The 43,549-nt window shown below is 72.8% G+C and carries 34 protein-coding genes and 2 rRNA genes (1 of these 36 cut by a window edge); 15 read left to right on the forward strand and 21 right to left on the reverse strand.

What is annotated here, in order from left to right:
- The 6 genes from A6A06_RS37915 to A6A06_RS37940 form a co-directional block, all read right to left on the reverse strand.
- Positions 1-371: the 5' portion of a hypothetical protein gene (locus tag A6A06_RS37915; protein WP_242441142.1), read on the reverse strand. It extends 214 nt beyond the left edge of the window; only the first 371 of its 585 coding nucleotides appear in the window; it begins with the start codon at positions 369-371; the stop codon falls past the left edge of the window.
- Complete coding sequence (locus A6A06_RS37920) at positions 356-1,372, reverse strand: ParA family protein (protein WP_030019435.1); 1,017 nt, start codon at positions 1,370-1,372, stop codon at positions 356-358. Before A6A06_RS37920 ends, A6A06_RS37915 begins: the two co-directional genes overlap by 16 nt.
- 489 nt (positions 1,373-1,861) lie before the next feature.
- Positions 1,862-2,977 (reverse strand): alanine dehydrogenase, encoded by a 1,116-nt coding sequence (gene ald / locus A6A06_RS37925; RefSeq protein ID WP_073768424.1) that lies wholly within the window; start codon positions 2,975-2,977, stop codon positions 1,862-1,864.
- A 166-nt stretch (positions 2,978-3,143) separates the two neighbouring features.
- Entirely contained in the window at positions 3,144-5,372 is a 2,229-nt protein-coding gene (locus tag A6A06_RS37930) for a tetratricopeptide repeat protein (RefSeq protein ID WP_073768220.1), read from the reverse strand.
- Between the two features lie 185 nt (positions 5,373-5,557).
- On the reverse strand, positions 5,558-6,184 hold the full coding sequence (locus A6A06_RS37935; RefSeq protein WP_073768222.1) for an NUDIX domain-containing protein: 627 nt from the start codon (positions 6,182-6,184) through the stop codon (positions 5,558-5,560).
- A gap of 126 nt (positions 6,185-6,310) precedes the next feature.
- Entirely contained in the window at positions 6,311-7,990 is a 1,680-nt protein-coding gene (locus tag A6A06_RS37940; protein WP_073768224.1) for a CTP synthase, read from the reverse strand.
- Between the two features lie 434 nt (positions 7,991-8,424).
- Here A6A06_RS37940 and A6A06_RS37945 point away from each other — a divergent pair, with 434 nt between their 5' ends.
- Positions 8,425-10,236, forward strand: a complete 1,812-nt coding sequence (locus tag A6A06_RS37945) for a glycoside hydrolase family 15 protein (RefSeq protein ID WP_073768226.1) — start codon at positions 8,425-8,427, stop codon at positions 10,234-10,236.
- Positions 10,237-10,362: 126 nt separating this feature from the next.
- Here A6A06_RS37945 and A6A06_RS37950 read toward each other — a convergent pair whose 3' ends face one another.
- Positions 10,363-11,544, reverse strand: a complete 1,182-nt coding sequence (locus A6A06_RS37950) for a beta-1,3-glucanase family protein (protein ID WP_073768228.1) — start codon at positions 11,542-11,544, stop codon at positions 10,363-10,365.
- Positions 11,541-12,506 carry a glycoside hydrolase family 16 protein gene (locus A6A06_RS37955; protein WP_073768230.1) on the reverse strand — a complete coding sequence of 322 codons (966 nt, stop codon included), beginning with the start codon at positions 12,504-12,506 and terminating at the stop codon, positions 11,541-11,543. The genes A6A06_RS37950 and A6A06_RS37955 overlap by 4 nt, the downstream gene beginning before the upstream one ends.
- 173 nt (positions 12,507-12,679) lie before the next feature.
- On the opposite strand from A6A06_RS37955, the gene A6A06_RS37960 reads away from it, so the two are divergent.
- Together A6A06_RS37960 and A6A06_RS37965 are read left to right on the forward strand one after the other, a co-directional pair.
- Positions 12,680-13,735, forward strand: a complete 1,056-nt coding sequence (locus A6A06_RS37960) for a LacI family DNA-binding transcriptional regulator (RefSeq protein WP_073768232.1) — start codon at positions 12,680-12,682, stop codon at positions 13,733-13,735.
- 133 nt (positions 13,736-13,868) lie between these two features.
- Positions 13,869-15,494 (forward strand): PucR family transcriptional regulator, encoded by a 1,626-nt coding sequence (locus tag A6A06_RS37965; RefSeq protein WP_073768233.1) that lies wholly within the window; start codon positions 13,869-13,871, stop codon positions 15,492-15,494.
- Between the two features lie 76 nt (positions 15,495-15,570).
- Here the strand turns inward: A6A06_RS37965 and A6A06_RS37970 are convergent, their stop codons facing one another.
- The 3 genes from A6A06_RS37970 to recN form a co-directional block, all read right to left on the reverse strand.
- Positions 15,571-16,221 carry a LysE family translocator gene (locus tag A6A06_RS37970; RefSeq protein ID WP_079194621.1) on the reverse strand — a complete coding sequence of 217 codons (651 nt, stop codon included), beginning with the start codon at positions 16,219-16,221 and terminating at the stop codon, positions 15,571-15,573.
- A 240-nt stretch (positions 16,222-16,461) separates the two neighbouring features.
- A complete protein-coding gene (locus A6A06_RS37975) occupies positions 16,462-17,604 on the reverse strand; it encodes a glycosyltransferase family 4 protein (RefSeq protein ID WP_073768235.1) in 1,143 nt (380 codons plus the stop codon).
- A 411-nt stretch (positions 17,605-18,015) separates the two neighbouring features.
- The gene (gene recN, locus A6A06_RS37980; protein ID WP_073768236.1) at positions 18,016-19,743 is read right to left on the reverse strand and encodes a DNA repair protein RecN; all 1,728 of its coding nucleotides are present in this window, start codon (positions 19,741-19,743) and stop codon (positions 18,016-18,018) included.
- A 431-nt stretch (positions 19,744-20,174) separates the two neighbouring features.
- Between recN and A6A06_RS37985 the strand changes: the two genes are divergently transcribed.
- The 3 genes from A6A06_RS37985 to A6A06_RS37995 all read left to right on the forward strand — a co-directional run bounded on the left by A6A06_RS37985 (position 20,175) and on the right by A6A06_RS37995 (position 24,231).
- Positions 20,175-21,593, forward strand: coding sequence for an ABC transporter permease (locus tag A6A06_RS37985; RefSeq protein WP_242441143.1), 1,419 nt, complete (start codon positions 20,175-20,177; stop codon positions 21,591-21,593).
- A 218-nt stretch (positions 21,594-21,811) separates the two neighbouring features.
- A complete protein-coding gene (locus A6A06_RS37990; RefSeq protein ID WP_242441144.1) occupies positions 21,812-23,404 on the forward strand; it encodes a S41 family peptidase in 1,593 nt (530 codons plus the stop codon).
- Entirely contained in the window at positions 23,401-24,231 is an 831-nt protein-coding gene (locus tag A6A06_RS37995; protein ID WP_073768238.1) for a CPBP family intramembrane glutamic endopeptidase, read from the forward strand. Before A6A06_RS37990 ends, A6A06_RS37995 begins: the two co-directional genes overlap by 4 nt.
- Before the next feature lie 137 nt (positions 24,232-24,368).
- Here the strand turns inward: A6A06_RS37995 and A6A06_RS38000 are convergent, their stop codons facing one another.
- The 3 genes from A6A06_RS38000 to A6A06_RS38010 are packed head-to-tail and all read right to left on the reverse strand — an operon-like array spanning position 24,369 to position 26,528.
- On the reverse strand, positions 24,369-25,358 hold the full coding sequence (locus A6A06_RS38000; protein ID WP_073768239.1) for an NAD kinase: 990 nt from the start codon (positions 25,356-25,358) through the stop codon (positions 24,369-24,371).
- Positions 25,355-26,170: a TlyA family RNA methyltransferase gene (locus A6A06_RS38005; protein WP_073768241.1), complete on the reverse strand. Its 816-nt coding sequence runs from the start codon at positions 26,168-26,170 to the stop codon at positions 25,355-25,357. The genes A6A06_RS38000 and A6A06_RS38005 overlap by 4 nt, the downstream gene beginning before the upstream one ends.
- Before the next feature lie 7 nt (positions 26,171-26,177).
- Positions 26,178-26,528 (reverse strand): hypothetical protein, encoded by a 351-nt coding sequence (locus A6A06_RS38010; RefSeq protein WP_073768242.1) that lies wholly within the window; start codon positions 26,526-26,528, stop codon positions 26,178-26,180.
- 76 nt (positions 26,529-26,604) lie between these two features.
- Between A6A06_RS38010 and A6A06_RS38015 the strand changes: the two genes are divergently transcribed.
- Positions 26,605-26,952, forward strand: coding sequence for a sterol-binding protein (locus tag A6A06_RS38015; RefSeq protein ID WP_073768244.1), 348 nt, complete (start codon positions 26,605-26,607; stop codon positions 26,950-26,952).
- Positions 26,953-27,093: 141 nt separating this feature from the next.
- Here the strand turns inward: A6A06_RS38015 and A6A06_RS38020 are convergent, their stop codons facing one another.
- From A6A06_RS38020 to A6A06_RS38030, 3 genes are all read right to left on the reverse strand, one after another.
- Entirely contained in the window at positions 27,094-27,921 is an 828-nt protein-coding gene (locus A6A06_RS38020; protein WP_199931397.1) for an ABC transporter ATP-binding protein, read from the reverse strand.
- Positions 27,922-28,070: 149 nt separating this feature from the next.
- Positions 28,071-29,216 (reverse strand): FecCD family ABC transporter permease, encoded by a 1,146-nt coding sequence (locus tag A6A06_RS38025; protein ID WP_073768249.1) that lies wholly within the window; start codon positions 29,214-29,216, stop codon positions 28,071-28,073.
- Positions 29,213-30,256, reverse strand: coding sequence for a FecCD family ABC transporter permease (locus A6A06_RS38030; RefSeq protein ID WP_199931398.1), 1,044 nt, complete (start codon positions 30,254-30,256; stop codon positions 29,213-29,215). The genes A6A06_RS38025 and A6A06_RS38030 overlap by 4 nt, the downstream gene beginning before the upstream one ends.
- Positions 30,257-30,442: 186 nt before the next feature.
- On the opposite strand from A6A06_RS38030, the gene A6A06_RS38035 reads away from it, so the two are divergent.
- Both A6A06_RS38035 and A6A06_RS38040 read left to right on the forward strand, forming a co-directional pair.
- A complete protein-coding gene (locus A6A06_RS38035; protein WP_073768251.1) occupies positions 30,443-31,468 on the forward strand; it encodes an ABC transporter substrate-binding protein in 1,026 nt (341 codons plus the stop codon).
- Positions 31,469-31,562: 94 nt separating this feature from the next.
- Positions 31,563-32,453 carry a siderophore-interacting protein gene (locus A6A06_RS38040; RefSeq protein ID WP_073768253.1) on the forward strand — a complete coding sequence of 297 codons (891 nt, stop codon included), beginning with the start codon at positions 31,563-31,565 and terminating at the stop codon, positions 32,451-32,453.
- Between the two features lie 117 nt (positions 32,454-32,570).
- Here the strand turns inward: A6A06_RS38040 and A6A06_RS38045 are convergent, their stop codons facing one another.
- Positions 32,571-33,599, reverse strand: coding sequence for an HAD-IIA family hydrolase (locus A6A06_RS38045; RefSeq protein ID WP_073768255.1), 1,029 nt, complete (start codon positions 33,597-33,599; stop codon positions 32,571-32,573).
- Between the two features lie 144 nt (positions 33,600-33,743).
- Here A6A06_RS38045 and A6A06_RS38050 point away from each other — a divergent pair, with 144 nt between their 5' ends.
- The 5 genes from A6A06_RS38050 to A6A06_RS38070 all read left to right on the forward strand — a co-directional run bounded on the left by A6A06_RS38050 (position 33,744) and on the right by A6A06_RS38070 (position 40,672).
- Positions 33,744-35,006, forward strand: a complete 1,263-nt coding sequence (locus tag A6A06_RS38050) for a DUF1015 family protein (RefSeq protein ID WP_073768257.1) — start codon at positions 33,744-33,746, stop codon at positions 35,004-35,006.
- Positions 35,007-35,276: 270 nt separating this feature from the next.
- Positions 35,277-36,878: a pyridoxal phosphate-dependent decarboxylase family protein gene (locus A6A06_RS38055; RefSeq protein WP_073768259.1), complete on the forward strand. Its 1,602-nt coding sequence runs from the start codon at positions 35,277-35,279 to the stop codon at positions 36,876-36,878.
- A gap of 85 nt (positions 36,879-36,963) precedes the next feature.
- Complete coding sequence (locus A6A06_RS38060) at positions 36,964-38,286, forward strand: lysine N(6)-hydroxylase/L-ornithine N(5)-oxygenase family protein (RefSeq protein WP_073768261.1); 1,323 nt, start codon at positions 36,964-36,966, stop codon at positions 38,284-38,286.
- Complete coding sequence (locus A6A06_RS38065) at positions 38,283-38,855, forward strand: GNAT family N-acetyltransferase (protein WP_073768263.1); 573 nt, start codon at positions 38,283-38,285, stop codon at positions 38,853-38,855. Before A6A06_RS38060 ends, A6A06_RS38065 begins: the two co-directional genes overlap by 4 nt.
- On the forward strand, positions 38,849-40,672 hold the full coding sequence (locus tag A6A06_RS38070; protein WP_073768265.1) for an IucA/IucC family protein: 1,824 nt from the start codon (positions 38,849-38,851) through the stop codon (positions 40,670-40,672). The genes A6A06_RS38065 and A6A06_RS38070 overlap by 7 nt, the downstream gene beginning before the upstream one ends.
- A 95-nt stretch (positions 40,673-40,767) precedes the next feature.
- Here the strand turns inward: A6A06_RS38070 and A6A06_RS38075 are convergent, their stop codons facing one another.
- Positions 40,768-41,619 (reverse strand): tetratricopeptide repeat protein, encoded by an 852-nt coding sequence (locus tag A6A06_RS38075; RefSeq protein WP_199931416.1) that lies wholly within the window; start codon positions 41,617-41,619, stop codon positions 40,768-40,770.
- A gap of 57 nt (positions 41,620-41,676) precedes the next feature.
- Here A6A06_RS38075 and A6A06_RS42405 point away from each other — a divergent pair, with 57 nt between their 5' ends.
- Positions 41,677-42,678, forward strand: a complete 1,002-nt coding sequence (locus tag A6A06_RS42405; RefSeq protein ID WP_199931417.1) for a hypothetical protein — start codon at positions 41,677-41,679, stop codon at positions 42,676-42,678.
- 402 nt (positions 42,679-43,080) lie between these two features.
- On the opposite strand, the gene rrf is transcribed toward A6A06_RS42405, so the two are convergent.
- A 5S ribosomal RNA gene (gene rrf / locus A6A06_RS38085) occupies positions 43,081-43,197 on the reverse strand.
- 122 nt (positions 43,198-43,319) lie between these two features.
- A 23S ribosomal RNA gene (locus tag A6A06_RS38090) occupies positions 43,320-43,549 on the reverse strand; the annotation flags it as partial.

Below are 43,549 nucleotides of genomic sequence, written 5' to 3' on the forward strand. Positions count from 1 at the left end.
GGCCGCCGGTTCGCGCCACGGCCGCGCCGGCGGGAGGACCCGCCGTCCTTGGCTTCGCCGGTCGCCGCCGGCTGCGCTTCCGTGCCGCCGCGCCCGCGGCCCCCGTGTTCGGCCGGTGCCGTGCCGTCCGCGCCGCTGTCCGGTTCGGGGCGCCGCTGCCGCGGGGTCGTTTCCTCTCCGGGCCCCGGGCCCGGCCCCGCCTCGGGCTCGCCCCCGGGCGCGGGAACCCGCGGCGTCTCCCCGTTGACGGGGGAGGCGCCGTTGGCCGCGGCCGGACCGTTGGTCTTGCGGGGCGCCGGGGACTGCAGCCCCGACCCCCCGGTCGTACGGAACAATTCGTCGGCTCCGGGCAGACTCACTCGGCGTGACACCGGGCGAGCACCTCCCTGGCGAGCTGACGGTAGGCCGCGGCACCGACGGAGTTGGACGCGTACGTGGTGATCGGTTCGCCCGCGACGGTGGTCTCGGGGAAGCGCACGGTACGGCCGATGACGGTGTGGTACACGTGGTCGTCAAACGCTTCGACGACGCGCGCGAGGACCTCGCGGCTGTGTACGGTCCGCGAGTCGTACATCGTCGCGAGGATGCCGTCGAGTTCCAGGTCGGGGTTGAGCCGTTCCTGGACCTTCTCGATCGTCTCGGTGAGCAGCGCCACACCGCGCAGCGCGAAGAATTCGCACTCCAGCGGGACGATGACCTTGTGAGCCGCCGTCAGCGCGTTGACGGTGAGCAGGCCGAGGGAGGGCTGGCAGTCGATGACGATGTAGTCGTAGTCGGCCATCAGCGGCTTCAGCGCACGCTGGAGCGTCGACTCGCGCGCGACCTCGCTGACCAGCTGGACCTCGGCGGCTGACAAATCGATATTGCTGGGCAGCAGGTCCATGTTCGGGACCGCGGTCTTCAGCAGCACCTCGTCGGCCGACATGCCCCGCTCCATGAGCAGGTTGTAGACCGTCAGGTCCAGTTCCATCGGGTTGACGCCGAGCCCGACGGACAGCGCGCCCTGCGGGTCGAAGTCGACGAGCAGCACCCGTCGGCCGTATTCGGCGAGCGCGGCACCCAGGTTGATGGTCGAGGTGGTCTTTCCCACCCCGCCTTTCTGGTTGCACATCGCGATGATCTTGGCGGGTCCGTGGTCCGTCAACGGTCCTGGAATCGGGAAGTAGGGAAGGGGGCGCCCGGTCGGGCCGACACGTTCGCGGCGCTGGCGGGCGGCGTCCGGCGCGAGCGTGGCCGCGTACTCGGGGTCCGGCTCGTACTCCGCGTCCGGATCGTAGAAGTGCCCCTCGGGCAGGTCGTCGTAGTCGGCGAGCCGGGTGGGATCTGAGCCGCCCCGGTCGCCGGCCATGGCGTTCACGTGATGGCCGTCCATGCTCTGGTGGGCTGTCGTCGTGGGGCTCTGTTGGGCTGCGAAGGCGTGGACAGCGACGGAGCCGACAGCCTGGAGCCCCGTGGGGCCCTGGCCCCGTGCAACCGCTCCTGGTCGTCCACCTCCGGGAGTAAATGTCGACTCATTCACAAGTCGTCTTACCTCCTTGGATGTGACCAGGAAACTTATCGATAGGTCAGCGTGGCACTATGCCGACGGTTGGCGACTCTATGGCGTGTCGGGCGTTCGCAGCAACACAATCCGCCGGACCCGGCCCGATGTGTCGGCAATCGAACATGCCAATGTCAAGGGTGCAAGCCGCACAACCCCGATGTTTCGAGGGTGTGCGAATCGGTTAAAGGGTTACGTTCTCGGCGAGTTGAGGACCGTCCGTGCGGTTTCGGGCGTGCGGCGTGTCGATGAACGGCCGCGGCCGGGCCTTGTCGACAAGGCCCGGCCGGCAGTGCGTCATTGACGCGCGCTATTGACGCCTCAGCCGAGAAGCGTGGCCAGGTCGGTGGCCTCCAGGCCGTGCGCCTCGGCGACGGGACCGTAGACGACCTTGCCGTCGTGGGTGTTCAGACCCTTGGCGAGGGCGGCGTCGCGGCGCAGCGCCTCGACCCAGCCGTTGTTCGCCAGCGACACGATGTAGGGCAGCGTGGCGTTGGTCAGCGCGTAGGTGGAGGTGCTCGGCACGGCGCCGGGCATGTTGGCCACGCAGTAGAAGACCGAGTTGTGGACCTGGAAGGTCGGCTCGGCGTGGGTGGTGGGCCGGGAGTCCTCGAAGCAGCCGCCCTGGTCGATCGCGATGTCGACAAGGACACTTCCGGGCTTCATCTTGGCGACCAGCTCGTTGGTGACGAGCTTCGGGGCCTTGGCGCCCGGGATGAGCACCGCGCCGACGACGAGGTCGGCCTCGACGACGGCCTTCTCCAGCTCGTAGGCGTTGGAGACGATCGTCTGCACCTTGGTGCCGAAGATCCGGTCCGCCTCGCGCAGCTTGTTGATGTCCTTGTCGAGCAGCGTGACGTGGAAGCCGAGGCCCACGGCGATCTGCACGGCGTTCCAGCCGGAGACGCCGCCGCCGATGACGACGGCCCTGCCCGCGGCCACGCCGGGCACGCCGCCCGGCAGCACGCCGCGGCCGCCGGCCTGGCGCATCAGGTGGTAGGCGCCGACCTGCGGGGCGATACGGCCCGCGACCTCGGACATCGGGGCGAGCAGCGGCAGCTGGCGGCCGGGCGTCTCGACGGTCTCGTAGGCGATGGCGGTGGTACCGGACTCCAGGAGGGCGTCGGTGCACTCGCGGGAGGCGGCCAGGTGCAGGTAGGTGAAGAGGGTCTGGTCCTTGCGGAGGCGGTGGTACTCCTCCGCGATCGGCTCCTTGACCTTCAGCAGCAGGTCCGCGGTGGCCCAGACCTCGTCGGCGGTGCCGAGGATCTCGGCACCGGCCGAGACGTACTCCTCGTTCGGGATGGCGGAGCCGAGGCCGGCGTCCTTCTCGATGAAGACCTGGTGGCCGTGGCGGACCAGCTCGTGCACACCGGCGGGCGTGATCGCCACCCGGAACTCGTTGTTCTTGACCTCGCGGGGGATGCCGACCTTCACGTCGATCACGGTCCTTGTAAGAGAGCTTGCAGGAGGAAATCCATGCATGCCAGGCATGCCGGGACTGACCGCGGCGTCCGCGGCCTGGCCAGTCTATTTAAGGATTCCGAGTTGTCTAGCCTTGCAAAGCATCTATTACTGAGAGGAACACCACCGATTTCGTAGGTCACTGTGGGTGATCTGAGAGGAGACGTTCCCCCATCCCCCGGTGCAGCCTTGCGGCTGCCGGGTCGCCGAGCCGGTCGAGGGTGTCCGCGATCCGCAGTTGCAGCGCCGCCTCCAGCCGTCCGTCACGGGCTTCGGCGGCCAGCGAGAGGGCCGCGGTGCAGGTCCGCAGCGACTCCTCGGGCCGGCCCGCGTACTCCTGCACCCGCGCCGCCTCGCCGAGCGCGCGGGCCTGGCCCGCCACGTCGCCCAGCCTCCGGTACGTGCCGTAGGCGGCCCGCCACTCCTTGAGCGCCTCGCCCCACCGCGCCGCGTAGGTCAGCACCGCGCCGATCCGGCCGTGCAGCCGCGCGCCGTCCGCGTTCTCGCCCCGGGTCAGGCGCAGTTCCAGCGCGCGCCCGTACCAGTCGGCGGCCCGCTGCCAGTCCCCCAGTTCCGTGTACGTGCCGCCCAGCGACTCCAGCGCCCGTACGGTCGCGATGGGGTCCCTGACCTCGCGCGCGGCGCTCAGCGCGCCCCGGTAGCGGGCCATCGCGTCCGCGGTCCGCCCGGCCTGCGCGTCCAGGTCGCCGAGGTTGAGCAGCGCCGCGGCCCGCTCCCGCGCCAGGCCGCGGCGTTCGGCGACCTCCAGGACCAGGCCGTGCAGTCCGTAGAGGTCGGGGGCGGCGGCCTCGGCGCCCTGGTGGGCGATCAGGGTGCGGACGATCGCGGCCATCAGCCGCCGGTCCAGGGTGTCCAGTTCGCCTTCCTCGACGGCGATGCGGGCCGCCTCCAGGAGGGCGGTCCGGCGGCTGCGCAGCCAGGCGGCGGCGGAGGCGGTGGAGGCGAAGCGCAGTGAGCGCGGCAGGCCGGCCACCTTCTGGCGGGCGGGCGACCCGGCGGGTTCGCCGAGCGCCCGGCAGGACTGGAGCAGCCGTACGGTGCGTTCCAGCATCCGGGCCCTGGCGAGCTGGATCTCGGCGGGACGTTCCCTGTCGTGAAGGGCGGCGCGTACGAGCTGGGCCAGGCAGCCGGGCATCCGGTACTGCGCCTGGAGGCCGGCGCTCCCGGCGGCCGGGGACCCGGGCCCTTCCGGATGCGGCTCCGTGCTCTCCACCGGCCGCAGCACGCCCTTGGCGGCGAAGTCCTGGAGCGCCGACTCGGCGGCGGCGACGGAGCACCCGGCGAGGGCGGAGGCGATGTGCGCGTCCACCAGTCCGGCCGGGGCGAGGGCGATCAGCCGCAGGGTGCGGGCGGCGACGGGCGGCAGGGTGTCGTACACGAGGCGGAAGGCGCGGGCCAGGGGGCGGCCGCCGGCCGGTTCGTCGGCCTGTTCCGGTACGTCGCGCAGCGCCTGGAGGAGGTCGGCGACGGAGTTCTTGGGGCGTTCGGCGAGCCAGCCGCCGACCAGCACGAGTGCGGCGGGGCGGCCGCCGCACTCCTCGGCGACGGCGTCGGCGGAGCGCGGGTCGACGGTGATGCGGGTGGGGCCCGCGTACCGGCTGAGCAGTTCGACGGCGGACGCGTTGTCCAGGCCGCCCAGGGTGCAGGGCCGTACGTCCGTGATGCCGGTGAGCGGGCCCTCGGAGACCGCGACGACGAGGCAGTCGGCGGCGTCCGGCAGCAGCGGTTCGACCTGTTCGGCGCCGGCCGCGTCGTCCAGCAGGAGCAGGGCGCTGCGCTCGGCGAGGGCCGCGCGCAGCGCCTCGGCCAGCTCGTCCTCGGCGGCGCCGGGCTGCACGGGGGCGCCGAGTGCGGTGAGCAGGTCGCGGGCGACGAGGTCGAGGGGTACGGGGCCGCCGCCCGGGGTGGTCAGGGTGGCGCGCAGTACGCCGTCGGGGTAGTCGTCGGCGAGCTGCCGGGCCAGTTCGGCGGCCAGGGCGCTGCGGCCGGAGCCGGGGCGTCCGGCGATGAGCAGGACGCGGCTGCGGGCGCCCCGGCGGCCGGAGAGGGTGTCCAGGCCCGTGCGGGCGATGTCGGCGCGGAGGGCCTTCAGCTCGCGGCGGCGGCCGATGAAGCCGCCGGCCGCGGTGGCGGCGGGCGGCACGGTCCGGCGGCCGGCCGGCCGGCGGCTGCCGGGGCGGTCCGCCGCGCCGCCGCCGTCCGCGTCCCGGCCGGCGGCGGCGCGATCGGTGCCGGACGCCGCGGCCGTGCCGTCCGGGTCCGGCGCCGGCCGCTGCCGTGCCGCCGTCGCGGGTCCGCCCGCCTTCCCCGGCGGGACGTGGCCCCCGCCCACCGCTTGATCCGCCACGGGTCACGCTCCCGTCCACCTGCGCTTACGAGCCCGCCGCGGTCGCGTACGGGAACGCCGTCGAGCGTAGTTCACGACCCGTCACGCGCCCTGTGGAGCACGACGGTTGAGTCACCCGTCCGGATCAGCGCATCATCGGACCGCAGGCCGTGGGGAGATCGTGGGCGGCGGCGCGGCGGCGGCTCTCAGGCCTCGAACGGGCGGGCGGGCCACGGCGCGTCGGCCGGGCGCAGCGCGTCCAGGCCCTGGTCCGCGCGGGCGGCGGCCAGTGCGAGCACGCCCACCACCAGGCAGTTGTTGTGCAGTTCACCGGCGAGCGCGCCACGTATCAGGTCGGCGACGGGCACCCGCGCCAGCTCCATGTCGGCCTCCTCCTCGGAGACCTCGAAGCGCTCGCCCTCCGCCTCGGACAGGTCGCGGGCCAGGAAGATCCGTACGGCCTCGTCGCAGCCGCCGGGGGTGGTGTAGACGTCCGTCAGCACCCGCCAGTCCTCGGCCTTGACGTGCGCTTCCTCGTAGAGTTCGCGCTGGACGGCGTGCAGCGGGTTCTCGCCGGGGATGTCCAGGAGCCCGGCGGGGATCTCCCAGAGCTTGTGCCGCACGGGGTGGCGGTACTGGCGCAGGACCAGCACCCGGTCGTTCTCGTCGAGCGCGACGACGGCCACCGAGCCGGGGTGGACCTGGTAGTCGCGGGTGGCCGTGGAGCCGTCCGGCATGACGACCTCGTCCGTACGGATACTCGTCTTCTTGCCGGTGAACGGCGTCGCGGTGGCGGTGACCCGCCACGCTTCCGGGCTGTCCTGGATGGCCATGTACGTCCTTCCGAAAAGCAGTCGACCGGGGCGCCCGGCCAGGAAAGGCCAGGTACCCCGGTCAACCGTACCCGGAGGCCGCTGGTGCCCCACGCGCTTCACGTGGGGCACCAGCGGCCCGCGGGGTCAGGCCTTGGCGCCCTTCTTGTCACCGGCCGCCGCGCCGGTCTTGCGCTCGACGGCCGCCTTCACCAGGCCCGCGAAGAGCGGGTGCGGGCGGGTCGGGCGGGAGCGCAGCTCCGGGTGCGCCTGGGTGGCGACCAGGTAGGGGTGCGCCTCGCGCGGGTACTCGACGTACTCGACCAGCTTGTTGTCCGGGGAAGTGCCGGAGAACAGCAGGCCGGCCTTCTTCTCCAGCTCGCCGCGGTAGGCGTTGTTGACCTCGTAGCGGTGGCGGTGGCGCTCCTCGACGTACGGCTGGTCGTCGTAGACCTCCCGCACGATCGAACCCTCGGCCAGCTTGGCCGGGTACATGCCCAGCCGCATGGTGCCGCCCATGTCGCCGTCGCCGGCGACGATGTCCATCTGCTCGGCCATGGTGGAGATGACCGGGTCGGCGGCGGCCGGGTCGAACTCGGTGGAGTTCGCGCCCTCGATGCCGGCCAGGTTGCGGGCCGCCTCGATGACCACGCACTGCAGGCCCAGGCACAGGCCGAGCAGCGGGAGCTTGTTCTCGCGGGCGTAGGTGATGGCGCCGACCTTGCCGTCCACGCCGCGGTCGCCGAAGCCGCCGGGGATGCAGACCGCGTCGCAGTCGGCGAGCTGCTGCTTGGCCCCGGCCGGGGTCTTGCAGTCGTCGGAGGTGACCCACTTGATCTTCACGCGGGCCTTGTTGGCGAAGCCTCCGGCGCGCAGCGCCTCGGTGACCGACAGGTAGGCGTCGGGCAGGTCGATGTACTTGCCGACCAGCGCGACCTTCACCTCGTGGTCGGGGTTGTGCACCCGGTCCAGCAGGTCGGCCCAGACGGTCCAGTCCACGTCGCGGAACGGCAGGTCCAGCTTGCGCACGACGTACGCGTCCAGGCCCTCGGCGTGCACGACCTTGGGGATGTCGTAGATGGACGGGGCGTCCGGGCAGGCGATGACGGCGGCCTCGTCCACGTCGCACATCAGCGAGATCTTGCGCTTGATGGCGGTGGGGACCTCGCGGTCGGCGCGCAGCACGATGGCGTCCGGCTGGATGCCGATGTTGCGCAGCGCCGCGACCGAGTGCTGGGTCGGCTTGGTCTTCAGCTCGCCGGAGGGGCCGATGTAGGGCAGCAGCGAGATGTGCACGACGAAGACGTTGTCCCGGCCGACCTCGTGGCGGACCTGGCGGACGGTCTCCAGGAACGGCAGCGACTCGATGTCGCCGACCGTGCCGCCGACCTCGGTGATGACGACGTCGACGTCCTCGTGGGCCAGCCGGCGGATGCGGTGCTTGATCTCGTTGGTGATGTGCGGGATGACCTGCACGGTGTCACCGAGGTACTCGCCGCGCCGCTCCTTGGCGATCACGGTGTTGTAGACCTGGCCGGTGGTGACGTTCGCGGAGCCGTCGAGGTCGACGTCCAGGAAGCGCTCGTAGTGGCCGATGTCCAGGTCGGTCTCGGCGCCGTCGTTCGTGACGAAGACCTCACCGTGCTGGAACGGGTTCATCGTGCCGGGGTCGACGTTCAGGTACGGGTCGAGCTTCTGCATCGTGACCCGCAGGCCCCGCGCCTTGAGCAGCGCGCCCAGGCTGGAGGCGGTGAGGCCCTTGCCGAGGGAGGAGGCGACGCCCCCGGTGACGAAGAGGTGCTTGGTCGTCGAAGATTTGGGCGGCATGGCCAAGAGGGGGCTCCCGTGGTCGCGTGGTGAAGGGTGCGGATCAGCCACCCACTGCGGATTTCAGGGGTGCCGTCGCTGCGGTCGGGGTGCCGTATGACTTGCGCCGGGCCCACCGGTCCACGGGATACCAGGCTATCAGCGACCGGGCATGGTCGTGCCCGGTGACGCTCGCGTCGCACACGTACGGCCGGTCCCTGCGGGGCGCGCGGCGCCCCGCGTGACCCAGGCCACCCGTTCGGCGCAGTGCTGTCTTACCGCAGCGGCAAGCGGATCACTGCCGTGCGTCGTATCCTGCTCGGACACTCGCCACGGGCCGTCCGGCAAGGCACCACCCCCGCCCGATTTCCGGACTCGCTGCTCGGCGGAGTTTCATGGGCAGGACGGACAAGATCACACGTCCCATGGGGGGCGTCACTCCAGTTCGACGGGAGATGCACGTGGCCGGGCGCATCGAGGACTACGCACTCATCGGCGATATGCAGACCGCCGGTCTTGTGTGCCGGGACGGCACGGTGGATTGGCTGTGCCTGCCCCGCTTCGACTCACCCGCGGTCTTCGCAGGACTGCTGGGCACGGAAGAGAACGGTTTCTGGCGGCTGGGGCCCGCGCACAGCCCCGAAGGCGGGCCGCCGCCCGCCGACCGGCGCCGCTACCGGGGCGACTCGCTCGTCCTGGAATCCGAGTGGGACACCCCGCGCGGCACCGTACGGGTCATCGACTTCATGCCGCCGCGCGAGGACGCGACGCCGCAGCTGATCCGTATCGTGGAAGGCGTCAGCGGGCGGGTGCCGATGCGCTCGGCCCTGCGCATGAGGTTCTCCTACGGCTGGGTGGTGCCGTGGGTCCACAAGGTCGACGAGCGCACCGTCGCGGTCGCCGGTCCCGACTCGGTGTGGCTGGACACGGACGCCGAGACGTACGGCCGGGACCTGACGACGTACGCGGACTTCACGGTCGGCCCGGGTGAGCGGATCGCGTTCACCATCAGCTGGCAGCCGTCCCACAGCCGTCCGCCGGGCGTGCCGGAGCCGGAGGCAGCGCTGGAGGCGACCGAGGACTTCTGGCGCGAGTGGGTCGACCACTGCACGTACCACGGCCCGTACCGGGACGCGGTGGTCCGCTCGCTGATCACGCTCAAGGCGCTCACGTACGCGCCGACCGGCGGCATCGTCGCGGCGCCCACCACCTCGCTGCCCGAGGACATCGGCGGCTCGCGCAACTGGGACTACCGCTTCACCTGGCTCCGCGACGCGGCGATCACCCTGTCCTCGCTGCTGCGCACCGGCTACCGGGAGGAGGCCCGTGCCTGGCGCGAGTGGCTGCTGCGCGCGGTGGCCGGCGACCCGGAGAACCTGCAGATCATGTACGGAATCGCGGGCGAGCGGGAGCTGGGCGAGAACGAGCTGACCTGGCTGACCGGCTACGAGAACTCGCAGCCGGTCCGGGTCGGCAACGGCGCCGCCGGGCAGCTCCAGCTCGACGTGTACGGCGAGGTCACCGAGGCGCTGCACCTGGCGCACAACACCGGCCTGGCCCGCAACGACTACGCCTCGCTGCTCCAGCTCAAGCTGATCCAGTGGGTGGAGAAGCACTGGGACGAGCCGGACGAGGGCATCTGGGAGGTGCGCGGCCCGCGCCGCCACTTCGTGCACTCCAAGGTGATGACCTGGGTCGCGGTGGACCGCACGATCAAGCTGATCGAGTCCGGTGACGTGGACGGCCCGCTGGACCGCTGGCGGCAGCTGCGCGAGACGATCCACCGGGAGGTGTGCGCGAAGGGCTACGACCCGGAGCGGAACACCTTCACGCAGTCATACGGCTCCAAGGAGCTGGACGCCTCGCTGCTGCTGATCCCGCAGATGGGCTTCCTGCCGCCGGACGACAAGCGGGTGATCGGCACCATCGAGGCCATCCAGCGGGAGCTGGGCACCGAGGACGGCTTCGTCCTGCGCTACCCGACCTCGGGCGACGACGCGGGCGTGGACGGCCTGGAGGGCGACGAGGGCGCGTTCCTGGCGTGCTCGTTCTGGCTGGCCGACGACCTGGCGATGATCGGCCGGGTGGAGGAGGCGCGGATCCTGTTCGAGAAGCTGCTCTCGCTCCGCAACGATTTGGGCCTGCTGGCCGAGGAGTGGGATTCCCGGCTCCAGCGGCAGGTGGGCAACTTCCCGCAGGCGTTCAGCCATGTTCCGCTGATCGATACGGCGCTGCGGCTGACGGCCAGCGGCGCGTACGGCGGGTAGGCGGCGCGCGGGCAGTAGCGCGCGGACACGCGGGAGGGGCCACGGCGGTGCCGTGGCCCCTCGTTCGCTTCGTCGGCCGCCAGCTGTCGGCCGGACGGTCGGACGGTCGGACGGTCGGACGGTCGGCTAGAAGGGGGTCAGCGTGAGGGTCATCTCGCGCGGCGCGCCGTCCTCGATGTACGAGGCGAAGTTGGCGACGTCGTCGAAGGCGAAGCCGTACGCCTTGCCGTCGGCGGCCTCGGCGTGCAGCACCCGCGCGTAGTGGTTGGCGAGCTGTCCCTTGTAGAAGGTGCCCGCGTTCGTGGTGGGCTGGCCCGCGTGGTCGGCGAGGGTGGCGCGGTTGAGGGCGGCGCCGAGTACCGCGGCGACCGGGCCCTTCAGCCCGTCGTTGGGGGCGAGCAGGGCGCCGTCGCAGAAGAGCACATCGCGGGTGGAGGGCTTGGCGATGGAGAACTGCGCGGGGCCCCGGAAAGTGAACTGGCTGCCGCTGACCCGGCCGGTGAAGGTACCGGCGTTGGTGGTGACCTTCAGGTCCTTGGACGTGTACGCGTTCCAGGCGCGGTCGATGTACGGCGCGAGGTAGTTCCGGTCGAACAGTCCGCTGTCCAGGCCGTGGCTGGGGGCGATGACGCGCTTGTCGCCGACGACCAGCTTGCCGAACCCCGGGGTGCGGCCGATCTCGGAGAAGATGCGGGAGCGGGCACCGGCCTTGAGCGCTCCGGCCGTCTGGTCCCGGGCGCCGGTGAGGCGGATGGACATCGGGACGCTGAACATGTCGACCGACGTGGTGTTGCAGTGCATGCCGGACTGGTCGTACGTGAACTCCGCGCAGTCGTGCACGATCTGGTAGTTGGGGTCGCCGGACACCCAGCCGGCCGGGTAGGCCAGCGCGGCTTTGCCGTTGCCGTCCTTCACGGCCTTGAACTTGAGCTTGCTGCCGAGCGACGCGTAGATGCGTCCGGACATCCGCGGGATCCGCAGGGTGGTGATGCCGTTCGCGGCGAGCGGCATGGCGTAGTCGGTGAATCCGTCCGGACGGTTGTCGCCGAGGGCTATGGGCTTGACTTCACCTTGTGGAGTGACGCGTACCTGCTGGCCGCCGACGTTGCCGACGATGTAGATCCAGACGGCCGTGTTGGCGTAGCGGCCCGTGCGGTTGTCGATGCGCAGCGGCAGACCGGCCGCGGCGGCGCCCGCCGGTGCGGGTCCGGCCGGTGCGGCGCCTGCGGTACGGGCGAGCAGGCCGGCGCCGGCTCCGGCGGCGGTGGTCGCGGCGAGGCCGCCGAGGATGGTGCGACGGGAGATCATGCGGTGGCTCCTTGCTGTACGGAGACGGACACGTGGTCGACGAGGAGGGACCCGCCGGGACGTGTCGCGTCGGTGGGGGTGGCGCGGCCCGCGACGCCGTCCGGGAAGGCGCCGCCCATCGCGAGGTTGAGCAGGACGAAGTGGCCGTGGTGGGTGGCCTTGGCCCAGGTGTTGGCGTCCATGTCGGCGGAGCTGACGGTGTGGAAGCGCTGCCCGTCGACGGACCAGTGGAGGTATTCGGTGGAGCCGGTGCGGTCCAGTTCCAGGGCGTAGGTGTGGAATCCGGCCTGGCAGGTGGCGCCCGGGCAGACGCGGGAATTGCCCTTGCCCTGCGTCTCGTTGCAGGGGCCGCCGGGGTTGACGCCGCAGTGCAGCACGCCCCAGACGCGGTTGGCCCCGTTGACGTTCTCCATGATGTCGAACTCGCCGATGCCCGGCCAGTTCCAGTAGTTGCCGCGGAATTCGGCGCCGAGTGTCCAGAACGCCGGCCAGTAGCCGAGCGCCGCGTCGCCGGAGACGTCGGGCATCTTGACGCGCGCCTCGATGCGCAGCTTGCCGCGGGCCGGGGCGGCGAAGTCGGTGCGGCGGGTCTCGATGCGGCCGGAGGTCCAGGTGGCGCCGTTCTTCAGGGCGGTGATCTTCAGATGGCCGGCGCCGTCGAGCTGGAGGTTCTCGGGGCGGTCGGTGTAGGTCTGGCGCTCGCCGGTGCCCCAGTTGGCGGGGCCGCCCGGGTAGCTCGTACCGGTGTCGGTGATCCAGTCGGCGGATGACGGGCGGGAGCCTGCCGGGCCGTTGAAGTCGGTGCGCCAGACCTCCGCGAACGTGGCCGCCGATTCGCCGGCCGAAGCGGCGGGCAGCGCGGGTGGCCAGGCGAGGACGAGGGCGAAGGCGGCGCCGAGCGTGCCGAGCAGTGCCGCGGTTCTCGCCCGGCTCCGTTTGCGTACCGGTATTTTCGTGTTCATGACATGCGCTCCTCGGCAAGGTGGGGGTGGTGAGGAGTTCCGTGGGCACACACGGCCTGAGACATTGAGAGCGCTCTCACGCCGCGTGTGGGCACACAGTGCCGACTTCCCGGCGGGTCGTCAAGGCTTGGTGTGGACCAGGGAGTTGGTCCGTTTTGCATTTCGGGGGTTGAATGGTGCATACATCGAAAGACGGGCGCCCGACGCTGGAGGCCGTCGCCGCGCGGGCCGGCGTCTCGCGCGCCACGGTCTCCCGCGTGGTCAACGGCGGGGCCGGGGTGCGCGGTGAGGTGCGGGAACGGGTCCGGCGCGCGGTCGCCGACCTGGGGTACGTACCGAACAGCGCGGCCCGCTCCCTGGTGACCCGCCGCACCGGCGCGGTCGCCGTGGTGATCGCCGAGCCGGAGGCCCGGATCTTCGCCGACCCGTTCTTCGGCCGTCAGCTGCGCGGCATCAGCCGTGAGTTGTCCGCCGCCGACGTCCAGTTGCTGCTGCTCCTCCAGGAGACCCGCGCCGACTGCGAACGCGTCGGCCGCTACCTGTCCGCCGGGCACGCCGACGGCGTGCTGATGTTCTCGCTGCACCGCGACGACCCGCTGCCCGCGATGGCCGAGGCGTCCGGCCTGCCCACGGTCTACGGCGGCCGCCCCGGCTGGACGGGCCCCGGCCACGCGCCGCCCCCGCTGTACGTCGACACCGACAACCGCGACGGCGCCCGGCAGGCCGTACGCCACCTCCGCGCCCGCGGCCGCCGCCGGATCGCCGTGATCACCGGGCCGCTCGACCAGACCTCCGCCCAGGACCGCCTGGACGGCTACCGCGACGCGCTGGCCCCCGCCGTGCCCGACCCGCGGCTGATCGCGGACGGCGGCTTCACCGCCCGGGGCGGCGAGCGGGCCATGGCCGAGCTGCTGGCCGCCGCACCGGACCTGGACGGCGTCTTCGTCTGCTCCGACCTGATGGCCTCCGGCGCGCTGCGGACCCTGCGGGCGCACGGCCGCCGGGTACCGCGGGACGTGGGCGTGGTGGGGTACGACGACCTGGACCCCGCGGCGTGGACGGATCCGCCGCTGACCACGGTGCGCCAGGACGTGGAGGAGATGGGCCGCCTGATGGCACGGCTGCTGCTGCGGCGCCTGGCGGCGGACGGGCCGCGTCCGGACGCGGCCGGGGAGGAGCCGTCCCCGGTGGTCACGGCGGCGACGCTGGTGGTCAGGGAATCGGGGTGAGGCGTTCCCGGACGTACGAGGTGGCGCTGTCGTACGGGCGCTGCCGTGCGGGACCCGGACGTACGGCGAGACGCTGCCGTCCCCGTATGTCCGGACAGCGGACCGCGGAGGACTGCGGGTAGCGTTCGACGCCATGGGGCCGGAAGCGAAGATCGAAGCGGTGATCACGGTACGCAGGGCGCTGGAGCTGCCCGCGCTGCGGCGCGGGCTGCCCGAGGTGCTGGCCGGTGAGGACAACCTCGACCGCGCCGTACGCTGGGTGCACGCGGGTGAGGTGCCGCACATCGCGTCGCTGCTCAAGGGCGGTGAGCTGCTGCTGACCACCGGCCTCGGCCTGGGCACCCGCCCCTCCGAACAGCGCGCCTTCGTCCGCGAACTGGCCGACCGCGAGATCGCCGCCCTCGTCGTGGAGCTGGGCTCCCGCTTCGAGGCGCTGCCGTCCGCCGTCGTCGACAGCGCGCGGGCCTGCGGTCTGCCGCTGGTGCAGCTGCACCGCGAGGTCCCGTACGTCGCCGTCACCGAAGAGATCCACACCGAGCTGGTCAACAGCCACTACCTGCTGCTGCGGCAGGCCGACGAACTCCTGCGCAGCTGTACGGACGTCCTGCTGCGCGGCGGCGGCGCCCCCGAGGTGCTGCGGCGGCTGGCCGCCTTCACGGGCAACCCGCTCTGCCTGGAGGCCCCCGACGGCAGCCCCCTGTACGCGGCGGGCCCGGACGACGGCGGAGCCGCGGACGCCGATCCCCTCCAGGCGTGGGAGGGGCTGCGGGAGACCGGCCTGCGGGTGGACGTGCCGGGCGGCGGTCCCGGCCCCGACGCCGTACGCGCCCGGCTGGTCCTGCTGCCCGTCAACGCGCCCGTCGCGCCGGTGCACCGGATCGCCGCCGAGCGCGCCGCCGACCTGCTCGCCGTCGTGATGCTCCAGTCCCGTCAGGAGGAGGTACTGGCCGCACGCGGGCGCGGTGACTTCCTGGCCGATCTGGCGGCGGGCCGGATCACCGCGGGCGAGGCTCCGGCGCAGGCCCGCCTGCTGGGCTTCCGGCCGGGCGGCGAACCGATCCTTCCCGTGGTCATGCGGCTGCCCTCCCAACTGCCCACGCCGGGCAGCTGGGCGGTCCTGGCCCGCGCCCTGCGCGAGGAACTGGCCGCCCTGGGCGTGCCCGTCCTGCTCGGTGTACGGCCCGTCGAGGGCCGGGTGCCGCTGCTCGTTGCGCTGCGCGCGGGCCAGGATCGTACGGCCGCCGCCGGCCGGGTCGCCGAGGCCCTGCACACGGGGGTCGTACGGGCCGGGGCGGACTCCCCGGCGGCACGGCGTCCGGTGGTCGTGGTCGGCACGGCGGGCGACTGGCCCGCGGCGGGCCCCGGGCTGCGGCACGCCACGGAAGCGGCCGCCGCCGCGCAGGGCCTGCCGGAACAGCCGTGGCACGACGCGCGCCGGCTGGACATCGAACTGCTGCTGTGGCGGATGCGCGAACACGGCGAACAGGGCGTACTGACGGACTTCGTGGACCGTGCCATCGGCCCGCTGCTCGTGCACGACCGGTCCGCCCGCCAGCCGCTGCTGCCGACACTGGAGGCGTACCTGGCCAGCGCGGGCCGCAAGGCGGAGACGGCACGCGACCTGACCGTCAACCGGCAGACGCTGTACGACCGGCTGGCCCGCATCGCCCAGCTGCTGGGCACGGACCTGGACGATCCGCAGACCGTCCTCGGCCTGCGGCTGGCCCTGCGGGCCCGGCGGCACACGGACCGGACGTGAGGGCCCCGGGGTGAGGCCCCTGGGGTGAGGACCCCGAGGGTGCGGGGGTGCCCTCCACCGGGCAGCTCTCGGCCCGTCAGGCCCGCAGCGTCTCGGCCGCCGTGCCGACGCCCAGCGCCAGCAGGAGACCGCCGGTGCCGCGCTCCAGGTTGCGGTGCACCCGCGGCCGCCGCAGCCACCGCAGCAGCCGTCCGGCGCACACGGCCACCAGCAGCAGCCAGCCTCCCGCGATCACCGCGTCGATCAGTCCGAAGAGCAGGGTCATGCCCAGCGCCGAGTGGCCCTCCGGCAGGAACTGGGGGACGGCGGCGACGAAGAAGATCCCGACCTTGGGATTGAGCAGACAGCCGATGAGCCCCAGCCGGAACGCCCGCAGCGGGCGGAGCGCCCCCACGTCTCCCGCGGGCGCCTCCCCCATCCCCTCCGTGGCACCCGCGGCCGCCCGCCGGTACGTCCACAGGGCCTGCGCGCCCAGCACCACCAGATAGGCCGCGCCCACCAGCCGTACCGTCATGAACGCGGCGTCCCAGCGCTGCAACACCGCCGCTAGCCCGGCCGCGGCGGCTGCGGCCCAGACCAGCGAGCCCGCCGCGGAGCCGAGCGCGGAGGCGGCGCCGGCCCGTCTGCCGCCGCGCAGGCAGTTGCGCAGTACCAGCAGGGTGTCCGGCCCGGGGGCCATCGACACCAGCAGGGCGAAGAGCGCGAAGCCGAGGAGCGCGGCGGTCACGGGAGCCTCCTGTCGTACGGGGTGTGGTGATCATGTGGAGTGCCGGGTGACTGTACCGGGCGGGGAGTTGTGGGGGCGCACCCTTTTTTCGGGGCCGAGGGCCTTCCGAGGGGCGGGGTCCGAGGGCCTTCCGAGAGCCGGGGTCCGGGGCCCCTCCCGAGGGGCGGGGGCCGGGGGCCGGGGGCCGGGGGCCGGGGTCGAGCCCTTGCGGGGATCCTGGGGCCTGCCCGGGAGGGGCGTTCAGCGCTCCCGGCGCTGCATCAGCTCGTCGTACACGCTGAGCACCTGCGCGACCGTGGCGTCCTCGGTCGGCCAGCCCGCGGCCTGCGCCCGTCCCGCGGCGGCGAGGGCGTCCCGGCGCGTGGGGTCGGCCAGCAGATCCAGGACGGTACGGGCGAGGGCGGCGGCGTCGCCGTACGGGACCAGTTCGGCGGCGCGGCCGACCAGTTCGCGGGTGCCGCCGACGTCGGTGGCCACCAGCGGGACTCCGGCCCGCAGTGCCTCCTGGGCGATCAGCGAGCGGGCTTCCCAGCGGCTGGGCAGCACCAGGAGGTCGGCGGCGGCGAGGAGTTCGGGCACGTCGTCGCGGCGGCCGAGCAGGCGTACCGGCAGCTCTTCGGTGTCGATGCGCCGCTGGAGCGCCTCGCGCTGCCCGCCCTCCCCCGCCACCGCGACCATCGGCTGCGGGTCCAGGGCGCACCAGGCGTGCGCCGCGTCCAGCAGGAGGCCGTGCCCCTGGTGGGCCTCCAGGCGGCCGACGACGAGGATCAAGGGGCGGTCGACCGCGCCCAGTTCGGCGCGCTGCTTGTGGGCGGGCCGGTCCTCCGCCGTGAGGGGGCGGCCGCCCGTCCGGGGGGCCGGGATCGCGACGGGGGCCAGGCGCGCGTCGCGGGCGCCGCGCTCGCGCGCCCGGTCCACCAGGTCCGAGCATGCGCCCAGGACGACCGCGGCGGCCCGCGCCACCCGCCGTTCCAGCAGGTGGACGAGGCGGGCCCGCGGTCCCTCCGTATGCGCCTTGGTGTGCCAGGTGACCACGAGGGGGACCCGGCGGCCCCGCGGACCCTGGAGGGCCAACGCGGCGCGCAGGCCCGCCCGCAGGCCGTGCGCGTGCACCAGGTCGGCGTCCCCGCAGGCGGCCCGTAGCGACGTCATGCTCACCGGGTCGGCACGCGGCGGGACCGGCACGAACCGCGCGCCCGCGTCCGTGTAGTCGTACGTGTCCTCGGCGGCGGGCGTGGCGCACACCGTCACCCGGACACCGCGGGCCACCAGCCCGGCGGCCAGCGAACGGACGTGGGCGGCACTGCCCGCGCTGCCGCGGCCCAGCACCTGGACCGTGCGCAGCGGCGACTGTCCGTGCGGCGGGGCCGGGGTGCTGGTCACGTGGGCGGTGCTCCTGGGGTCGGTGGACGGGCCGGGCGGCGCGCCGCCGGTTTCCGGCGCCGCCCGGGGCAGGCGCCGGCACGGTGACGCGGTCGCTCGCGGCCGTACTCGCTGCGCCCCCAGGATGCCAGCCCTCGCTGTGGATCCGGCACCGCTGACGAGCCACCCCAAGGGAACACATCGCCCATACACCCACGTGACCACCCATATGGGCGACAAACCGCCCACTCCTGTGGCCCAGCGACAGTGACCTGGTGCGGGGGCCAGCCGTTACGCGCCAACAACCCGGCTGACGCCGCCGGCCGCCAGCACTGCCAGTGCCGCCGCCGTACGCGTACGGGCGGGCAGCCCCGGCACGGACACGGCCGCGACGCCGGGCCCGGCCCCTGCCCTACCTTTGCCCCGCCCCGCTCAGCGTCCCGCGCGGGCGGTTTCCAGGAGTTCTTCCGCGTGGGCGCGTGCCGTCTCGGAGTCCTCCTGGCCCGCGAGCATGCGGGAGAGTTCGCGTACCCGGTCCTCGCCCTCCAGGACCGTGACACCGCTTCGGGTCACCGAGCCGTCGTGGGTCTTCTCCACGAGCAGCTGCCGGTCGGCGAAGGCCGCAACCTGCGGGAGGTGGGTGACGACCACGACCTGGGCCGACCGCGCCAGGCGGGCCAGCCGACGGCCGACCTCCACGGCGGCCTTGCCGCCGACGCCCGCGTCCACCTCGTCGAACAAATAGGTCGGTACGGGGTCGGAACCGGCGAAGACCACCTCGACCGCCAGCATCACCCTGGAGAGTTCGCCGCCGGAGGCGCCCTTGGCGATGGGGCGGGGCGGGGTGCCGGGGTGCGGGGCGAGGAGCAGCTCCACCTCGTCGGCGCCGGTGGGGCCGAAGGCCACCGTACGGCCGCCGACCTCGACGCCGTCGTCCTCGTCGGCGGTTTCGGTCTGGCTGATCTGCACGCTCACCCGGGCGTGCGGCATGGCCAGCTCGGCCAGTTCGGCCGTCACCGCGTCGGCGAATCGCTTCGCCGACGCCTCGCGGGCGTCGGTCAACGCCTGCGCCAGCTCGCCCAGTTCCGCGCGCAGTGCGTCGTGCTCCGACGCCAGTTCACCGATCCGGTCGTCGTCGCCGTCGAGTTCGGCGAGCCGGGCCGCGCTCTCCTCCGCCCAGGAGAGCACGGAGGTGATGTCCTCGCCGTACTTGCGCGTCAGGTGCGTGAGCGCGGCGCGGCGCTCTTCCACGGCGGCCAGCCGCAGCGGGTCGGCGTCCAGTCCGTCCGCATAACTGGCCAGTTCGCCCGCGACGTCCGCCATCAGGATGCCGATCTCGCCCAGCCGCTCGGTGAGCGCGGACAGCACCGGGTCGTGGCTGCGTACGGCGTCCAGCGCGCGGTGCGCGCCCGCGACCAGGGTCGTGGCGTCGACGGCTTCCAGGTCCTCGGGGTTGCCGGCGAGCGCGGCGTGCGCGACGGCGGCGGCCGAGGCCAGCGCCTCGGCGTGACCGAGCCGTTCGGCCTCGGCGGCCAGCTCGGAGTCCTCGTCCGGCTGCGGTTCGGCCGCGGCGATCTCCTCCAGGCCGAAGCGCAGCAGGTCGGCTTCCTGCGCCCGTTCGCGGGCGCGGGTGGTGAGCTCGTCCAGTTCGGTGGCGACGGCGCGCAGCCGCCGGTACGCGGCGGTGTACTTGGCGAGCGGTACGGACACCGCGTCGCCCGCGTAACGGTCCAGAGCCTGGCGCTGCCGGGCCGGGCGCAGCAGGCCCTGCTGGTCGGTCTGGCCGTGCACCGCGACCAGGTCGTCCGCCAACTCCCCCAGCAGCCCGACGGGGACGGAACGTCCGCCGACGTGCGCACGCGAGCGGCCCTCGGCCGACACCGTGCGGCTGATCAGCAGCGTTCCGTCGTCCAGCTCGGCGCCCGCCTCCTCGGCCCGTACCGCTGCCGGTGCCGCGGGGCCCACCGCTATGCGGCCCTCCACGACCGCCGATTTGGCTCCGATCCGCACCAGGGCGGGATCGGCGCGCCCGCCGAGCAGCAGCCCGAGGCTGGTGACGACCATGGTCTTGCCCGCGCCCGTTTCGCCGGTCACCGCCGTGAAACCCGGCGACAGCTCGACGACGGCATCGTCAATGACGCCCAGGGACCTGATCCGCATCTCCTCCAACACGGGTACGACCTTACGAGGTCCCGGGCCCGCCCCGCGACGGCCTCCCCCTCGTTCCGGCGCCGCGCTCTGCGGAAAACCCCACCCCGGGAACGGGTGGTTTCCTCATGGCGGTGCCCCCGTCCCGTCCGTCACGCTGTCACAAGAACACGAACGGAAGGGTGTGCCACATGTCCGGCGGAGCGACGGCGGGGGGCGACGCGGAGGCCTGGTCTCCTGCCCACGAGGGCCCTGGGGGCGGCGGTCCCGGGCATGGTGGTCCCGGGCATGGTGGTCCTGGGCACGGCGGCCCCGCGGACGGCGGTCCTGGGCGCGGCGGCCCCGCGGACGCCGTGCAGAGCGGCCCTGCGGATGACGGTTCTGCGCATGGCGGTCCTGCGCATGGCGGTCCTGCGTACGACGGTCCTGCGTACGGTGATTCCGTGCAGAGCGGCCCCGCGCACGGTGGCCGGGCTGCCGCTGGTCATCCGCCCGGCCGGGCGCCCAAGGGGCCGGCGACCAGCGGGCTGGCGCGTGCGGCGCTGCGCGGCCACCGGGCGTCCTTCGCCGGGACGGCCGTCGCGGCCCTGTTCGCGGCCACCGTGGTCAGCGCCTCGACGATGCTGCTGACCGCCACCGGCGCGCAAGGCGTCCCCCCGGCCGCGCGGCGTGCCATGGCGGCCTCCGACATCGGCATCATGGCCACCGCCTTTCTGCTCGTCTCCATCTATTTGTCGGTGTTCGTCCTCGCCTCGACGATGGGTACGGCCGTCACCCAGCAGCACCGCGAGTTCGCGATGCTGCGCGCGATCGGCGCCCGGCCGTGGCAGCTCCGGCGCGCGGTCGCGGCGCAGGCCGTGGCGGCGGCGGTGCCGTCGGCGGTGGCCGGGTTCGCGCTCGGCGGGGTCCTCGCGCGCTGGTGGTTCACCGGCATGGCGGACCACGGCCTGATCCCGCCGGGCGTCGCGTTCACCTTCAGCTGGGTGGCGCTGCCCGTGTGCCTCGCGGTGGCGACGGTGACTTCGGCCCTCGCGGGGGTGCTCGCCGCGAGCCGGTTCGCCGCGCTGCGGCCCGCGCGCGCCCTGGAGGAGGCCGCGGCGGGCCGCCGCAAGCTGGGGCTGCTGCGGCTGCCGCTGGGCCTGGCCGCGGTCGCGGGCGGCGTGGTCGTCTCCCGGGTGCTGGCCGGCCTGCCGGAGAAGGCGGGCAGCGGGGCGTTCCTCGTCCTGCTCCTGTTCTGCTTCGGCGTCGGCCTGCTCGGGCCCCGCATCGTCGGCCCGGTGGCCTGGCTCGTCGCCCGGTCGGCAGGCCGCCTCGGCAGCACCGCCGAACTCGCCATGCTGAACGTGACGACGCAGTCGCGCCGCTTCTCCGCCGCCGTGGTCCCGCTGGTCCTGGTCGTCGCGTTCAGCACGACGAAGATCGCGATGCTCACCACCGCCCGGCACGAGACCGGCTCGGCGGGCCCGGCCGCCTCGGTCTGGATGGACTACGTCGGCACCGGCCTGTACGCGGGCTTCGCCGCCATAGCCGCCGCCAACACCCTCGCCATGATCACGACCGAGCGCCGCCGCGATCTGGCCCTGCTGCGCCTGATCGGCACCACCCCGCGCCAGGTGCGGTCCATGGCCGCCTGGGAGGCGGTCGTCGTCGCGGGCACGGCCCTGCTCCTGGGCACCGCCATCGCGCTCTGCACGCTCGCCCCGCTGCTGCGGGCCGCGTACGGGAGTCCGCTGCCGTACCTGCCCTGGACGGCGGCCCTCGGGATATCCGGCGGCGTGCTCCTCCTTGCGCTGCTCGCCACCGGCCTGCCGGTCCACGCGGCCCTGCGCCGCCGCGCCACGGAGACGCTGGCAGCGGCCTGACGAAGCCCGGGTCCCGGGCCGCCGGGAGCCGCCGGGTCCCCGGGTCCCGGACCGCCGAAGGCTGCCGGGAGCCGCCAGGGGCCGCCAGGTCCCCGGGTCCCAGGTCCTTGGGCTGGCCGCCCCCTCCCGGACACGGCAGCCGACCCCACCCGACACCACCCGACCTCAGCCTGAACCACAACACAACACGACACACCACGACACAACGGGGGCCATCCATGACCGAGCAGCCGACCGGACCGACAGCATCACCGAAGCCCGCCCCGGACCCGCCCCCGGCAGCCCCACCCGCCGCAGCGGACGTTCCCCACCGCCCCACCACGCGGCGAGCCGCCCTGCTGCTGGCCGCCTCGGCTGTTGCCACCGCCTGCACGCCGTCCGGCGGCCCGCACACGGCCCGTACGGCGGCCGGGGCCGCGGCGCAGCCTGCGGCGGGGCGCACGGCGCCGCTGGAGGGCGTGTGGCGGATGGACGGATACGGCACCCTCGTCACGATCGACGGACAGCGGCTGCGTACGTACGAGACCACGGCCGTCAGCTGCCTCCCCGGGTCCGTCGTCGGCACCCGTACGGGCGCGCCGGGCGCCGGAGGCCGGGTGCACTTCGCCGTACCGGACGCGGCGCGCGTCACGGTCGTCCCGCAGGGAGCCGACGTGGCCCGCCTGAGCATCCTGGACAACGTCGGTTACCGCACCCTCCACCGCATCGCCGGGCTGCCCGCCCGCTGCCACCGACGCCCGGCGAAGGACCCCCGTACGGTCTTCGACGTCTTCTGGCATACCTATGCCGAGAACTACCCGTTCTTCGCCGCCAAGGGCATCGACTGGGCCGCCGTCCGCGACCGTCACCGCCCGCACGTCACCGCGCGGACCACCGACGACGAACTCTTCGCCGTCCTGCGCGAGATGATCGAGCCGCTGCACGACGGACACACCCGCCTGGCCGCGGGCCCCGGCCGGGTGTACGCGGGAATGCGGCCCGGGACAACCCTCCCCACCCCCGCGTTCCTGAAGCAGGTGGACACGGCCATCGCCGCCGGCCTGGGCCGAGGCGTCACCCTGCACCGATGGGCAGACGGCGCCCTCTCCTACGCCGACCTCCCAGGCAGCCCCGATCTCCTCGACCGTCCCGGCCATCCCGACCTCCCCGGCCGTCTCGGCTACTTCCGCATCACCTCCTTCAACGGCTACACGGACCAGGACGACTACGAGAGCGATGTCGCGGAACTGGACCGTGCGCTGGACGCGGTGTTCACCAAGGCCCGTACGTCGGGGCCGCAGGCCCTGCGCGGTCTCGTGGTCGACCTGCGGTGCAACGGCGGCGGGTCCGACCCGCTCGGGCTGCGCGTCGCCTCCCGGCTGACGGCCCGCCCGTACCTCGCGTACCGCAAGCACGCGCGCAACGATCCGGACGATCCGCGGAAGTTCACCCCCGACCTGCCTGTGTGGGTGCACCCGCACAGCGGTCCGCGTTACACGGGCCCGCTCGCGCTGCTGACCGGACGGCTCACGATCAGTGCGGGCGAGACCTTCACGCAGGCCCTGCTGGGCCGTACGCCCGCCCCGGTCCTCATTGGCGAGAACACCCAGGGCGTCTTCTCCGACACCCTGGACCGCACCCTGCCGAACGGCTGGAGGTTCGCCCTCCCCAACGAGGAGTTCCTGACCGCGGACGGCCGCACGTTCGACGGTGCGGGCATTCCCCCGATCGTCCGCACCCCGGTCTTCGCCCCCGCGGACCTCGCGGCCCACCGCGACCCGGCCCTGACCCGCGCCCGCGCCCTCCTGGCCGCCGGCCACCCGACGTCATGACTCCGACCACGGCGGTCCGCAGATCGCCCTGGAAGTTCGTCGCGGCGCTGACCGCCCTCTCTGTCCCGTTCTGGGTGGCCGGTGCCGTCGTCGACCTCTCCGGTTCGCTGCCCATGGGAATGCCGCTGAGCGCGTTCCAGTTCGTCCTGCCGATCGCGGTGGCCGCTGTCCTCCTCTTCCGTGAAGAGGGCGGGCGCGGGGTGCGGCAGCTGGCGAAGCGGACGTTCTCCGTACGCGGCAGGGGGCGGCCGGGCTGGTGGGCGCTGTCCGTTCTCGCGGTGCCCGCCATGTTCCTCGTGACGTACGGGCTGCTGGCGGCGGCCGGAGAGCCGCCCGGCGGACCGCACTCCCCGCTCGCGTCCGTGCCGCTGCTCCTCGTGCTGTACTTCGTGGCGGCCGTGGCCGAGGAGGCGGGGTGGACGGGGTATCTGCTGCGGCCCTTGCAGGAGCGGTGGGGAGCGCTCGGCGCGGGCCTGGTCATCGGTCTGGTGTGGGCGGCCTGGCACGTCGTCGCATACGTCCAGGCAGGCCGTACCGCCCCGTGGATCGCCGGTCAGGTCCTCGGTTCGGTCGCGGTGCGGGTCCTGATGGTCTGGCTCTTCCTCAACTCCGGCGGGGCCGTGCTGACGGCCGTCGCCCTGCACACCACGATCAACGTCGTCGAGTCGGTGTTCCCGGGCTATGCCGTGCACCCCGCGTCCGCTCTCGTCCAGGGCGCGGTCGCCTCACTCACGGCGGTGGCCGTGGCCGTGCCCCTCCGCCGAAGACCCGGAGCCCCGGCCCGCTCCGGACACCCCCTGCCCCACTCCGGGCAGGGCAGGCTCTGACCCACTCCGGGCAGGGCAGGCTCTGACCCGCTCCCGGCAAGCTCTGCCCCGCCCCGGGCACCCCCTGCCCCGCTCCGGACCCGCGGAGAGCCCGCAGGCGGGAGCACGGTCGTCACCCGGCCCCCGCCCGGCTTCCGTTACTGCGGCGCGCCGCGCCACCCCGCCACCGGGAGGGCGAACTTGGCCACCAGGCGGTCGGTGAAGGACGCGTGGTGGAGCCGGGCGAGCCGTACCGGGGTCGCGCCGCGGCGGACCTCCACCCGGGCGCCCGCGGGCAGTTCGACGCTGCGCCGGCCGTCGCACCACAGCACGCCGTGCGGCGTCTTGGGCTGCACCTCCACCGCCAGCACCGAATCCGGCGAGGTGACCAGCGGCTTGGCGAACAGCGCGTGTGCGCTGATCGGCACCATCAGCAGGGCCTCGACCTCGGGCCAGACCACCGGGCCGCCCGCCGAGAAGGCATAGGCGGTGGAGCCGGTCGGCGTGGCGCACACGACGCCGTCGCCGCCGAAGCGGGAGACGGGCCGCCCGTCGACCTCCGTGACGACCTCCAGCATCCGCTCCCGGGCCGCCTTCTCGACCGACGCCTCGTTCAGGGCCCAGTCGGTGTGCGCGATGCTGCCGTTGTTGCGTACGAGGACATCGATGGTCATCCGCTCCTCGACCTCGTAGGCGCGGGTCACGACCCGGTCGACGACCTTGTCCAGGTCGTCCCGTTCGGCCTCCGCCAGGAAGCCGACCCGGCCGAGGTTGACGCCGAGCATCGGCACCCCGGACGTCCGGGCGAAGTCCGCGCCGCGCAGCAGCGTCCCGTCCCCGCCGAGGACCACCAGCAGTTCGCAGCCCTCGGCCGCGCACTGCTCGGACTCGACGCGTACCACGGACGCCGGAAGCGGCAGGTCGGCGGCCTCTTCGGCCAGGACGCGTACGCCGATGCCGCTGCGCAGGAGTCCCTGGACGACGAGTTCGGCGCTGCGGACGGCCGCGGGGCGGCCGGTGTGGGCGAGCAGGAAGACAGTGCGTTCGCCGTTCTCCGCGGACGGCGCAGGGCCGTCCGACGACGGTGCGGTACAGGTGGTGCGCGAGACGGCTGCTTCAGCCGCTCCGGAAGCTGCAGAACTGGTCAACGGGGCCCCTCCGCCACTGCTCGGTCGACGTCCGCCGGGTCCAGTGCATCCGCCCCGGCGCGCAGCCACAGAAAGTACTCGACATTGCCGGAGGGTCCGGGCAGCGGGCTGGCGGTCACGCCGGCCACGCCCAGTCCCAGCGCGGCGGCCCGCTCTGCGACGCCGCGTACCGCCTCGGCCCGCAGTTCGGTGCTGCGCACCACTCCGCCGCTGCCGAGGCGCTCCTTGCCCACCTCGAACTGCGGCTTGACCATCAGCACCAGGTCGGCGTCGGGGGCCGCGCAGCGGACGAGGGCGGGCAGCACCAGGCCCAGCGGGATGAACGACAGGTCGCCCACGACGAGGTCGACGGGCTCGCCGTCGACCTGCTCCAGCGTCATCTCGCGCACGTTGGTGCGGTCCTTGACCGTGACCCGGTCGTCGCTCTGCAGCGACCAGGCGAGCTGTCCGTACCCGACGTCGGCGGCGACGACGTGTCCCGCGCCGGCCCGCAGCAGGACGTCCGTGAAGCCGCCGGTGGACGCGCCCGCGTCGAGCGCGCGGCGGCCCGCCACCTTCAGGCCGAGGGGTTCGAACGCGGCGAGGGCCCCGGCCAGCTTGTGGCCGCCGCGCGAGACGTAGTCCGGGTCGTTGTCGTCCTCGCGCACGACCAGGGCCGCGCTGGTCTCCACCTGGGTGGCGGACTTGGTCGCCGTCGTCCCGCCGACGGTCACCCGCCCCGCGGTGATCAGCTGGCCCGCGTGCTCGCGTGAGCGGGCCAGCTTGCGGCGCACCAGCTCCGCGTCGAGTCGGCGTCGTGCCACTCCTGCCACCTGAGGTTCAGCTCCTGTTGTCGTACGTTGCGGACGGCTGCGGGGACGGGGGCGCGCCGGACGGGCCGGCGAGCCCGGGGCGCCGGTCGAGCTCGGCCAGCGCGTCGCGCAGCCCCCGGTGCACATCCTCGTACACCTCCAGGTGCCCGCTCGCGGCGAGGTGGTCGGCGTCGGCCAGGCGCCGCAGCTGGGCGTCCACGGCGGCGTCCCCGGTGGGCGTGACGTCGACGCCGAGCGGCTGCGGCCCGGTGGGGCCGTCCGGCGCCGGCTGCTCCGGCTCCGGGCCGTCCGCGTCCGTGGCGGCCGGGCCCGTGCCGTCCGGCACCGCGCCGGTCACCGGCTCTCTCGGCTCTTCCATGCCTTGACGCTACCTCGAACAGCCCGCGGACCGGGCCACCGCCCGCCCGCCCCGCACCGGCGTATCGTCGATCTCGATGGCAACCCTCGAAGAGTGCCGTGCCGCCCTCGGCCGGCTCGCACAGAACCTCTCCACCGCGAACGGCGACGTCCGAGGCGCGGCCGCGCTGGACCGTTCGCTCAGCTGCCGGATCACCGACCTGGACGTGACCTTCGTCGGGCGGCTGGCGAACGGCAGCCTGGAGGACGTCACCAGCGTCCCCGGTCCGCCTCCCGAACGGGCCCAGATCCGCCTGACGATGCGCGGCGACGACCTGGTGGCCATGGTCGACGGCGAGCTGCACTTCGCCAAGGCGTGGGGCAGCGGCCGGATCAAGCTGGAAGCCGGCCTGCGCGACATGCTGCGCCTGCGCGCACTCCTCTGACCGCGGCCCGCCGCACCGGACAGCTACCGGGCGGCCACCGAACGGCAGCCTGGGCCCGCCCGGCCCATCGCGCCGGACGGCCGGATACGCACCGGACAGCCGGATACGCGCCCGGCGGGCCGAACCAGCTCCCAACCGTCCTCAGGCCCCCGCGCCCGCCCCCGCGCCCACACCCGCAGCCGTACGGGCCTTGCGCGCCGCCGGGACGACCAGCGGAGTGCCGGTCTCCGGATCGTCGATGACCTGGCACTTCAGGCCGAAGACCTGCTCGACGAGGTCGGCCGTGACGACCTGCTCCGGCGGCCCCTCGGCGACGATCTCACCGGCGCGCATGGCGATCAGGTGGGTGGCGTAGCGCGCGGCGTGGTTGAGGTCGTGCAGGACGGCGACGAGGGTGCGGCCCTGCTCCTCGTGCAGTTCGGCGCACAGGTCCAGCACCTCTATCTGGTGCTGGATGTCGAGGTAGGTGGTCGGCTCGTCCAGGAGGAGCAGCGGTGTCTGCTGGGCGAGCGCCATCGCGATCCACACGCGCTGCCGCTGTCCGCCGGAGAGTTCGTCGACGTAACGTTCGGCCAGTTCGCCGACGCCGGTCGCCTCCATCGACTCCCGTACGATCCGCTCGTCCTCGCCCGACCACTGGCGCAGCAGTCCCTGATGCGGGTAGCGGCCGCGGGCCACCAGGTCCGCGACGGTGATCCCGTCGGGCGCGATGGAGGACTGCGGCAGCAGGCCGAGGGTGCGGGCGACCTTCTTGGCGGGCAGCGACGAGATGGCCGAGCCGTCCAGCAGTACGGAGCCGGCGGCCGGCTTGAGCATCCGCGACAGGGCGCGCAGCAGCGTGGACTTGCCGCAGGCGTTCGGTCCGACGATGACCGTGAAGGACTGGTCCGGTACGGCCACCGAGAGGTCCTGGGCGATGACCCGCTGGTCGTAGGCGAGGGTCACGTTCTCGGCCAAGAGACGGCTCACTGCGTTGCTCCTTGTAGCGGTCTGCGTCGTGGGGGCCTGGGGCGGCTCGGTCGGTGTCGCGGGGGCGGGGGCCGGTGCGGACCCCCCGGAGGCCGGTGCGGACCCCCGCAGAGCGTTCTGTGTGCTCATATCCGGCCCGCCCGGCGTGCTCATATGCGCCCGGCCTTGCGCTCGGAGGCCAGCAGCCACAGCAGGTAGCCGCCGCCGAGCAGGCCGGTCAGCACGCCCACCGGGAGCTGGTCGGCGCCGAAGATCTGCTGCGAGGCCCAGTCGGCGGTGACCAGGAGGGCGGCGCCCATGAGGGCGGCGGGCAGCAGGTTGGGGCCGGGCGAGCGGGTCAGCCGACGGGCCAGCTGCGGCGCGGTCAGCGCGAGGAAGGCGATCGGTCCGGCCGCCGCGGTCGCCGAGGCGACCAGCAGCACGGCCGCCGCCAGCAGGACGACGCGCACCCGGGTGACGCGGACGCCCAGCGCGTACGCGGCGTCGTCGCCCATCTCCAGCATGCGCAGCGGCCGCCCGTAGAGCAGGGACAGCGGGATCAGGACGGCGCAGACGATGGCCAGCGGCCAGACCTGGTCCCAGTCCCGGCCGCTGAGGGTGCCGGTCATCCAGGTGACGGCCTGCGTCGCCTCGACGATGTCCGCCTTGGTCATCAGGTACAGGACGATGGCGTAGAGCATCGCGGCGGCGCCGATGCCGACGAGCACGAAGCGGTAGCCGTGGATGCCGCCCTTCCAGGCCAGCAGGAAGATCACCAGCCCGGTGACGATGCCGCCGACGACCGAGCCCGCGGCAATCGCGAAGGTGCCGCCCTGGAAGAAGACGACGACGAGCAGCGCGCCGACCGTCGACCCCTGGGAGAAGCCCAGCACGTCGGGGCTGCCCAGCGGGTTGCGGGCGACGGCCTGGAAGACCGCGCCGGCGATGCCGAAGGCGGCGCCGACCAGCAGGGCGACCAGGACCCGCGGCAGCCGCAGGTCGTTGACGATGAATTCCTGGGCGGTGGTGCCGGAGCCGGTGAGGGTGGCGAGGACGTCCGCCGGGGTCATCGGGAAGTCGCCGGTGCCGATCAGCAGCACGCTCGCGAACAGGGCCACGGCCGCCAGCAGCACGGAGACCACGAGGGTCCGTACGTCCAGGCGCACTGACAGCCCGCCGGCGGTGCGGACCGCCCGTACGGCCCGGCCGGTCTTCGCGGCCACGGCGGCCCGACCGGTCCCGGCGGTGTCGGTCCCGCCGCTGTCGGCCCCGGCGCTGCCGGTTCCGGCGGTGTCGGTCTTGACGGTGGAATTCACAGCTGGGCCATCCTCCGACGCCGTACGAGATAGATGAAGACCGGGCCGCCGATGACGGCCGTCACGATGCCGACCTGGATCTCGCCGGGCCGCGCCACGACGCGCCCCAGGACGTCGGCGCCGAGCAGCAGGACCGGCGAGAGGATCGCGGAGTACGGCAGGATCCACCGCAGGTCGGGGCCGGTGACGGCGCGGACGACGTGCGGGACCATCAGGCCGACGTAGACGATCGGCCCGCAGGCGGCGGTCGCGCCGCCGCACAGCAGGGTGACGGCGACCATCGCCAGCGCCCGGGTGCGGGTCAGCCGGGCGCCCAGGGCCCGCGCCTGGTCGTCGCCGAGCGCGATGGCGTTCAGGGGGCGTCCGACGGCGAGCGCCAGGACGGCGCCGGCCACGAGGAACGGCGCGACCTCCTGCACGGTGGTCATGGTGGCGGAGGCCAGTGAGCCGACCGTCCAGAAGCGCATCCGGTCCAGCGCCGCGGTGTCCAGGAGGTTGACGGCGTTGATGTAGCCGATCAGCACGGCGGACAGGGCGGTTCCGGCGAGGGCGAGCCGTACGGGGGTGGCGCTGCGGGTGCCGCCGAGCACGTACACGGCGACGGAGACGACGGCGGCGCCGAGGAAGGCGAACCACACGTATCCGGTCAGCGAGGTGATCCCCAGGAAGCTGATGGCGGAGACGACGGCCGCCGAGGCGCCCGCGTTGATGCCGAGCACGCCCGGGTCGGCGAGGGGGTTGCGGGTCAGTGCCTGCATCACCGTGCCGGCCAGGCCCAGGGCCGCGCCGGCCAGCAGGCCGAGGAGGGTGCGCGGCAGGCGTACGTCCCGCACGATCACGTCGGTGTCGTCACCCGTGTAGTGGAAGAGGGCGTGCCACACCTGGTCGAGGGGTACCTGTTTCGCGCCGACGGCGATACCCAGGACGATGACGACCAGCAGCGCTCCGACGGCGGCGACGAGCCCCGCCGAGCGAGTGATCTGCCGCCGTCGCGGTGCCGCGGGGGCGTTTGCTGCTTCGGGGGGACTGTCAACCAACACGGGAGTTAGGTTAGCCTACCCTCACGATCAGACATCAAGTCGTTCCGCAGGGCCTTTTACCGGCCCTTTGCCGTACGTGCTGAAGTCCGACCGGAAACATACCGAAGACCGTGAACGACCGGCCGAAGTCCCGTCAAGGCCCGCCCGGCCGAGCCGGGGCCCAGCCCAGAGAGAAGCGCATCAGCCATGAGCACCCCCCGCAGCGTATCCCTGTCCCGACGCGGCGTCCTCGCCGCCGGTGGCGCCGTCGGTATCGGCGCGCTGCTGGCCGCCTGCGGGGGCGGCAAGGACTCGGGCTCGCAGGGGAACGTCAAGGGCGGCGCCTGGTCCTTCACGGACGACCGCAAGAAGAAGGTCTCCCTCGACCACACGCCGCAGCGCATCGTCGCCTTCACCGGCACCGCGGCCGCGCTGTACGACTTCGGCATCGACAAGCAGGTCGTCGGCGTCTTCGGCCCGACCACGCTCAAGGACGGCAAGCCCGACCCGCAGGCCGGCGACATCGACGTGGACCGGCTCACCGTCATCGGCAACACGTACAACCAGTTCGCGGTCGAGAAGTACGCGGGCCTCAACCCCGACCTGCTGATCACCAACATGTTCGAGCCGAACGCCCTGTGGTTCGTGCCGGACGAGAGCAAGGACAAGATCACCAAGCTGGCCGAGACGGTGGCCATCGCCGCGTCCCGGACCCCGCTGGTGAAGATCATCGAGCGGTACGCCGAACTGGCGCAGTCCCTCGGCGCGGACCTGAAGGCCAAGAAGGTCACCGACGCCAAGGCCCGCTTCGAGAAGGCCGCCGCCGAACTGCGCAAGGCCGCCAAGTCCAACCCGGTCCGGGTGCTCGCCTGCTCCGGCAGTGCCGACCTCTTCTACGCCTCCAACCCCGGCATCAGCGCCGACATCATGTACTTCAAGTCGCTGGGCGTGGACATCATCGTCCCCGACAACCTGGACAAGGGCGGCTACTTCGAGAACCTGAGCTGGGAGAACGCCGACAAGTACCCGGCCGACGTCCTCCTGCTCGACAACCGCACCTCCACCCTCCAGCCCAAGGACCTGGCCGCCAAGCCCGCCTGGAACAAGCTGCCCGCCGTCAAGGCCGGTCAGGTCACGGGCTGGTCCAGCGAGCCGCGCTTCTCCTACGCGGGCGCCGCGCCGCTGATGGAAGAGCTGGCCAAGGTCATCCAGAACGCCAAGAAGGTCGCCTGACGCCGACCGGCTCCGGCCGCCGCACCGGCCGGCAACGGCACCGCGCCGCACCCCACCGCAGTCACCGAGTCACGCTTCCGGGAGGTTCCTCCGCATGACCACGACCGCCGCACCCGCCACCACCCCGTACCGCTTCTTCGACGTGCACGTCGTGCGCACCCGGCGGCTCGGACCCTCCATGGTCCGGATCACCTTCGGCGGCGAACGGCTCGGCGAACTGGCCTCCGGCGGCCGTGACCAGCGCTTCAAACTGTTCCTCCCGCAGGCCCACCAGGCCGAGCCGGACTTCGCCGACCAGAGCGAGAACTGGTACCCCGCCTGGCGCGCCCAGGACCCGGCCGAGCGGCCGCTGATGCGCTCGTACACGATCCGCGAGCAGCGCCACGAGCCGGCCGAGATCGACGTGGACTTCGCGCTGCACGGCGCGGACGCCCCGGGTGCCGCGGTCGGCGGCCCGGCCTCGCGCTGGGCGGCGTCCGCCGTGCCCGGCGACCGCGTCTCGGTCCTCGGCCCGGCCGTCGAGGACAACGGCGGCGTCGACTTCCGCCCGCCGCCCGGCACCGACTGGATCCTGCTGACCGGCGACGAGACGGCGCTGCCCGCCGTGGCCGGCATCCTGGCCTGGCTCTCCCCCGGCACCCAGGCCAAGGTCTTCCTGTCCGTCGCCCACGCGGCCGACCGCCAGGACCTGCCCACCTTCGCCGACGCCGACATCACCTGGCTGGTGGCCGACGAGCAGCCGGCGGCCGGGCAGGACGCGCTGCTGGAGGCGGTCCGTACCGCCGAACTGCCCGCGGGCACGCCGTACGCCTGGATCGCGGGCGAGGCGGGCAACGTGAAGATGCTCCGCCGGCACCTCGTGCGGGAGCGGGAGTTCGACCGCCGGGCCGTGAAGTTCACCGGTTACTGGCGGCGCGGCGCCAGCGAGGAGGACCTGCTCGCGGAGTTCGTGGCGGGCACGGCGGCGCCCGCCGACGAGGACTGAACCGGCCCCCGTACCGTGCGTGTACGACGGTCCGTACACGCACCTGAGGGAGGGGCCCCGCTCATCACCGAGCGGGGCCCCTCCCCTCTTCGTACGCCGTCCGTCACGGCGCGCGCCTCACAGACCGAGCCGCGCCAGCGCCTTGCCCGCGTCGGCGTCGCAACTGCCGTCGCCCGCCGCCGTCCAGGCCGCCGCGCACAGCGCCCGCAGGCCGTCCAGCGGCGCGCCCTCACCGTCCAGCGCCAGCGCGCCGTCGCGTACGGACGCCGTCCAGCCGCCGCACCGGAATCCGCCGTCCGTCTCCCCGGACACCTCCGGCTGCGGGCCGAGCACACCGCGCAGGTCCGCGTCCACGTACGTGGGGCGGTGCCGCGGCGGAGCGGCCAGCAGTTCGGCGGCGGTGGTCACGCCGGTGAGCACCAGCAGCGAGTCGACGCCGCCGTTGTAGGCGCCCTCGATGTCCGTGTCGAGCCGGTCGCCGATCACCAGCGGCCGCTGCGCGCCCGTACGCAGCACCGTTTCACGGTGCATGGGCGTCTCCGGCTTGCCCGCCACCTGGGGCGCGCCGCCGGTGGCGGTCCGTACGACCTCCACCAGGGCGCCGTTGCCCGGCGCGATCCCGCGCTCCTTGGGGATGGTCAGGTCCGTGTTCGAGGCGAACCAGGGCACGCCGCGCTGTACGGCGTACGCGGCTTCCGCCAGCCGTTCCCAGTCCAGTTTCGGATCGAATCCCTGCACCACGGCGGCCGGGTCGTCCGTCACGGAGTCCACCGGGACCAGCCCGCGCTCGCGCAGCGCCACCCGCAGTCCCTCGCCGCCGATCGCCAGCACCGGCGCGCCCTCGGGCACCTGCCCGGCGATCAGCCGGGCGACCGCCTGCGCCGAGGTGATGACGTCGGTCGGCGCGGTGGGCAGCCCGAATCCGGTGAGCTGGTCCGCGACCGCGTCCGGCGTCCGGGAGGCGTTGTTGGTCACGTACGCCAGGTGCATACCGCCGTCCCGGGCCGTGGTGAGCGACGCGACGGCGTGCTCGATCACCGAGCCGCCGGCGTAGACGACTCCGTCCAGGTCCAGCAGCGCCGTGTCATACGCCTCACTCAGTGCCCGTTCGCACCGTCCGGGCTGCTTGCGCACCCGCTCGCTCATGCCGTTTCGCTCCTTATGCGCAGAGGTACAGAGGCCGGTCTGCGGGCCGCCGAAAAGCGGAACCTCACATACCGGTATATCCAGCAGGACAACGGTTTCCCCCCTGATCATCCCGCAGTCCGGCAGGCGGCATAGCATTCCCCAATGACCAGCACCGACGGCCTCCGCCTCCACCCCTTCCGCGGGCTGCGCTATGCCCCGGACCGCGTCAGCAGCCTCACGGCCGTCACCTCGCCGCCGTATGACGTCGTCGTACGGCCGGACGGAGTGCGCCACCTCGAAACAGCCGACCCGTACAACATCGTCCGGCTCATTCTCCCGCAAGCCCCCGACCCCGCGACCCGGCACCGCCAGGCCGCCGACACCCTGCACCGCTGGCGCGCGGAAGGCGTCCTGACCCCGGACGACCGGCCCGCCCTCTACGTGTACGAACAGAGCAAGGACGGGCTGCTGCAACGCGGCCTGATCGGCGCGCTCGAACTCGACGGCCCCGTCCTGCCGCACGAGGACGTGATCCCCGAGGTCGTCGAGGACCGCGCCGCCCTGATGCACGCGGCCCACGCCAACTTCGAACCGCTGCTCCTCTCCTACGTCGGCCAGGGCGCCGGCAACGGCGCCACCGGCGTCATCGAACGGGCCGTCCTGACCACACCGCTGCTCGCCACCACCACCGAGGACGGCTTCGCCCACCGGCTGTGGGCCGTCACCGACCCCGCCGACCTGACCGCCGTCGACGAGGACCTGGCGCTGCGGCACGCCCTGATCGCCGACGGGCACCACCGCTGGGCCACCTACCAGCGGCTGCGCGAGGAACACCCCGGCGACGGCGCGGCGAATCCCTGGGCGACCGGCCTGGTGCTGCTCGTGGACTCGGCCCGCCACCCGCTCCAGGTACGGGCCATCCACCGCGTACTGCCGCATCTGCCGCTGGACGACGCGCTGTCCCGGCTGGGCGACGCCTTCCGCGTCCGGCCGGTGGACGGCCCGCTCGACACGGCGCTGGCGGCGCTGGACGAGACGACCGGCAGCGCCTTCCTGCTGGCGTCGGGACCGGAGCGGTTCTGCCTGCTGGACCGCCCCGACCCGCAGCTGCTCGACGAGACGATCCGCCGGGACCGCCCCACGGTCTGGCGCGAGCTGGACGCCACCGTCCTGCACTCGTTCCTGCTGGACGAGGTGTGGCGGATCCGCGACCACCCGTCCGAGATCAGCTATCTGCACAGTGCCGGGGACGCCGTCGAGCAGGCGGCGAAACACGGCGGTACGGCCGTGCTGATGCGCCCGGTCCTTGAGCAAACCGTGCGCCAACTCGCACTGGCCGGGGTGACCATGCCGCGCAAGTCGACGTCCTTCGGCCCCAAACCGGCCACCGGTCTGGTGCTGCGCGTCCTGGACGACGAGGTCTGATGCGGGCGGTGCGCACGCCCGGCACGGGGCGTACCGGAGCCTGATTCCAGGCCGTGCAGCCTCCTTGATGTCCGATGACGGCCCGGCGCGGGTGACCCGCGCCGGTGCCTCGGCACCCCTTTCCCTCCCGCCACACAAGTTAGGTTAGGCTTACCTCATCACGTAGCGGATGGAGCCGTTCCCCCCTGCGCCGACGGCCTTCTGCCCAGGCACAGGCGTTCCATGCGCATCCCCCCACGTGAGCAAGTCCGCATCAGGGAGGACACGTTCATGAGTCTCCTCGCGCACTCCGCCGAGGACCCGTCGCCCGCCGCACGCACCGGGGCGCCGGACAGCCGGTCACAGCTGTTCAACGACAGCACCACCGAGCACTACCGCCGCTCCGTCGCCGAAGGCGTCGACCGCATAGCCGACAAAATATCCGGAACCGAACGCCCCTTCACCGGCGTCACGGTCGACGGCCTCTCCCCCACGGTGGCCGGCATCGACCTCGAACAACCACTGCACGACCCCGCCGCCGCCCTCGACGAGCTCGAAGAGGTCTACCTCCGCGACGCCGTCTACTTCCACCACCCGCGCTACCTCGCGCACCTCAACTGCCCGGTCGTCATCCCCGCCCTGGTGGGCGAGGCGGTGCTGTCCGCGGTCAACTCCTCGCTGGACACCTGGGACCAGAGCGCAGGCGGCACCCTCATCGAGCGCCGTCTGATCGACTGGACCGCCCGGCGCATCGGCCTCGGCGAGCGCGCCGACGGCATCTTCACCAGCGGCGGTACGCAGTCCAACCTCCAGGCCATGCTGCTGGCCCGCGACGAGGCGTGCCGTACGGCCCTCGCCCGCGAGAACAACCCGGACGAGAGCATTCCGGGCGAAGAACCCCAAGGCGTGGCAACTGCGGTACGCCGTACCGACATCCTGCCCCGGCTGCGCATCTTCGCCTCCCAGGTCGGCCACTTCAGCATCGAGAAGGCCGCCACCCTGCTCGGTCTCGGCGCGGAAGCCGTGATCGCGGTGCCGTGCGGCCCGGACAAGCGGATGCGGGCCGACGCGCTCGCCGCCGAGCTGGCACGCTGCGAGGCCGAGGGCCTGATCCCGATGGCGGTCGTGGCCACCGCGGGCACCACCGACTTCGGCAGCATCGACCCGCTGCCCGACGTCGCCGACCTGTGCGCCCGGTACGGCGCCTGGATGCACGTGGACGCCGCGTACGGCTGCGGCCTGCTGGTCTCCCGCCGCCGCGCCCTCCTGGACGGCATCGAACGCGCCGACTCGGTGACCGTGGACTACCACAAGTCCTTCTTCCAGCCGGTCAGCTCCAGCGCCGTCCTGGTACGCGACCACGCCACCCTGCGGCACGTCACGTACCACGCCGACTACCTCAACCCGGCGCGGATGGCGGAGCGGCGTATCCCCAACCAGGTCGACAAATCGATCCAGACCACCCGACGTTTCGACGCGCTGAAACTGTGGCTGACCCTGCGCACCATGGGCGCCGACGGCATCGGCGAACTCTTCGACGAGGTCGTCGACCGCGCCGCCGACGCCTGGAAGATCCTCAACGACGACCCGCGCTTCGAGGTCGTGGTCGAGCCCCAGCTGAGCACCCTGGTCTTCCGCTACCTGCCGTACACCGACGACCGGGACCCGGTGCTGAGCGACGAGGTCAACCTGCACGCCAGGGAAGCGCTGTTCGCCTCCGGAGACGCCATCGTCGCGGGCACCGTCGTCGACGGCCGGCACTTCCTCAAGTTCACCCTGCTCAACCCCGAGACCACGCTGGCCGACATCGCCACGGTCCTCGACCTGATCGCCGAGCACGCCGGCGCGTACCTCGCCGCGCGCCCCGAACCGGCCCTCAGCGCCGCGAGCTGACCGTACCGCCGACCGGCCCCGCCGCCTCGTCCCCCACGAGCCGACACCCCGCGGCCGACCGACACCCCGCAAACGGAGACCCCACGTGTCCGCCCCTCACGATTTCATCGCCATCGGCCTCGGGCCCTTCAACCTCGGCCTCGCCTGCCTGACCGAGCCCATCGACGAGCTCGACGGACTGTTCCTGGACAACAAGCCGTCCTTCGACTGGCACCCGGGCATGATGCTGGAGACCAGCACCCTCCAGGTGCCGTTCATGGCCGACCTGGTCACCCTCGCCGACCCGACCTCGCCCTTCTCCTTCCTGAACTACCTGAAGGAATCGGGACGGATGTACTCCTTCTACATCCGCGAGAGCTTCTACCCGCTGCGCGCCGAGTACAACGACTACTGCCGCTGGGCCGCCGCCAAGCTGGACAGCGTCCGCTTCGGCCACCAGGTCACCACCGTCGAGTACGACGAGACCGAACAGGTCTACGTCGTCCACGCCGACCACCTGCCCACCGGCGGGAAGAAGACCTACCGCGCCCGCAAACTCGTCCTCGGCACCGGCACCCCGCCGCACATCCCCGAAGCCTGCCAGGGCCTCGGCGGCGACTTCGCGCACAACGCCGACTACCTGGAGAACAAGGCCGCCCTCCAGGCCAAGGAATCCATCACCGTCGTCGGCAGCGGCCAGAGCGCGGCGGAGATCTACCTCGACCTCCTCCAGGACATCGACAGCCACGGCTACCACCTGACCTGGGCCACCCGCTCCGCGCGCTTCTTCCCCCTCGAATACACCAAGCTCACGCTGGAGATGACCTCTCCGGAGTACGTGGACTACTTCCACGCCCTGCCGCCGGCCACCCGCGACCGGCTCAACGCCCAGCACAAGAACCTCTACAAGGGCATCGACTCCGAGCTGATCAACGAGATCTTCGACCTGCTCTACCAGAAGAACCTGCACGGCCCCTGCCCGACCCGGCTGCTGACCAACACCGCGCTCAGCGAAGCCGGTTACGACGCGACCTCCGGCACGTACACCCTGGGCCTGCGCCAGGAGGAACAGGGCCAGGACTTCACCCTCGCCACCCAGGGCCTGGTGCTGGCCACCGGATACCGGTACCGGACCCCGGAGTTCCTCGCCCCCGTCACCGACCGCATCGCCTGGGACGACGCCGGCCGCTACGCGGTGGCCCGCAACTACAGCGTCGACACCGCGGGCCACGACATCTTCGTGCAGAACGCCGAGCTGCACACCCACGGCTTCGTCACCCCCGACCTGGGCATGGCCGCGTACCGCAACTCCTGCATCATCCGCGAGCTGCTCGGCCGCGAGTACTACCCGGTCGAGAAGTCCATCGCCTTCCAGGAGTTCGCCGCCCCGGCCGGCCCGCACCACCCCGTGGAGGTCTCGCCCGTATGACCGCGCCCGTCTTCACCCGCACCCACGCCTCGCTCGGCGAGTTCGCCCTGCGCCCGGTCGACCCGGCCGGCGACGCGGAGCTGCTGCACGGCTGGGTCACCCACCCCAAAGCCGTGTACTGGATGATGCAGGACGCCGACCTGGCGGCCGTCGAGAAGGAGTTCGCGCGCATCGGCGCCGACCCGTACCACGACGCCTTCATCGGCCTGCACAACGGCGTCCCCGCCTTCCTGATGGAGCGCTACGACCCGGCGCACCGGGAGGTGACCGAGGTCCACGAGGCCGCGCCCGGCGACGTCGGCATGCACTTCCTGACCGCGCCGACCGACGCGCCGGTGCACGGCTTCACCCTCGCCGTGATCACCACCGTCATGGACGCGCTGTTCGCCGAGCCCGGCAACCGGCGCGTCGTCGTCGAACCGGCCACCGGCAACACCGCGGTACACGCCCTCAACAAGGCCGTCGGCTTCGAGATCGAACGCACGGTCACCCTGCCCAAGGGCGAGGCGTACCTGAGCACCTGCACCCGCGACCAGTTCCTGGCCGCCCGAGGAGAAAACCCATGCTGAACCCCACCGCGGACACCACCGAGGCCGCGACGCGCGACGCCGTCCGCCACCTCACCCCCGAGCTGTGGGCGCGCGCCAACCGCCTCCTCGTCCGCAAGGCCCTCGCCGAGTTCGCCCACGAGCGCCTGCTGACACCGCAGCGGCTGCCGCAGGACGGCCACTACGTCGTCCGCAGCGACGACGACCGCGTCGAGTACCGCTTCACCGCCCGCCGGATGGGCCTGGACCACTGGCACATCGACGCCGACGACATCACCCGCCGCCGCGACGGCGCCGAGGCCCCCCTGGACGCCCTCGACTTCTTCATCGAGCTGCGCCGCACCCTCGCCCTCAGCGACGACATCCTCCCGGTCTACCTGGAGGAGATCAGCTCCACCCTCTCCGGCACGGCGTACAAGCTGGCCGCCGGGCCCGCGTCCGCCGCCGAACTGGCGAAGGGCGACTTCCAGGCCATCGAGACGGGCATGTCCGAGGGCCACCCCTGCTTCGTCGCGAACAACGGCCGCCTCGGCTTCGGCGTGCACGAGTACCACGCGTACGCCCCCGAGGCCGCCGGCCCCGTCCACCTCGTCTGGCTCGCCGCGCGCCGCGACCGCTCCACCTTCACCGCGGGCGAGGACCTGGACTACGACCGGCTGGTCCGCGACGAGCTGGGCGCCGCCACCCTGGACCGGTTCGCCGCCACCCTGGGCGACCTCGGCCTGGACCTGGCCGACTACCACCTCATCCCCGCCCACCCGTGGCAGTGGTGGAACAAGCTCTCCGTCACCTTCGCCGCCGAGGTCGCCCAGCAGCACCTGATCTGCCTCGGCCCCGGCGACGACGCGTACCTGGCGCAGCAGTCCATCCGCACGTTCTTCAACACCAGCGACCCGTCCAAGCACTATGTCAAGACGGCCCTGTCGGTCCTCAACATGGGCTTCATGCGCGGCCTGTCCGCCGCCTACATGGAGGCCACCCCGGCCATCAACGACTGGCTGGCGAACCTGATCGCGAGCGACGAGACCTTCCGGGCCGCCCGCTTCTCGATCATCCGCGAGCGCGCCGCCGTCGGCTACCACCACCGCCAGTACGAGGCCGCCACCGCCAAGGGCTCCCCGTACCTGAAGATGCTCGCCGCCCTGTGGCGCGAGAGCCCGGTGCCCACCCTCGAACCCGGCCAGCGGGTGGCCACCATGGCCTCCCTGCTGCACACCGACCCGGAGGGCGGCTCACTGGCAGCCGCCCTGATCGAGGAGTCCGGGCTGGAGCCCGCGGACTGGCTGCGCCGGTACGCGGACGCCTACCTCACGCCCGTCCTGCACGCGTTCTACGCCTACGACCTGGTCTTCATGCCGCACGGCGAGAACGTCATCCTGGTCATCGAGGACGGCACCGTACAGCGCGCGATCTTCAAGGACATCGCCGAGGAGATCGCGGTGATGGACCCGGACGCGGTGCTGCCGCCGGCCGTCGAGCGGATCCGCGCCGACGTCCCCGAGGACAAGAAGCTCCTCTCCCTCTTCACGGACGTCTTCGACTGCTTCTTCCGCTTCCTCAGCGGCATCCTCGTCACGAACGACGTGCTGGACGAGGACACCTTCTGGCGCACCGTCGCCGACTGCGTCACCGCCTACCTGGAGGCCAATCCGCAGCTCGCCGACAAGTTCCGGCAGTACGACATGTTCGCGGACGAGTTCGCGCTGTCCTGCCTCAACCGCCTCCAGCTGCGCAACAACGAGCAGATGGTGGACCTCCAGGACCCGGCGGGCGCCCTCCAGCTGATCGGCACGCTGGAGAACCCGATCGCCCGTTTCGCCCCGGCCGCCGGGGAGTGAGACGCGCGTACACATGAGTGAAGGGCGGGACCCGGCTGGGTCCCGCCCTTCACTCATTCACTCATTCACCGTCATGCGGCCGGGCCGCCATGGCCTCAGCCCTGCTCGGGACGCTCCTCACGGGGCGCGTCCGCGGGGGCGGCGCCTTCGGTGGCCGCCGCTTCGGGGGCGTCGGGGGCTTCGGAGGCTTCGGAGCCGTCCCGCTGCGCGGGGGCGGCGGTCTCGGTCACGTCACCGGCCTCGCCCGCGGACTCGGTCTCGTCCTCGTCCTCCAGTGCGTCGGTGAACTCCACGCCGTCCAGCTCGGCCAGCCGGTCCGAGGCGTTCGTGGTGCCGCCCTGGTCGGCTTCCAGCGCCTTGGCGAACCACTCGCGTGCCTCGTCCTCGCGGCCGACCTCCAGGAGCGCGTCGGCGTACGCGTAGCGCAGGCGGGCGGTCCACGGCTGTACGGAGTTCGACGCCAGCTCGGGGCTCTGCAGCGTCACGACGGCCGCGTCGGCCTGGCCCATGTCACGCCGGGCACCGGCCGCGACCAGCCGCATCTCGACCTGGCCCGCCCGGTCCAGCTTCTGCACCTCGGGCTCACCGGCCATCGCCAGGGCCTTCTCGGGCCGGCTCAGGCCGCGCTCGCAGTCGGCCATCACGGGCCACAGCTCCACGCTGCCGGTCATCCGCCGTGCCGCACGGAACTCCGCCAGCGCCTCGCCGTACTTCCCGACGGCGTACGCGGCGAAGCCGGCTGCCTCGCGAACGGCGGGGACACGCGACGCGAGCCGCAGCGCCACACGGGAGAACCCGTACGCCTGCTCCGGGTCCTCGTCGAGCAGCTTGGCCACCATGACCAGGTTCCTGGCGACGTCGTCGGCGAGGGTCTTCGGCAGGCTCAGCAGCTCCTGCCGTACGTCCTTGTCGATCTCCTCGCCCGTGACGTCGTCCGGGATCGGCAGCCGCTTGATCGGCTCCCGGTCGCGCCGGTCGTCACGGCGGTCGTCACGGCGGTCGTCGTGCCGGAACCCACCGCGGTCACCGCGGTCGTCACGGCCACGCCCGGCGCCGTACGGACGCCGCCCGCCCCGGTCGTCGTCCCTGCGGAAGCCGCCACGGTCGCCACCGCGATCGTCACGGCGGTCATCACGGCGGAAGCCGCCGCGGTCGTCGTCGCGGCGCGGGCCACGGTCGTCACGGCGGAAGCCACCGCCACGGTCGTCACGGCCGCCGCCGTAGCCGCCACCGGAGGGGCGACCGCCACGGTCATCGTCCCGACGGGGACCACGATCGTCACGGCGGAAACCACCGCGGTCATCGTCACGGCGCGGACCGCGATCGTCACGGCGGAAACCACCGCGGTCGTCATCACGGCGCGGGCCACGGTCATCGCGACGGAAGCTGCCACCACGGTCGTCACGGCCGCCGCCGTAGCCGCCACCGGAGGGACGACCGCCACGGTCATCATCACGGCGCGGGCCACGGTCGTCACGGCGGAAGCTGCCACCGCGGTCGTCGTCCCGACGGGGACCACGGTCGTCCCTGCGGAAGCCGCCACGGTCATCGTCACGGCGGAAGCCGCCGCCACGGTCGTCCCGGCGCGGGCCGCCGCCGTAGCCACCACCGGAGGGGCGACCGCCACGGTCATCGTCACGACGGGGACCGCGATCGTCACGGCGGAAACCGCCACGGTCGTCGTCGCGGCGGAAGCCGCCGCCACGGTCGTCCCGGCGCGGGCCGCCGCCGTAGCCACCACCGGAGGGGCGACCGCCACGGTCATCGTCCCGACGCGGACCACGGTCGTCCCTGCGGAAGCTGCCGCCGCGGTCGTCGTCGCGGCGCGGGCCACGGTCGTCACGGCGGAAGCCACCGCCACGGTCGTCACGGCCGCCGCCGAAGCCGCCACCGGAGGGGCGACCGCCACGGTCATCGTCACGGCGCGGACCGCGCGGACGGTCGTCGCGGCGGGGGCCGCGGTCGTCGTCACGGCGGGGGCCGCGGGGCCCACGGTCGTCACGTGAATAGCCGGGACGGTCGTCACGGCGCGGGCCGCCGCCGTAGCCACCACCGGAGGGACGGCCACCACGGTCGTCATCACGGCGCGGGCCACGGTCATCGCGACGGAAACCACCGCCACGGTCGTCGCGGCGTCCGCCGCCGAAGCCGCCGCCAGTGGGCCGGCCGCCCCGGTCGTCCCGACGCGGGGCGCGGTCGTCACGCCGGAAACCGCCGCGGTCACCGTCCTCGCGCCGCTGCGGCCGGCGCTCCGAGCGATCGTCGGAAGAGTTGGGGGACATCGGCGTGACTCCTGTCTTCGGTACTGCAAACATTCTCGCGCACCGACCACTTCGGCGCGCTTCGACAAACAAAAAAGGACCCTCAGCCCCAGCGTGAACGCTGGGACCAAGGGTCCTCCAAAGATTGTTCGGCGGCGTCCTACTCTCCCACAGGGTCCCCCCTGCAGTACCATCGGCGCTGAAAGGCTTAGCTTCCGGGTTCGAAATGTAACCGGGCGTTTCCCTAACGCAATGACCACCGAAACCCTATCGGGTTCTAGCGAACAAGCACACTTTTCAATTGATGAAATCAAACAGTGGAACTTGGTTCAACCGACGTTGCGACTGTTCGCAACCCGGGAACCACACAGTGGACGCGAGCAACTGAGGACAAGCCCTCGGCCTATTAGTACCAGTCAACTCCACCCGTTACCGGGCTTCCATATCTGGCCTATCAACCCAGTCGTCTACTGGGAGCCTTAACCCCTCAAAGGGGGTGGGAGTCCTCATCTCGAAGCAGGCTTCCCGCTTAGATGCTTTCAGCGGTTATCCTTTCCGAACGTAGCCAACCAGCCATGCCCTTGGCAGGACAACTGGCACACCAGAGGTTCGTCCG

Origin of the sequence: Streptomyces sp. CB02923 (genome assembly GCF_001905005.1) — a bacterium.
Classification (GTDB): domain Bacteria; phylum Actinomycetota; class Actinomycetes; order Streptomycetales; family Streptomycetaceae; genus Streptomyces.

Bases quoted from the DNA above. Each gene is read 5' to 3' on its own strand.
- A6A06_RS37920 (WP_030019435.1), bottom strand. From the start codon at position 1,372: ATGGACGGCCATCACGTGAACGCCATGGCCGGCGACCGGGGCGGCTCA.
- A6A06_RS37935 (WP_073768222.1), bottom strand. From the start codon at position 6,184: ATGGCCATCCAGGACAGCCCGGAAGCGTGGCGGGTCACCGCCACCGCG.
- A6A06_RS37940 (WP_073768224.1), bottom strand. From the start codon at position 7,990: ATGCCGCCCAAATCTTCGACGACCAAGCACCTCTTCGTCACCGGGGGC.
- A6A06_RS37945 (WP_073768226.1), top strand. From the start codon at position 8,425: ATGCACGTGGCCGGGCGCATCGAGGACTACGCACTCATCGGCGATATG.
- A6A06_RS37950 (WP_073768228.1), bottom strand. From the start codon at position 11,544: ATGATCTCCCGTCGCACCATCCTCGGCGGCCTCGCCGCGACCACCGCC.
- A6A06_RS37955 (WP_073768230.1), bottom strand. From the start codon at position 12,506: ATGAACACGAAAATACCGGTACGCAAACGGAGCCGGGCGAGAACCGCG.
- A6A06_RS37960 (WP_073768232.1), top strand. From the start codon at position 12,680: ATGGTGCATACATCGAAAGACGGGCGCCCGACGCTGGAGGCCGTCGCC.
- A6A06_RS37965 (WP_073768233.1), top strand. From the start codon at position 13,869: ATGGGGCCGGAAGCGAAGATCGAAGCGGTGATCACGGTACGCAGGGCG.
- recN (WP_073768236.1), bottom strand. From the start codon at position 19,743: ATGCGGATCAGGTCCCTGGGCGTCATTGACGATGCCGTCGTCGAGCTG.
- A6A06_RS37990 (WP_242441144.1), top strand. From the start codon at position 21,812: ATGACCGAGCAGCCGACCGGACCGACAGCATCACCGAAGCCCGCCCCG.
- A6A06_RS37995 (WP_073768238.1), top strand. From the start codon at position 23,401: ATGACTCCGACCACGGCGGTCCGCAGATCGCCCTGGAAGTTCGTCGCG.
- A6A06_RS38010 (WP_073768242.1), bottom strand. From the start codon at position 26,528: ATGGAAGAGCCGAGAGAGCCGGTGACCGGCGCGGTGCCGGACGGCACG.
- A6A06_RS38015 (WP_073768244.1), top strand. From the start codon at position 26,605: ATGGCAACCCTCGAAGAGTGCCGTGCCGCCCTCGGCCGGCTCGCACAG.
- A6A06_RS38035 (WP_073768251.1), top strand. From the start codon at position 30,443: ATGAGCACCCCCCGCAGCGTATCCCTGTCCCGACGCGGCGTCCTCGCC.
- A6A06_RS38040 (WP_073768253.1), top strand. From the start codon at position 31,563: ATGACCACGACCGCCGCACCCGCCACCACCCCGTACCGCTTCTTCGAC.
- A6A06_RS38045 (WP_073768255.1), bottom strand. From the start codon at position 33,599: ATGAGCGAGCGGGTGCGCAAGCAGCCCGGACGGTGCGAACGGGCACTG.
- A6A06_RS38050 (WP_073768257.1), top strand. From the start codon at position 33,744: ATGACCAGCACCGACGGCCTCCGCCTCCACCCCTTCCGCGGGCTGCGC.
- A6A06_RS38055 (WP_073768259.1), top strand. From the start codon at position 35,277: ATGAGTCTCCTCGCGCACTCCGCCGAGGACCCGTCGCCCGCCGCACGC.
- A6A06_RS38065 (WP_073768263.1), top strand. From the start codon at position 38,283: ATGACCGCGCCCGTCTTCACCCGCACCCACGCCTCGCTCGGCGAGTTC.
- A6A06_RS38070 (WP_073768265.1), top strand. From the start codon at position 38,849: ATGCTGAACCCCACCGCGGACACCACCGAGGCCGCGACGCGCGACGCC.